The organism is Kitasatospora sp. NPDC023118, from assembly GCF_055560875.1.
This window is the reverse complement of sequence record NZ_JBVHHW010000001.1, coordinates 451629-505877: the sequence shown is the minus strand read 5'-3', so window position 1 is coordinate 505877 and position 54249 is coordinate 451629. Positions and strand designations below refer to the sequence as shown.

At 73.9% G+C, this 54249-nt stretch carries 57 protein-coding genes and 1 pseudogene (2 of these 58 running past the window's edge); 32 read left to right on the top strand and 26 right to left on the bottom strand.

The window, feature by feature from the left end; translation table 11 throughout:
• The 4 genes from ACZ3UD_RS02350 to ACZ3UD_RS02335 all read right to left on the bottom strand — a co-directional run.
• Positions 1–269, bottom strand: the 5' end (the start) of a protein-coding gene (locus tag ACZ3UD_RS02350) for a PPC domain-containing protein (RefSeq protein WP_465581388.1). Its footprint begins 319 nt before the window's first position; only the first 269 of its 588 coding nucleotides appear in the window; the start codon lies at positions 267–269; the stop codon falls past the left edge of the window.
• A complete protein-coding gene (locus tag ACZ3UD_RS02345; RefSeq protein ID WP_465581386.1) occupies positions 266–613 on the bottom strand; it encodes a M9 family metallopeptidase N-terminal domain-containing protein in 348 nt (115 codons plus the stop codon). Before ACZ3UD_RS02345 ends, ACZ3UD_RS02350 begins: the two co-directional genes overlap by 4 nt.
• Positions 614–763: 150 nt before the next feature.
• Entirely contained in the window at positions 764–967 is a 204-nt protein-coding gene (locus ACZ3UD_RS02340) for a hypothetical protein (protein ID WP_465581349.1), read from the bottom strand.
• A gap of 249 nt (positions 968–1216) precedes the next feature.
• Entirely contained in the window at positions 1217–1789 is a 573-nt protein-coding gene (locus ACZ3UD_RS02335) for a DoxX family protein (RefSeq protein ID WP_465581347.1), read from the bottom strand.
• A 187-nt stretch (positions 1790–1976) separates the two neighbouring features.
• Between ACZ3UD_RS02335 and ACZ3UD_RS02330 the strand changes: the two genes are divergently transcribed.
• Together ACZ3UD_RS02330 and ACZ3UD_RS02325 are read left to right on the top strand one after the other, a co-directional pair.
• Entirely contained in the window at positions 1977–2573 is a 597-nt protein-coding gene (locus ACZ3UD_RS02330; protein ID WP_465581345.1) for a TIGR03086 family metal-binding protein, read from the top strand.
• A gap of 77 nt (positions 2574–2650) precedes the next feature.
• Complete coding sequence (locus ACZ3UD_RS02325; protein ID WP_465581343.1) at positions 2651–3109, top strand: hemerythrin domain-containing protein; 459 nt, start codon at positions 2651–2653, stop codon at positions 3107–3109.
• A gap of 52 nt (positions 3110–3161) precedes the next feature.
• Here the strand turns inward: ACZ3UD_RS02325 and ACZ3UD_RS02320 are convergent, their stop codons facing one another.
• Both ACZ3UD_RS02320 and ACZ3UD_RS02315 read right to left on the bottom strand, forming a co-directional pair.
• Positions 3162–3950 carry a VOC family protein gene (locus ACZ3UD_RS02320; RefSeq protein ID WP_465581341.1) on the bottom strand — a complete coding sequence of 263 codons (789 nt, stop codon included), beginning with the start codon at positions 3948–3950 and terminating at the stop codon, positions 3162–3164.
• Positions 3951–4071: 121 nt separating this feature from the next.
• Positions 4072–4464: pseudogene (locus ACZ3UD_RS02315) on the bottom strand (Uma2 family endonuclease); the annotation flags it as partial.
• Between the two features lie 125 nt (positions 4465–4589).
• Between ACZ3UD_RS02315 and ACZ3UD_RS02310 the strand changes: the two are divergent.
• From ACZ3UD_RS02310 to ACZ3UD_RS02295, 4 genes are all read left to right on the top strand, one after another.
• Complete coding sequence (locus ACZ3UD_RS02310) at positions 4590–5270, top strand: TetR/AcrR family transcriptional regulator (protein ID WP_465581339.1); 681 nt, start codon at positions 4590–4592, stop codon at positions 5268–5270.
• Positions 5271–5455: 185 nt separating this feature from the next.
• Positions 5456–6994, top strand: coding sequence for an MFS transporter (locus ACZ3UD_RS02305; RefSeq protein WP_465581336.1), 1539 nt, complete (start codon positions 5456–5458; stop codon positions 6992–6994).
• A gap of 248 nt (positions 6995–7242) precedes the next feature.
• Positions 7243–8853 carry a cytochrome bc1 complex cytochrome b subunit gene (gene qcrB, locus ACZ3UD_RS02300; RefSeq protein WP_465581334.1) on the top strand — a complete coding sequence of 537 codons (1611 nt, stop codon included), beginning with the start codon at positions 7243–7245 and terminating at the stop codon, positions 8851–8853.
• Positions 8854–8883: 30 nt separating this feature from the next.
• The gene (locus ACZ3UD_RS02295) at positions 8884–9324 is read left to right on the top strand and encodes a PPOX class F420-dependent oxidoreductase (protein ID WP_465581332.1); all 441 of its coding nucleotides are present in this window, start codon (positions 8884–8886) and stop codon (positions 9322–9324) included.
• Positions 9325–9448: 124 nt separating this feature from the next.
• On the opposite strand, the gene ACZ3UD_RS02290 is transcribed toward ACZ3UD_RS02295, so the two are convergent.
• Together ACZ3UD_RS02290 and ACZ3UD_RS02285 are read right to left on the bottom strand one after the other, a co-directional pair.
• A complete protein-coding gene (locus tag ACZ3UD_RS02290) occupies positions 9449–9652 on the bottom strand; it encodes a hypothetical protein (protein WP_465581330.1) in 204 nt (67 codons plus the stop codon).
• The gene (locus tag ACZ3UD_RS02285; RefSeq protein ID WP_465581328.1) at positions 9649–9918 is read right to left on the bottom strand and encodes a DUF1876 domain-containing protein; all 270 of its coding nucleotides are present in this window, start codon (positions 9916–9918) and stop codon (positions 9649–9651) included. Before ACZ3UD_RS02285 ends, ACZ3UD_RS02290 begins: the two co-directional genes overlap by 4 nt.
• 205 nt (positions 9919–10123) lie before the next feature.
• On the opposite strand from ACZ3UD_RS02285, the gene ACZ3UD_RS02280 reads away from it, so the two are divergent.
• Genes ACZ3UD_RS02280 through ACZ3UD_RS02265 form a run of 4 tightly spaced genes read left to right on the top strand, consistent with a single transcriptional unit; the run spans position 10124 to position 12806 of the window.
• The gene (locus tag ACZ3UD_RS02280; RefSeq protein WP_465581384.1) at positions 10124–10915 is read left to right on the top strand and encodes a YndJ family protein; all 792 of its coding nucleotides are present in this window, start codon (positions 10124–10126) and stop codon (positions 10913–10915) included.
• A complete protein-coding gene (locus ACZ3UD_RS02275) occupies positions 10912–11424 on the top strand; it encodes a DUF1990 family protein (RefSeq protein ID WP_465581326.1) in 513 nt (170 codons plus the stop codon). The genes ACZ3UD_RS02280 and ACZ3UD_RS02275 overlap by 4 nt, the downstream gene beginning before the upstream one ends.
• Before the next feature lie 45 nt (positions 11425–11469).
• Positions 11470–12084, top strand: coding sequence for a hypothetical protein (locus tag ACZ3UD_RS02270; protein WP_465581324.1), 615 nt, complete (start codon positions 11470–11472; stop codon positions 12082–12084).
• Complete coding sequence (locus ACZ3UD_RS02265) at positions 12081–12806, top strand: hypothetical protein (RefSeq protein WP_465581322.1); 726 nt, start codon at positions 12081–12083, stop codon at positions 12804–12806. The genes ACZ3UD_RS02270 and ACZ3UD_RS02265 overlap by 4 nt, the downstream gene beginning before the upstream one ends.
• Here ACZ3UD_RS02265 and ACZ3UD_RS02260 read toward each other — a convergent pair.
• Together ACZ3UD_RS02260 and ACZ3UD_RS02255 are read right to left on the bottom strand one after the other, a co-directional pair.
• A complete protein-coding gene (locus ACZ3UD_RS02260) occupies positions 12774–13619 on the bottom strand; it encodes a zf-HC2 domain-containing protein (RefSeq protein ID WP_465581320.1) in 846 nt (281 codons plus the stop codon). The two genes, ACZ3UD_RS02265 and ACZ3UD_RS02260, sit on opposite strands and share 33 nt — an antisense overlap.
• A complete protein-coding gene (locus ACZ3UD_RS02255; RefSeq protein ID WP_465581318.1) occupies positions 13616–14224 on the bottom strand; it encodes a sigma-70 family RNA polymerase sigma factor in 609 nt (202 codons plus the stop codon). The genes ACZ3UD_RS02260 and ACZ3UD_RS02255 overlap by 4 nt, the downstream gene beginning before the upstream one ends.
• Positions 14225–14369: 145 nt before the next feature.
• Here ACZ3UD_RS02255 and ACZ3UD_RS02250 point away from each other — a divergent pair, with 145 nt between their 5' ends.
• Positions 14370–14960, top strand: coding sequence for a thioredoxin family protein (locus ACZ3UD_RS02250; RefSeq protein ID WP_465581316.1), 591 nt, complete (start codon positions 14370–14372; stop codon positions 14958–14960).
• 49 nt (positions 14961–15009) lie between these two features.
• Here ACZ3UD_RS02250 and ACZ3UD_RS02245 read toward each other — a convergent pair whose 3' ends face one another.
• Positions 15010–16053 (bottom strand): helix-turn-helix transcriptional regulator, encoded by a 1044-nt coding sequence (locus tag ACZ3UD_RS02245; RefSeq protein WP_465581315.1) that lies wholly within the window; start codon positions 16051–16053, stop codon positions 15010–15012.
• 102 nt (positions 16054–16155) lie between these two features.
• On the opposite strand from ACZ3UD_RS02245, the gene ACZ3UD_RS02240 reads away from it, so the two are divergent.
• From ACZ3UD_RS02240 to ACZ3UD_RS02220, 5 genes are all read left to right on the top strand, one after another.
• Positions 16156–16890, top strand: coding sequence for an alpha/beta fold hydrolase (locus ACZ3UD_RS02240; protein WP_465581314.1), 735 nt, complete (start codon positions 16156–16158; stop codon positions 16888–16890).
• Positions 16891–17042: 152 nt separating this feature from the next.
• Positions 17043–18488: a dihydrolipoyl dehydrogenase family protein gene (locus tag ACZ3UD_RS02235; RefSeq protein WP_465581312.1), complete on the top strand. Its 1446-nt coding sequence runs from the start codon at positions 17043–17045 to the stop codon at positions 18486–18488.
• 115 nt (positions 18489–18603) lie between these two features.
• Positions 18604–19698, top strand: a complete 1095-nt coding sequence (locus ACZ3UD_RS02230) for a WD40/YVTN/BNR-like repeat-containing protein (protein WP_465581309.1) — start codon at positions 18604–18606, stop codon at positions 19696–19698.
• 106 nt (positions 19699–19804) lie between these two features.
• Positions 19805–20560, top strand: coding sequence for a GNAT family N-acetyltransferase (locus ACZ3UD_RS02225; RefSeq protein ID WP_465581307.1), 756 nt, complete (start codon positions 19805–19807; stop codon positions 20558–20560).
• A 143-nt stretch (positions 20561–20703) separates the two neighbouring features.
• Complete coding sequence (locus tag ACZ3UD_RS02220) at positions 20704–21741, top strand: LacI family DNA-binding transcriptional regulator (protein WP_465581305.1); 1038 nt, start codon at positions 20704–20706, stop codon at positions 21739–21741.
• A gap of 24 nt (positions 21742–21765) precedes the next feature.
• Here the strand turns inward: ACZ3UD_RS02220 and ACZ3UD_RS02215 are convergent, their stop codons facing one another.
• Both ACZ3UD_RS02215 and ACZ3UD_RS02210 read right to left on the bottom strand, forming a co-directional pair.
• A complete protein-coding gene (locus ACZ3UD_RS02215; protein WP_465581303.1) occupies positions 21766–22803 on the bottom strand; it encodes a sphingomyelin phosphodiesterase in 1038 nt (345 codons plus the stop codon).
• A 234-nt stretch (positions 22804–23037) separates the two neighbouring features.
• Positions 23038–23556: a GNAT family N-acetyltransferase gene (locus ACZ3UD_RS02210; RefSeq protein WP_465581300.1), complete on the bottom strand. Its 519-nt coding sequence runs from the start codon at positions 23554–23556 to the stop codon at positions 23038–23040.
• Positions 23557–23664: 108 nt separating this feature from the next.
• Here ACZ3UD_RS02210 and ACZ3UD_RS02205 point away from each other — a divergent pair, with 108 nt between their 5' ends.
• Positions 23665–24774, top strand: coding sequence for a hypothetical protein (locus ACZ3UD_RS02205; protein ID WP_465581298.1), 1110 nt, complete (start codon positions 23665–23667; stop codon positions 24772–24774).
• 61 nt (positions 24775–24835) lie between these two features.
• Here the strand turns inward: ACZ3UD_RS02205 and ACZ3UD_RS02200 are convergent, their stop codons facing one another.
• Entirely contained in the window at positions 24836–25303 is a 468-nt protein-coding gene (locus ACZ3UD_RS02200) for a molybdopterin-dependent oxidoreductase (protein WP_465581296.1), read from the bottom strand.
• Positions 25304–25693: 390 nt separating this feature from the next.
• Here ACZ3UD_RS02200 and ACZ3UD_RS02195 point away from each other — a divergent pair, with 390 nt between their 5' ends.
• From ACZ3UD_RS02195 to ACZ3UD_RS02185, 3 genes are all read left to right on the top strand, one after another.
• Positions 25694–27208 carry a PucR family transcriptional regulator gene (locus tag ACZ3UD_RS02195; protein ID WP_465581294.1) on the top strand — a complete coding sequence of 505 codons (1515 nt, stop codon included), beginning with the start codon at positions 25694–25696 and terminating at the stop codon, positions 27206–27208.
• A gap of 356 nt (positions 27209–27564) precedes the next feature.
• Complete coding sequence (locus ACZ3UD_RS02190) at positions 27565–27936, top strand: YciI family protein (RefSeq protein ID WP_465581292.1); 372 nt, start codon at positions 27565–27567, stop codon at positions 27934–27936.
• 88 nt (positions 27937–28024) lie between these two features.
• Positions 28025–29257, top strand: coding sequence for an RNA polymerase sigma factor (locus ACZ3UD_RS02185; protein WP_465581289.1), 1233 nt, complete (start codon positions 28025–28027; stop codon positions 29255–29257).
• A gap of 44 nt (positions 29258–29301) precedes the next feature.
• Here the strand turns inward: ACZ3UD_RS02185 and ACZ3UD_RS02180 are convergent, their stop codons facing one another.
• Positions 29302–29769, bottom strand: a complete 468-nt coding sequence (locus tag ACZ3UD_RS02180; protein ID WP_380611815.1) for a MarR family winged helix-turn-helix transcriptional regulator — start codon at positions 29767–29769, stop codon at positions 29302–29304.
• 154 nt (positions 29770–29923) lie between these two features.
• On the opposite strand from ACZ3UD_RS02180, the gene ACZ3UD_RS02175 reads away from it, so the two are divergent.
• Positions 29924–30706 carry a dioxygenase family protein gene (locus tag ACZ3UD_RS02175; protein ID WP_465581287.1) on the top strand — a complete coding sequence of 261 codons (783 nt, stop codon included), beginning with the start codon at positions 29924–29926 and terminating at the stop codon, positions 30704–30706.
• A 7-nt stretch (positions 30707–30713) separates the two neighbouring features.
• On the opposite strand, the gene ACZ3UD_RS02170 is transcribed toward ACZ3UD_RS02175, so the two are convergent.
• The 4 genes from ACZ3UD_RS02170 to ACZ3UD_RS02155 form a co-directional block, all read right to left on the bottom strand.
• Positions 30714–31361, bottom strand: coding sequence for an NAD(P)-dependent oxidoreductase (locus ACZ3UD_RS02170; protein ID WP_465581284.1), 648 nt, complete (start codon positions 31359–31361; stop codon positions 30714–30716).
• A 243-nt stretch (positions 31362–31604) separates the two neighbouring features.
• Positions 31605–31991, bottom strand: a complete 387-nt coding sequence (locus ACZ3UD_RS02165; RefSeq protein WP_465581281.1) for a VOC family protein — start codon at positions 31989–31991, stop codon at positions 31605–31607.
• A gap of 4 nt (positions 31992–31995) precedes the next feature.
• The gene (locus ACZ3UD_RS02160; RefSeq protein ID WP_465581279.1) at positions 31996–32544 is read right to left on the bottom strand and encodes a GNAT family N-acetyltransferase; all 549 of its coding nucleotides are present in this window, start codon (positions 32542–32544) and stop codon (positions 31996–31998) included.
• Positions 32544–33005: a group II truncated hemoglobin gene (locus ACZ3UD_RS02155; RefSeq protein WP_465581277.1), complete on the bottom strand. Its 462-nt coding sequence runs from the start codon at positions 33003–33005 to the stop codon at positions 32544–32546. The genes ACZ3UD_RS02160 and ACZ3UD_RS02155 overlap by 1 nt, the downstream gene beginning before the upstream one ends.
• Positions 33006–33171: 166 nt before the next feature.
• Here ACZ3UD_RS02155 and ACZ3UD_RS02150 point away from each other — a divergent pair, with 166 nt between their 5' ends.
• From ACZ3UD_RS02150 to ACZ3UD_RS02140, 3 genes are read left to right on the top strand one after another with little or no spacing between them, the layout of a single operon-like run.
• Entirely contained in the window at positions 33172–33936 is a 765-nt protein-coding gene (locus ACZ3UD_RS02150) for an SDR family NAD(P)-dependent oxidoreductase (RefSeq protein WP_465581275.1), read from the top strand.
• Between the two features lie 18 nt (positions 33937–33954).
• The gene (locus ACZ3UD_RS02145; RefSeq protein WP_465581273.1) at positions 33955–34317 is read left to right on the top strand and encodes a MerR family transcriptional regulator; all 363 of its coding nucleotides are present in this window, start codon (positions 33955–33957) and stop codon (positions 34315–34317) included.
• Positions 34318–34368: 51 nt separating this feature from the next.
• On the top strand, positions 34369–35904 hold the full coding sequence (locus tag ACZ3UD_RS02140; RefSeq protein WP_465581271.1) for an AMP-binding protein: 1536 nt from the start codon (positions 34369–34371) through the stop codon (positions 35902–35904).
• Between the two features lie 9 nt (positions 35905–35913).
• Here ACZ3UD_RS02140 and ACZ3UD_RS02135 read toward each other — a convergent pair whose 3' ends face one another.
• Positions 35914–36708 (bottom strand): helix-turn-helix transcriptional regulator, encoded by a 795-nt coding sequence (locus ACZ3UD_RS02135; RefSeq protein WP_465581269.1) that lies wholly within the window; start codon positions 36706–36708, stop codon positions 35914–35916.
• Between the two features lie 147 nt (positions 36709–36855).
• On the opposite strand from ACZ3UD_RS02135, the gene ACZ3UD_RS02130 reads away from it, so the two are divergent.
• Complete coding sequence (locus ACZ3UD_RS02130) at positions 36856–37680, top strand: TIGR03084 family metal-binding protein (protein ID WP_465581267.1); 825 nt, start codon at positions 36856–36858, stop codon at positions 37678–37680.
• A gap of 119 nt (positions 37681–37799) precedes the next feature.
• Positions 37800–38045 (top strand): Uma2 family endonuclease, encoded by a 246-nt coding sequence (locus tag ACZ3UD_RS02125; RefSeq protein WP_465581265.1) that lies wholly within the window; start codon positions 37800–37802, stop codon positions 38043–38045.
• On the opposite strand, the gene ACZ3UD_RS02120 is transcribed toward ACZ3UD_RS02125, so the two are convergent.
• The 4 genes from ACZ3UD_RS02120 to ACZ3UD_RS02105 all read right to left on the bottom strand — a co-directional run bounded on the left by ACZ3UD_RS02120 (position 38020) and on the right by ACZ3UD_RS02105 (position 45219).
• The gene (locus ACZ3UD_RS02120) at positions 38020–41340 is read right to left on the bottom strand and encodes an error-prone DNA polymerase (protein ID WP_465581263.1); all 3321 of its coding nucleotides are present in this window, start codon (positions 41338–41340) and stop codon (positions 38020–38022) included. The two genes, ACZ3UD_RS02125 and ACZ3UD_RS02120, sit on opposite strands and share 26 nt — an antisense overlap.
• Positions 41341–41404: 64 nt before the next feature.
• Positions 41405–43174: a DNA polymerase Y family protein gene (locus ACZ3UD_RS02115; protein WP_465581261.1), complete on the bottom strand. Its 1770-nt coding sequence runs from the start codon at positions 43172–43174 to the stop codon at positions 41405–41407.
• Positions 43175–43184: 10 nt separating this feature from the next.
• Entirely contained in the window at positions 43185–43847 is a 663-nt protein-coding gene (locus ACZ3UD_RS02110) for a hypothetical protein (protein ID WP_465581259.1), read from the bottom strand.
• 451 nt (positions 43848–44298) lie between these two features.
• On the bottom strand, positions 44299–45219 hold the full coding sequence (locus ACZ3UD_RS02105) for a phosphotransferase family protein (protein ID WP_465581256.1): 921 nt from the start codon (positions 45217–45219) through the stop codon (positions 44299–44301).
• Between the two features lie 315 nt (positions 45220–45534).
• Here ACZ3UD_RS02105 and ACZ3UD_RS02100 point away from each other — a divergent pair, with 315 nt between their 5' ends.
• From ACZ3UD_RS02100 to ACZ3UD_RS02080, 5 genes are all read left to right on the top strand, one after another.
• Positions 45535–46101, top strand: a complete 567-nt coding sequence (locus tag ACZ3UD_RS02100) for a hypothetical protein (RefSeq protein ID WP_465581254.1) — start codon at positions 45535–45537, stop codon at positions 46099–46101.
• A 327-nt stretch (positions 46102–46428) separates the two neighbouring features.
• The gene (locus ACZ3UD_RS02095) at positions 46429–47577 is read left to right on the top strand and encodes an SUKH-4 family immunity protein (RefSeq protein WP_465581252.1); all 1149 of its coding nucleotides are present in this window, start codon (positions 46429–46431) and stop codon (positions 47575–47577) included.
• A gap of 119 nt (positions 47578–47696) precedes the next feature.
• Complete coding sequence (locus tag ACZ3UD_RS02090; RefSeq protein WP_465581250.1) at positions 47697–48074, top strand: hypothetical protein; 378 nt, start codon at positions 47697–47699, stop codon at positions 48072–48074.
• Between the two features lie 317 nt (positions 48075–48391).
• Positions 48392–49015 (top strand): LysR substrate-binding domain-containing protein, encoded by a 624-nt coding sequence (locus tag ACZ3UD_RS02085; RefSeq protein ID WP_465581248.1) that lies wholly within the window; start codon positions 48392–48394, stop codon positions 49013–49015.
• Between the two features lie 138 nt (positions 49016–49153).
• Positions 49154–49915: a MerR family transcriptional regulator gene (locus ACZ3UD_RS02080; protein WP_465581246.1), complete on the top strand. Its 762-nt coding sequence runs from the start codon at positions 49154–49156 to the stop codon at positions 49913–49915.
• Positions 49916–50011: 96 nt separating this feature from the next.
• Here ACZ3UD_RS02080 and ACZ3UD_RS02075 read toward each other — a convergent pair whose 3' ends face one another.
• A complete protein-coding gene (locus ACZ3UD_RS02075) occupies positions 50012–52405 on the bottom strand; it encodes an FtsX-like permease family protein (RefSeq protein WP_465581244.1) in 2394 nt (797 codons plus the stop codon).
• A 73-nt stretch (positions 52406–52478) separates the two neighbouring features.
• Positions 52479–53192: an ABC transporter ATP-binding protein gene (locus ACZ3UD_RS02070; protein WP_465581242.1), complete on the bottom strand. Its 714-nt coding sequence runs from the start codon at positions 53190–53192 to the stop codon at positions 52479–52481.
• A gap of 277 nt (positions 53193–53469) precedes the next feature.
• On the opposite strand from ACZ3UD_RS02070, the gene ACZ3UD_RS02065 reads away from it, so the two are divergent.
• A protein-coding gene (locus ACZ3UD_RS02065; protein WP_465581240.1) for a sensor histidine kinase crosses the window boundary here: on the top strand, positions 53470–54249 show its 5' portion. Its footprint extends 672 nt past the window's final position; the window shows 780 of its 1452 coding nt (coding positions 1–780); the start codon lies at positions 53470–53472; the stop codon falls past the right edge of the window.

The window sequence follows — 54249 nt, the reverse complement described above, 5'->3', positions numbered from 1 at the left end:
GTGCACTCGGGCACCTGCGGGACGGCCGGGGTGGTGGCGCAGGCGCCGTTCGCGCAGGCGGTCAGCCAGCTGTCGAAGTCGGCGTCGTAGCTGGTCCCGATGGTGGTCTTGAGCAGGGTGCGGGCGCCGTTCCAGTCCCCCACCCGGTACTTGGCGAGCATGGCGTCCACGTCGGCCCGGTGCTGTTCCAGCATGTAGCGGACGGCGAGGTAGCCCCAGCTGTAGACGCGCTCCTGGTCGCCGTAGACGGTGTCGAAGAGGTCGCTCAGCTTGTAGGTGTGCCGGGCGGCCGCCGCGACGGCGCCGTCGTTGAACTGACGTCGCGCGAATGGGCGCCGGCGAAGAAGGCGTCCAGCGCGGCGCGGATCGCGGTCTGCAGGGCGGTGCCGTAGGTGCCGACGTCGGCCGGGTGGTACCACTGCACGTAGTAGCCGGCGCGCAGGTAGAGCACCAGCTGCTCGACGGCGGTGCTGTCGTCGCCCGGGTAACCGCCCGAGGCGTCGCGCAGCGCGTACGCCACGGTGGTCATCTGCTCCTCGCGGAACGCGCCGTTGGCGTCGGCACCGGTGAGCTGGAACAGCTGGTTGACGCAGCCGGTATCGACGGAGGTGATCTGCTGGACCAGGGCGCTGCCGGTCCGGCCGGTGAAGTCGCCGACGTTGCAGGCCGGTTGGGCGGCCGGACGGGGCGTCCTCGCGACCGGGCGGGCCTCGGCCGGTCGGGTGTCCAGCGGGAGCGGGGAGCGCCGGTCGGCGGAGGCGAACTACCGCTCGCCGTCGCCGCGTTCGGGCGTTCCGGTGGCCGGCTGGGGGGCCGGCCCGGTGGGGGCGGGCGCGGCGCTCTTGCCGGCGGGGGCGGGGGCGGCGTGGCCGCTCGGGGCGAACAGGCCGATCGCCAGGACCAGCGTCAGAGCGAGCGTCAACAGGCGTGCCGACTGCGGAAGTCGCAGCAGACGTGCGGGACTCACGTGGAGGCCTCCGGACCGTCGTCGGCCGCGGCTCGGGGCGCGGCCGGTGGGGGCGAGGACCGTTGGCGACGGCGCCACGTGGGGGCGGTGCCGTCGTGGACGCGGCGGGGAGTGTGGCATGCACCATGGCACACATCACATGCCCCGGAGAAGCCTCCGGATTGTGCGCGGTTTGCGCGGGAACCGCACGGAGGCCGTGGTGACGATCGGCCACCACGGCCTCGGGTCACGCCAGTTGGGCTGTCGAGGCTACTTGCGGAGCAGCAGGATCACCCCGGCGGCGGCCAGGCCGACCAGTACGGCGGCCACACCGTACGCCAGGCGGTGCGCCTTCAGCACCGGCAGGAAGCGGTCCGCGGCGTAGCGGCCCGGGCCGGTCAGCGCGAGGGCGGCGGCGCCCGCGGTCAGCAGCAGCTCGTACTCGTTGCCCTTCGGGGCGAAGAAGCCGCCGCCCCAGGTGACGGCGATCGCGTTGACCATCGTGCCGACGATCGCGGCGCCCGCCAGCGGGGTCAACAGGCCGACGGCGAGGCCGAGCCCGCCCAGGATCTCGGTGAGGCCGGCCACCACGGCCATGGTGGTGCCCGCCGGGTAGCCGCTCATGGTGAAGAACTGACCGGTGCCGTCGATGCCGCCCCCGCCGAACCAGCCGAACAGCTTCTGGCTGCCGTGCGCGGCCATGGTGAGGCCGAGCACCAGGCGCAGGAGCAGGAGCCCGGCGTCATAGGCGTGCGGGGAGGTGGTCGCGGGCCCGGAGGCGTCCCGGGCGGTGCGGACGGTGGGGGTGGTGGCGGCAGTCGTGCTCGGGCTGCTGCTCGGCATGCGCGTCTCCATCGATCGGGGTCGGTCGTCGGGGTGTGGTGATGCGGCCGGGCGGAGTGTGGCAGGCCCGCCTGTTGTTCAAATTTGAACCGGCCGCTCCTCGACCGTACCGCGAAGTTCGAATTTGAACAACTGACGGCCCGTGAGCGAGGTGCGGGCCCCGCCCGGCCCGGGGCAGGGTGGAGACATGGCTCAACGCAGGCAACACCGGCGGGCCGCCCAGGCCGGCACGCCCTACCCCGAGGCGCTGGCCGCCTTCGACGAGCGGGTCCGGCTGGTCACACCCGGCCAGTGGGACTCCCCCACCCCGTGCGCCGACTGGTCGGTCCGCGACCTGGTCAACCACCTCACCGGCGAGCAGCTCTGGGTGCCCGAGCTGCTGATGGGCGCCACCATCGCCGAGGTCGGCAGCCGCTTCGACGGCGACGTGCTCGGCCCGGATCCGGTCGCCGCCTGGACGGCCGCCGCCGAGGCCGCCCGGCAGGCCTGGGAGGTCCCCGGCGCCACCGAGCTCACCGTCCACCTGTCCTTCGGGGACGTCTCCGGGCAGTACTACCTGGACCAGCTCACCACCGACCTGGTGGTGCACACCTGGGACCTCGCCGAAGGCATCGGGACCCGCACCCGGCTCCCGGCGGAGCTGGTGGACTTCGCGCTCGGCGAGATCAGCGGCTACGGGGACCTCTCCGGCAGCGGGCTGTTCGACCCGCCGCTGCCCGTCACCGAGGACGCGGGCCCACAGGCCCGGCTGCTGGCGCTCACCGGGCGGCGGGACGGAGGCTGAACCGGGTAAATCCGGGCGCGCCGGATACTGGAGAGTACGGGGGTACGTCCTGATCCCGTACGAGAGGCGGGCGCGCCATGAGCCGCAGGCCGGACATCCTCGGCGAGTTCACCGCCGACCACAGGGCGGTCACCGAGCTGCTCGACCGGGTCGAAGCCTCCCCGGCCGGCTCCGCCGAGCGCGCTGAGCTGGTGGCCCGGCTGACCGACCTGCTGTTCACCCACTGCGCCGCCGAGGAGGAGCACCTCTTCCCGGTCGTCCAGCACGACGTGCCGGACGGCGGGGCGCTGGTGTTCAGCAGCATCCACGACCACCTCGCGATCGGGCAGTACCTCGCCGACCTGCAGGGGCTCGGCCCGGCCGACCCGGCCTTCGACGCGCTGCTGGGCGGCCTGGCCGACACCGTCCGGCGGCACCTGAGCGGCGAGGAGAAGCTGCTCTTCCCGGCCGCCCGCAAGGCCCTGCCCGCCGCGACCCGGGCGGCGCTGGGCGAACGGCTGCGGGCGGAGCGCGCGGAGCTCGGCTCGTCGGGCTGATCAGCCCGGACGGAATGATCAACTCGTCGGACCGATCAACCCTTCGGGCTGATCAGCTCTTCGGGCTGATCACCGCGAACCGGGCGCCCTCACGGTCCTGCAACCGGGCCACCCGGCCGTACGGAGAGTCGAAGGCCGGACCGACCGCCGAACCACCCAGCTCAAGCGCCCGGGCCAGCGCCCGGTCGGTGTCCGGGACGGCGAAGGAGACCTCCCAGTGCGGCGGCATGCCCGCCGGGCCGCCCGCCTGCTCCTTGGCCAGCGCCGCGACGCTGTGCCCCTCGGCGCGCAGCACCACCCGGTCGTGCTCCCAGCGGACCTCGAAGCGCTCCGGGTCACGGCCGTCCCAGCGGAACACCTGGCCGTAGAACAGCGCCGCCGCGAACGGGTCCGGGGTGCGCAGCTCGATCCAGACCGGCGCGCCCGGAAGGTCCAGCTTCCGGGCGCGGCCCAGCGGGCCCTCCCAGATGCCGAACACCGCCCCGGCCGGGTCCGCCGCGAAGGCCACCCGCCCTTCGTCGAACGCCAGCGGGCCGACGGCCAGCGTCGCGCCGCGCTCACGCACCGCGTCGGCGGCGGCGTCGGCGCTCTCCGTCCCGAAGTAGCTGGTCCAAACGAGCGGCACCGCCCCGAGGCCGGCGACTCCCAGCCCGGCCACCGCCTCCCCGCCGGTCACCGCGTGCAGGTACGGGCCGAAGCGCTCCGGCTGGGGCTCGAACTCCCAGCCGAGCAGCGGCCCGTAGAACTCCTTGGCGCCCTCCAGGTCCCGGGCCATGAGGCTCACCCAGCACGGAACGGCCGCCACGCAGCGCACCCTGGCGGTCGTCTCACCGCTGCCCATCGCGAACCTCCTCACCCACCCGGCCGCCGGGCCCCTCCCGACTCCCACGACCCACCGGCCGCCCGGGACGCCCACAGCCTAGGCCGACGGGCGTATCACCCCGGTGAAGGCATGGCCGGGCTCAGCGCACCCAGTTCTTGAGCGGCTCGGTGTCCAGGGAGATGCCGACCGGGTCGGGCAGGTGGACGGCCCTGCCGAACGGGAGGGTCCGGATGGTCTCGTACCGGACGCCGTCGGGCTGGCTGTGGACGACGGCCTCGGCGGAGTCCCGGTCGATCAGCAGGTAGACGGGGATGCCGGTCTCGGCGTAGGCGCGGGGCTTCTCGACGCGGTCTCGGCGGTCGGTGTCGGAGTCGAACGAGGTGACCTCCGCAACCATGAGCACCTGCTCGGGCGCAGCCCAGTCACCTTGCCCCACAAAGACATCCGCGTCAGCCAGTGTGCCGTCCGGATGAGCGAATCCACCCCGGTAGCCCTGCACCTTGAGCCCTTGATCGTGCAGGTAGTGCTCCGGCCACCACGGAAGAGGTGTGACGCAGGCCACAGGCGGTCGGGAAATAGCGGGGACAGATTCCCCGTTTCCGAGTACGTTGGCTTAAGCGGGGAAAATTTCCCCGGTATCCTGAAGGAGCAGTCGCCATGACCACCGTCGCCGCCGAGTCGGCCCCCGCCGCGGGGAGTGTGCGTGCGCCGAAGTTGCGCGCGGACGCGAGCCGGAACCGGGAGCGGATCGTGCTGGCGGCCCGGGACGCGTTCGTCGAGCACGGTGCCGATGTACCGTTGGACGAGATCGCGAAGCGGGCGGGGGTCGGCAATGCCACGCTGTACCGGAACTTCCCGGACCGGGTGGCGCTGATCCACGAGGTGGCGCTGCTCGTCAAGAACCGCATCCTGGCCCTCGCCGAGACGGCGACGGCCGAGGCGGATGCGGGCGAGGGCGGCGGTCCGTTCGACGCTCTGCAGCGGTTCGCGCACGCGACCGTGGCGGAGAAGGTCGGCGGGCTCTGCGCCGTCTTCACCAGCACCATCGACCCCTACGACCCTGAGCTGACCGAGATCCGGGAGCGCCTGCGGACCGCCGTGAGCGGACTGATGGAGCGCGCCCGGGTGGCGGGCGAACTGCGGTCCGACGTGGACCACGGGGACCTGTTCATCGCGATGAGCCAGCTCACCCGGCCGCTGCCGGGCACCTCCTGCGGGCTGCTCGACGAGTTCGTCCACCGGCACCTGCAGCTCTTCCTGGACGGCCTGCGCGCGCCCGCGCGTTCGGTCCTGCCCGGCCGACCCGCGACCTTCGAGGACTTCCGCCCCCAGGGCTGACCCACCACCTGGACCCACACCACTGATCCGACCTCCCAGCACTCTGCCGCCACGCCGCTGACCGGCGCCGGCTCCGGACGCCCTCTCGCGCCCGCACCCCGCACCTGAACCCTTACGGCAACCAGCCGTTCCTCTACGGCAGTTGGCCGTTCTCGCACGCCACGCACCGTGAAGTGAGTACCCCCATGCCTGAAACCGACGCCCGCCCGGCGACGCTGCCCGATCCCCGACGCTGGAAGGCGCTGATCTTCATCGGCCTCGCCCAGCTGATGGTCGTCCTCGACGCCACCATCGTGAACATCGCCCTGCCCTCCGCCCAGAAGGACCTGGGCATCTCCGACGGCAACCGCCAGTGGGTGATCACCGCCTACGCGCTCGCCTTCGGCGGCCTGCTGCTGTTCGGCGGCCGGATCGCGGACCTCTGGGGCCGCAAGCGGACCTTCGTGGTCGGTCTGACCGGCTTCGCCCTCGCCTCCGCGCTCGGCGGCGCCGCGGCCAACACCGCGATGCTGCTCGGCGCCCGCGCCCTGCAGGGCGTGTTCGGCGCGCTGCTCGCGCCGGCCGCGCTGTCGCTGCTCGCGGTGACCTTCACCGAGGCCAAGGAGCGCGCCAAGGCCTTCGGCATCTACGGCGCGATCGCCGGTGGCGGTGGCGCCATCGGTCTGATCCTCGGCGGCCTGCTGACCGAGTACATGAACTGGCGCTGGACCTTCTTCGTCAACATCCCGTTCGCCATCGTGGCCGCCACCGGCGCCGTCATGGTGATCCGCGAGCCCGCCGAGGGCCGCAACCGCAACAAGCTGGACATCCCCGGCGTGGTGCTGGTGACCACCGGCCTGGTCTCGCTGGTCTACGGCTTCACCCGCGCCGAGAGCAGTGGCTGGACGGCCGGCAGCACCCTGGCGCTGTTCGCCGCGGCCGCCGTGCTGCTGACCGCCTTCGTCCTGGTGGAGCGCGGCGTCAAGGCCCCGCTGCTGCCGCTGCGCGTGGTGCTCGACCGCAACCGCGGCGGGGTGTACCTGTCGCTGGGCATGGCCGTGATCGGCATGTTCGGTCTGTTCCTCTTCCTGACCTACTACCTGCAGATCGTGCGCGGCTACAGCCCGGTGCTGACCGGCGTCGCCTTCCTGCCGATGGTGGCGGGCATGATCACCGGCTCGACCCAGATCGGCGCCCGGCTGATGACCCGGGTCCCGGCGCGCTACCTGATGGCGCCCGGCTTCCTGACCGCCTCGGCCGGCATGTTCCTGCTGACCCACATCGGCCTGGACACCTCGTACCCGGCACTGATCCTGCCCGGCCTGATCCTGATGGGCCTCGGCATGGGCACCGCGTTCATGCCGGCCATGAGCCTCGCCACGCACGGCGTCCAGCCGCGCGACGCGGGCGTGGCCTCGGCGATGGTCAACACCTCGCAGCAGGTCGGCGGCGCCATCGGCACCGCGCTGCTGAACACCATCGCGGCCAGCGCCACCACCAGCTGGCTGGCCTCGCACGCCACCGCCGCGGCCGCCGCCTCCCCGGAGGCCGCCAAGGCGCTGCAGTTCGGCGGCATGGTGCACGGTTTCTCGACCGCGATCTGGGTGTCCTTCGGGATCCTGGTGACGGCCGCCGCGGTCGCCTTCACCTTCATCAACGCCGGTCGGCCCGGCACGGTGGGTGCGGGCGCCGGAGCGGGCTCGGGCTCGGCGAAGAGCGACGAGGTGCCGGTGCTGGTGCACTGACCCTCTCGGGGTACTGCCCGTCATCCGGGCAACTCGGGTGCGTACGCGGCCCGTCCGGTGTCCTCCACGGCACCGGGCGGGCCGCTCGCATGTCTTCGGCCCGCACGTTCGGCGTCGACGGCGCGACGGCGGCCGACGGGCAGCCGAGGAGCCACCCCCAGTAGAAGTGGGGATCTCTCCCCGATTATGGTGGCCTCAGCGCGAATCGGGGAACTATCCCCGTTTCCTTTCGACTGAGGTGCGTGCACATGACCCGGAATCAGAACCCAGGGCGGGGGCAGCGGGCCGCCGACTGGGCGGACGGCCGGCTGGGGATCTACTCCCTGGCCAGGGCCAACCTGCGGAAGATCTTCCCGGACCACTGGTCCTTCATGCTGGGCGAGATCTGCCTCTACACCTTCCTGATCATCATCCTGACCGGTGTCTGGCTGACCCTGTTCTTCAAGCCGAGCATGGGCGAGGTGATCTACGACGGCTCGTACGTCCCGCTCAAGGGCATCTCGATGTCGGAGGCCTACGCCTCCACCGTGGACATCAGCTTCGAGGCGCGCGGCGGGCTGCTGATCCGTCAGATCCACCACTGGGCGGCGATCGTCTTCGTCGCGGCCATGTTCGTGCACATGATGCGGGTGTTCTTCACCGGCGCGTTCCGCAAGCCGCGCGAGATCAACTGGGTGTTCGGCTTCCTGCTGCTGTTCCTCGGCATGCTGGACGGCTTCTTCGGCTACTCACTCCCGGACGACCTGCTCTCCGGCACCGGCATCCGGTTCATCGAGGGCGTGCTGCTGGCCGTGCCGCTGGTCGGCACGTACATCCAGATGTTCCTGTTCGGCGGGGAGTTCCCCGGGCACGACATCATCCCGAGGTTCTTCACCATCCACGTGCTACTGATCCCCGGCATCATGCTCGGGCTGCTGGTGGCACACCTGATCCTGGTCTTCTACCACAAGCACACCCAGTGGGCGGGCCCCGGCAGGACCGAGAAGAACGTCGTCGGGATGCCGCTGATGCCGGTCTACATGGCCAAGGCCGGCGGGTTCTTCTTCCTGGTGTTCGGGATCGTCGCGCTGATGTCGGCGGTCGCCACGATCAACCCGATCTGGGCGTACGGCCCGTACCGGCCGGACCAGGTGTCCACCGACGCCCAGCCGGACTGGTACATGGGCTTCGCCGAGGGCCTGATCCGGGTGATGCCCGGCTGGGAGATCGGGCTGTGGGGGCACACCCTCAACCTCGGGGTGCTGATCCCGTTCACGATGTTCCCGCTGATCCTCGGCGCGATCGCGGTCTACCCATTCATCGAGGGCTGGGTGACGAACGACGGGCGGGAGCACCACCTGCTCGACCGGCCCCGCAACGCGCCCGTGCGCACCGCGCTCGGCGCGGCCTGGATCAGCGTCTACCTGGTGATGCTCGCGGGCGGCGGCAACGACCTGATCGCCACCCACCTGCACCTGTCACTCAACGCGATCACCTACGCGGTGCGGATCGGCTTCTTCGTCGTCCCGGTGGCCGTGTTCGTGATCACCAAGCGCTGGTGCCTCGGCCTGCAGCGGCGGGACCGGGACAAGGTGCTGCACGGGCGGGAGACCGGCGTGATCAAACGGCTGCCGCACGGCGAGTTCACCGAGCTGCACGCCGGGCTCACGCCCGCCGAACTGCACCGGCTCACGGCGCACCAGCAGCCCCGCCCCCTCGAACTGCCGCCCGCGGTGGACGAGAATGGAGTCGCCCACCCGGCGGGTGCGCTCACCCGCACCCGCGCCAGGCTGTCCCGCGGGTTCCACGGCGAGCACGCGCGGATCCCCAAGCCCACCGCCGAGGAGTACCGCGAGATCGCCGAGGGCCACGGGCACTGACCCGCCCCCCCACGCCAGAGGGAGGACATCGTGCACGACCGAACCGACCAGCTCGCCGACAGCAGGTACCTCCTGCTGACCACCTTCGGTGACGACGGCACCCGGCTGGACTCGCAGCTCTGGGTGGTGTCCGACGGCACCGCGCTCGGCGTCTGGACCCCCGCGCACTCCGGCGAGGCCGAGCGGATCCGGCGCCACCCCAGGGTGCTGATCGGCCCCTGCGACGCCCACGGGCGCCCCACCGGCCGGCAACTCCCGGCCCGCGCACGGCTCTGCGACCCGGAGGCGACGGCCCGCTACCGCACCTCGCTGATCAACAAGTACGGCCTGACGGCACTGGTCGCGCTGGCCCGCAGCCGGTTCCGGGTGGGGCTGGCGGGGACGGTCGGGATCCGGATCACGCTAAACGAGCTGGAGCAGCGGCTGGTCGGGCCGGAGTGGCGGCCGCCGGCGACGTACTGCGTCAACTGAGACTCGCTGCGTCAACCGACGGCCGTCGCGGCTTCGTTGAGCCGCGGGCGGCCTGGTGCCCGCCGAGTGCCGGGACCCCTGGGAACGGGGGCCCGGTACTCGGCGTCACCGGCACCTGCCGGGGTCAGAGCCCGTCGTCCGGCGCCCGGGCCAGGTCCCCCGGCTCACACGCCTCCCGGCCGGTCGCCACGTGCACGACCTTGATCGTGCGCTCGGGGCCGCCGGGGACGACCCGCTGCTCGTGCCCGCAGCGCGGGCAGATCAGCGGGATGCGCGGGCGGTGCGGTTCCCGTCCGGCCTGGTCCGCGCCCCGGTGCGGGGCGGTCACGTCAGCGGGTGGGTCGGGACCGGGCTGACCTGCTGGATCTCGCCGTGGGCCTTGGTGAGCAGCTGGGAGGCGAGGTCGTTGAGCGCGCGGGCGCCCGCGATCTCCTCCCCGACCCGCAGCTGTTCCGGGTCGGCGGGGTGGCGGCTGCTGTAGCCGTGGGCGCGCAGTTCGGTCCCGTCGCCGAGCCGGAGCATGGCGGCCGCGGTCGTCCGCGGGCCGTCCTCGCGGAACTCCATCTCGATGTGCCAACCGACCAGAGTCTGCATGGCGGATCACCTCCATCGGTTACTCCTCCAGAGTGCGCCGCACCCAACGTGAACACCAGAGCAGCCGGACCGGGGCGAGTTGAACGCGTTCAAGTTGGCGACGTAGAGTCGGCGGCGAAAGCTCATTTGAACGCGTTCAAGAGGGGGTGTGCCCGCCGTGGGCAAGGGCACGACGGAACTGGTGGACCTGCTGGTCCTGCTCGGCATGGGCGCCGTCCTACCGCTCGGCCTGGCGCTGATCGACGAACCCGGGCTGGCCCGGATCCGCCGGCTCTGGCCGCTCGCCGCCGTCCCCGGGGCGCTCTCGCTCTGGCTGCCGCGCGGCGCCCTCGCCACCGGCCCGGCGGTCGTCTACGCGCTCGGCACCCTGGCCGTCGCCCTGCGCGCGCCGCTGCGGCTGACCCGGACCCGCTCGCTCGCCCCCGCCGAGGTCGCGGTGCTCACCGCGCTCGCCGCGCCCTCGGTGGCCGGGACCGCCCTGGTCGCCGAGCGCTCCGGCTACCCGCTGTTCGGCTTCGAGCCGCACATCCTGGCGCTGACCGTCCCGCACTTCCACTACGCCGGATTCACCGCCGCGCTGGTCGCCGGGCTGGTCTGCCGGGCCGACCACGCCTCCCGGCCGGCCCGCTGCGCGGCGCTCAGCGTCCCGGCGGGCACCCTGCTGGTCCTGGCCGGGTACTTCCTCGGCAACTGGTGGCAGTTCGCCGGAGCGGTCGTGCTGACCACCGGGATGTGGCTGGTCGGCCTGGTCAGCTGGCGCGAACTGCGTCCCCGCAGCGGGGACGCGGTCAGCGCCCGGCTGCTGGCCGCCTCCTCGGCCGTGCTGGCCCTCACCATGCTGCTCGCCCTCTGGTGGGCCTTCGGCCGCGCCGCCGGACTCCCCCACCCCACCCTGGCCTGGATGGCCGCCACCCACGGTCTCGGCAACGCGCTCGGCTTCGCCCTCTGCGCGCTCCTCGCCTGGCGCCGGATCACCGCTGCGGAGATCTCCCGATGAACGACTACAGCTACCCCGAGCAGGGCGCCAGCCGCACCGGCGAACTGCCCGCCGGGTACCACCACCTGCGCCACCGGGCGCTGATCGGCCACGGGCGCGCCGCCCTGGAGGTCGCCGGGGCCGCCCTGCTCGGCTGGCGGATGCACCGGCTCGCGGGCATCCGGATCGAGGCGGAGGCCGAGGAGGCGGCGGCGGGCGCCGCCGTGCGCTGTGCGATCGGCGTCGGCCCGCTGCGGGCGGGCGCGCCGAACCGGGTACTGGCCGCCGTCACCGGCCCGGACCGATACGGCTTCACGTACGGGACCAGGCACGGGCACCTGGGCCGGGGCGAGGAGACCTTCCTGGTCGAAATGGCGCCGGACGGGGCGGTCTGGTTCAGCGTCACCGCCTTCAGCCGGCCGGTCGCCTGGTGGGCCCGGCTGGCCGGGCCGCTGTTCCCGCTCCTCCAGCGCGCCTTCGCCCGGCGCTGCGGGCGGGTGCTGGCCGCGATCGCGGCGGACGCGGCGTAAATCGGCTGGTCCGGCGCTCGGGCCGTCCGGCATCATCGCCGGGTGATGACGATGCAGCCGGTCCTGGAGATGGACGCCCCCGACGAGGACTTCGCACTCTGGCCCACGGGCTCCTTCGAGCCGTACGGATTCCTGGTGCTGGACGGGAAGTTGACGCCGGAGGACGTCGGCTCCGCGGTGTGGCGGATCGCCTGCGCCAACGAGGACACCCCCGAGGAGGGCGAGCCGACCGACCCGCTGGACGCCCTCCTGTACGGGCTGCTCACCGCCGAGGACCTGATCGCCCACGGCGGTTTCCGGGTGACCGACACCGCCACCGGCGCGGTCTTCGCCCCGGGCTGCTGCAACGGCCTGGAGGAGTGGCGCGACTGGCTGGAGGTGACCGACGGCTCCGGCGAGGCCGGGTTCGGCCACGACCCCGACGCCGGGGCCGAGCGTCTGGGCCGCGCGGTGCGGCTGACGGCGGACACCAGCGAGGCGAACAGCCCGGTGATCGAGCTGCCGGTGGAGGAGCTGCGCCGACTGCTCGCAGGTGCCGAGCGGGACCTGCACGACTTCGTCCGGCTGGCGGGCGGATGGGCCGAACGGCAGCTCCCCGGGCACGCCGCCGCCGTCACCGCCGCGCTGGCCCGGGCACTGGCCCTGGAGCCATCGCCGTGACCAGCTTCCTGACCCACCGCGCCCGCGTCCACGACACCGCCCTCCCGCTGCACCGGCGCCACCGGGCCTTGAGCACCTGCCTGACCCGCTTCGCCCCCTACGGCTTCCACGCCACCTACCACCACCTCACCCTCAGCGCCCGCATCCCCCGGCTGCTGCTGGCCGACCCGGAGTCCCTGGTGCGGGCGGTGGAGGAACTGCACGAGGCGCGGCAGCTGTGGCTGGCCCGGGCCGAGGCGTACGCGGCGCAGCGCAAGGTGGAGAAGCGGGCCGACAAGAAGGCACCGGCACCGGCGTGGTGGAACCGGCCTTGGTGGGACTCTCCGGATGGCGGCCGCAACGACCCCTTCCTGCACCCGCAGTTGAGCCTTCCCGACTACGTCCGGCGGCAGAACGCGCTGATGGACGGAGCCGAGCTGCCGGGCTGTCCGGCCTGCGGGGAGGAGGGCCCGACGGTGTCGCTCTCGACCGGCCACGACCGGGCCGAGTTGTGCCGTTCCTGCGCCCGGGTGCTGGTGCCCTGCCCATGCGACCGGCAGCACGCCTTCGAGCCGGCGCTGCCGATCGGCTGTGACCGCATCCGGCGCCGGGAGCACATGACCAACAGCGGCGAGCCCAACCCGCACTGGCCCGACCGCCTGGGGCCTGCCCGGATCGAGCGGCTGGAGTCGTACACCTGGCGCTGGGAGTCAGGCCTTGTTCGCCGGGACGGCGACCAGTAGGGCGCCGGTGTCCTGGACCCGTACCTCGAAGTGGTCGATGTCGCCCGGCTGGAAGGCCGCGCCGCCGGTGGTCTGCAACGTGCCCCGGTACTCGGGCTCGTCGTAGCCGCCCGCCGGGACGCTCCAGGTGGTGACCGTCTGCTGCTCGCCGGTGTGCGAGACGGCGACCAGGCGGCAGGTCAACGGGCCCTGGACGCCGCTGAGTTGCAGGCTGACCTGGCTGCCCCAGGTCTTCCCGTCCACGCCGACGGTGGCCTTGGCGCCGGTGCTCGGGTCGGTGGCGCTGAACTGCTCGGCGACGGCGACCACGGCGGGGCCGCTGTCGGCGGTGAGCACCGCGGCGGTGACGGCCGGGCCCGCCGCGACCATCGCGGTCGCGGCCAGGGCCAGCACCAGCCGCCGCACCCGGCCCCGCCGCCGGACGGTCGTGACCTCGGCGGTCAGCCGGTCCAGGAGCCGCGGGTTCGGGCGCGGGACGGGCTCGGCCGGGTCCAGCCCGGCGGCCCTGGCCGACTCGGCGTACTCGGCCAACACCGGCTGCAGGAAGCCGAGTCGGCCCACCTGCCCGGTGCACTGCGGGCAGTCGGCGAGGTGCCGTTCGAAGGCGGTGCGCTCGGCGGGCTCCAACAGGCCGAGGACGTACGCACCGGCGTCGACGTGCTCGTCGGCGTCGGGCACTTCGGCGTCGGGCACTTCGACGTCGGGCACTTCGACGTCGGGCACGTCGGCGTCGGGCACGTCGGCGTCGGGCACGTCGGGGAGGCCGGGGACGCGGTCTGGTCCACCGGGGTCGGCGCCGGGGCGCTTGGTCACGATGTCACTCCCCGTTCCTCCAGCGCGAGCCTGAGCGAGCGCAGTGCGTAGAACACCCGCGACCGTACGGTGCCGGCCGGGATGCCGAGTTCGGTGGCCGCCTCCCTGGCGGTGCGGCCCTTGAGGTAGGTCTCGACGATGATCTCGCGGTGCGCCGGTGACAGGTCGCCGAGCGCGTCCGCGACGGTCATCATCCGCAGCGCCCGGTCGATCTCGTCCTCGGCGGGCAGCTGTTCCAGCGCCGCCGCGTCCACCTCGCGCGGCCGGGCGCGGGCGCTGCGGTGGTCGTCGATGACGATCCGGCGGGCGACGGTGACCAGCCAGGGGCGCAGCGAACCGGCCTGCGGGTCGAGCCGGTGGATGTTGCGCCAGGCGCGGACCAGCGTCTCCTGGACGACCTCCTCGGCACGTTGGCGGTCCCCCGCGACCAGGTGGAGCACGAAGCCGAAGAGCGGACCGGCATGCTCGCGGTACAGGGCCCGCATCAGCTCCTCGTCCGCGGCCCCCGTACCGTGCGCGGCACTGCCGCCGGCGGGGTGGTCCTCGGTCACCACTTCTTCATCGTTGCGCACCCGGGCCTCCTGGTCGAGGGCGGCGGCCGGCATCGGTCAACGGCCATCGGTCGGTAACCCGGGGTGCTGGCCGCCGGGGTGGCTTCGGAGGCGCCGGGGTGGTGGGCGACTGGTCGCTGCCCGGCACCTGGCTGGTGCCGGCCATCGCCTTGCCGCCCGTCGGGTCAGCCCGAACCGGGTGCCGGACACGCCCTGGCCCCGCGGGGTGCGCTGCGCATGGGGAGCCTCCCGCATCGGCGAACGGACTGGACATCCTTCTGTACGGTCCGTGGCGGCCGCGTACTCAATCCGGAAGGGCCCCGGAACACCCCGGCGGGCATCACCGTTGTGTCCGGCAGGTGGTCCGTACCGCCACCTTCGGAAGGGAAGGATTCGCGAGATGAGCAACACGGTCGAGCTGACCAAGGAGAACTTCGACGAGATCGTCCCGGGCCCGGAGGGCAAGGACTTCGTCTTCATCGACTTCTGGGCCGGATGGTGCGGGCCGTGCCGCCAGTTCGCCCCGGTGTACGAGAAGGCCGCCGAGCGCCACCCGGACCTGGTCTTCACCAAGGTGGACACCGAGGCGCAGCAGGAGCTGGCCGCCACTTTCGGCATCCAGTCGATCCCGACGCTGGCGATCATCCGTGAGGGCGTGCTCGTCTTCTCGCAGCCCGGCGCGCTGCCCGAGGCGGTGTTCGAGGACCTGATCGGCCAGGCCCGCACGCTGGACATGGCCGAGGTGAAGCGCAAGGTGGCGGAGGAGCAGGCGGCCGGCGGCCAGGCCTGATCCGGACGGACCTGACGGGCCCGGGGAGCGGTGTCTCCCCGGGCCTTCGTCATGCCGGCCGCCCGCCCCCTTCCCACCCGCCGTCTTCTCCGCCCCTTTCCCGCCCGTCCCCTTCCCGCCCGTCCCTTTCCCGCCCGTCCTCCGTGCCCCAGGCGGCGAGCCGGGCCGCGAGCGCCCGGACCTCCGCCCGCAGTTCGGCGGGCTCGCGGACGGCGAACGGCCAGCCCAGGCCGGCCAGCATGACCGCGACGCCGTCCAGGTTCTGCGCCCGGGCCCGCAGCAGCACACGGTCCTCGGCGAGCTCGGTGAGCGTGCCCGCGGCGGGCGGCAGTCGGCGGCGGGCCTCGGCGAGGGTGGTCTCCAGCTCCACCTCCACCCGGTGCCGCCAGGGCACCCCGGCCAGCGACTCCACCACCCGCTGCACCGGGTCGACGTCCTCGGGCGGCTCGAAGCCGGCCTCGCCCTGCTCGACCCGCTCGATCCGGTCCAGCCGGAAGGTGCGCGGCTCGCCGCTGCGGTGGTCGAGCCCGGTGGTGTACCAGCGGCCGGAGTGGAAGACCAGGCCGTACGGGTCGAAATCGCGCTCGCTGGGCCGGTCCTCGCGGTCCCGGTAGGCGAGCCGCACCCGGCGCCGACGGCGGGCCGCCTCGGCCAGGGCGAACAGCGCGGCCGCGGCCGGGCTGGGGCCGGCCGCGGGCGCGGTGGTCAATCCGAGCGTCTGCTCGACGGCGGCGATCCGTTCGCGCAGCGGCGGGGGAAGCACCCGCTGGATCTTGGCGAGGGCGGTCTCGGCGGCCCGCTCCCCCACCGACAGGCCCGAACTGCGCCCGGCCAGCAGGCCGAGGACCACCGAGGCGGCCTCCTCGGGGTTGAGCATCAGCGGCGGGAGCCGGTAGCCGGGCAGCAGGCGGTAGCCGCCGTAGCGGCCGCGCTCGGCTCGGACCGGGATGCCGAGTTCGGCGAGGCGCGCGGTGTAGCGGCGGATGGTGCGTTCGTCGACGTCGAGCCGGGCGGCCAGTTCGGCGCCGGTCAGGCCGGGGCGGTCCTGGAGCAGTTCCAGCAGGGCGAGCACACGGCTGACCGGGTGTTCCACCGGGGTGCTCCTTCCTTGCCGCGGTATCCGGGCGGGATCTGTCCGGATTCGATCCTAGAGTCGGCGGTGACGGAGGCCCCACCGACGAAGGAGCGATCCACCATGAGCACGTTCGTACTGGTTCCCGGGTTCTGGCTCGGTGCCTGGGCCTGGGACGAGGTGGCCGGGCCGCTGCGCGCGGCCGGGCACGAGGTCCATCCGGTGACCCTGCCCGGGATGGCCGAACGGGCCGGTGAGCAGGGCGACTTCGGGCTGGAGGACTACATCGCCGACCTGGCCGAGCTGCTGGTGCGCGAGGACCTGTGGGACGTCGTGCTGGTCGCGCACAGCGGCGCCTGCGCCCCGGTGGGCGGGGTCGCGGACCGGATGCCGGAGCGGATCCGGCGGGTGGTCTACCTGGACAGCGGCCCGATGATCGACGGCGGTTCGCTGTACGACCTCTGGCAGCCCGCCTACCGCGAGGCCACCGACGCCACGGTGGTCGACGGCCGCCTACCGATGCCGCCCTGGGACGTCATCGCCGCCCACGGCGCCAGCATCGAGGGCCTGGACGAGGCTGCGCTGGCCCGGATCGGCGCGCGGGTCACCCCGCAGCCGGCCGGGACGTACCGGGACCGGCTGCGGCTGACCGGCGCCGGGGCCGCGCTCCCGCAGGTGCTGGTGTCCTGTTCCTTCCCGCTCGACCAGGTGCGGGCGATGATCGCGGCCGGCCACCCCTGGTTCGTCGGCCTTGACGGGCCGAACTGGGAGCTGCGCGAACTGCCCACCGGGCACTGGCCGATGTTCTCCCGCCCGGCCGACACCGCCGCGCTGCTGGCGGAGCTCGCGGCAATCTGACCCCGTCCGCGTGTTCGCCCGCGCGAAGCCGCGTCCAGGTCGCAGGATGGGCCCCACGCCGCGCCCGCGTACGGGTAGCGGGTAGGGAGCACGGGCAGCCGCGGCCCCCGCCCCGGGGGCCGGGTGGCCATCGAGACCACGGAGGACGGGACATGACCAGCAGCACCGCCGAGGAGTACGACGTCATCGTCGTGGGCGCGGGCCCGACCGGCGAGAACGTGGCCGACCGGACGGTCGCCGCCGGGCTGCGCACGGTGATCGTGGAGGCGGAACTCGTCGGCGGGGAGTGCTCGTACTGGGCCTGCATGCCGAGCAAGGCGCTGCTGCGTCCGGCCGCCGCGCTGGCCGACGCCCGCTCGGTGGGCGGCTCCCGGGAGGCGGTGGGCGGCGGACGGCTGGACGCGGCCGCGGTGCTGGCCCGGCGGGACTCCTTCACCTCGAACTGGAAGGACGACGGGCAGGTGCAGTGGCTGCGGGACACCGGCATCGAGCTGGTCCGCGGCCACGGCCGCCTGGCGGGGGTGCGGACCGTCACGGTGGAGGCCGAGGACGGCACCGAGCGGGTGCTCACCGCCCGGCACGCCGTCGCCGTGTGCACCGGCAGCCGACCGGTGCTGCCCGCCGGGGTGCCCGGGCTGGCGGAGGCGCACCCGTGGACCAACCGGGAGGCGACCGGCTCGCCCGCCGTCCCCGGGCGGCTGGCGGTGGTCGGCGGCGGGGTGGTCGGGACGGAGATGGCCACCGCCTGGCGGGCGCTCGGCGCCGAGGTCGTCCTGCTGGTGCGCGGGGACGCGCTGCTGCCGCGGATGGAGCCCTTCGCGGGCGAGCTGGTCGCCGAGGGGCTGCGGGAGGCGGGGGTGGACCTCCGGTTCGCCGCGGTGGTCACCGCGGTGGAGCGGGCCGGGGCCACCGGGCCCGTCGCGCTGACGCTCTCCGGCGACGAGCGGCTGACCGCCGACGAGGTGCTGTACGCGACCGGCCGGGCCCCGCGCACCGCCGACATCGGGCTGGAGCAGGTCGGACTGCGGCCGGGCGACTGGCTGGAGGTGGACGACAGCTGCACGGTGCTCGGAGTGGACGGCGAGTGGCTCTACGCCGCCGGGGACGTCAACCACCGGGCGCTGCTCACCCACCAGGGCAAGTACCAGGCCCGGATCACCGGCGCGGCGATCGCCGCCCGTGCCCAGGGGCGCGCACTGGACACCTCACGCTGGGGCGCGCACTCCGCGTCCGCCGACCTGGCGGGCGCGCCGCAGGTCGTGTTCACGCAACCGGAGGTCGCCGCCGTCGGCCTGACCCTGGCGGCGGCCGAACAGCTCGGGCTGCGGGTCAAGGCCGTCGACCACGAGATCGGCGCCGTCGCCGGGGCCTCGCTGTACGCCGACGGCTACCGCGGCCGGGCCCGGGTGGTCTACGACCTGGACCGGGAGGTGATCGTCGGCGCCTGCCTGGTCGGGCCCGCCGTCGCCGAACTGCTGCACTCGGCCACCGTCGCGGTGGTCGGCGAGGTGCCGATCGACCGGCTCTGGCACGCCGTCCCCGCGTACCCGACGATCAGTGAGGTGTGGCTGCGGCTGCTGGAGGGCTGCCGGGGGTAGCCGCCACCTTCCGGGTGAGCGGCGCGGCGAGATGTGGCCTTCGGTGGACGGCGGGACACTGGCAGTCAGGGAGGGCGTTCCGGGGGGCCGTGCTCGTGACCAGGTGGTGTGAGGCATGACCGAGGTGCTGTTGGCCGTCGGAACCGAGAAGGGCCTCTTTCTCGGCCGCAGCCGCGACCGGCTGGACTGGAAGTTCAGCGGGCCGCACTTCCGGATGAACGCGATCTACTCCGTCTCGATCGACCGCCGCGACGGCCGCACCAGACTGCTCGTCGGTGCCGACAGCAGCCACTGGGGCCCCTCGGTCTGGCGCTCCGACGACCTCGGCGCCGACTGGTACGAGCCGCCGCGGCCGGCGATCCGCTTCCCCGAGTCCACCGGCGCCTCGCTCACCCGGGTCTGGCAGCTCCAGCCCGCCGGGCCGGAGGCCCCCGGGGTCGTGTACGCCGGCACCGAGCCCGCCGCGCTGTTCCGCTCCACCGACGGCGGCGAGACCTTCGCCCTGGTCGAGTCGCTCTGGAACCACCCCCAGCGCAGCGAGTGGGGCGCCGGCTACGGCGGCCAGGGCCTGCACACCATCCTGACCGACCCGCGCGACCCGCAGCGGCTGCTGGTCGCCGTCTCCAGCGGCGGCGTCTACCGCAGCAAGGACGGCGGCGACAGCTGGGAGCCCTCCAACGCCGGCCTGCGCGCCGAGTTCTTCCCGCCGGACAGCCAGTACCCGGAGTTCGGCCAGTGCGTCCACAAGATCGCCCCGGACCCGGTCCACCCGGACCGGCTCTACCTGCAGAACCACGGCGGCGTCTACCGCAGCGACGACTGGGGCGGCAGCTGGCGCTCCATCGTGGACGGGCTGCCCGCCGAGTTCGGCTTCGCCATCGCCACCCATCCGCGCCGGGGCGACACCGCCTACCTCTTCCCGCTCGGCGGCTCGGACGACCGGATCCCGCCCGGCCGCCGCTGCCGGGTCTTCCGCACCACCGACGGCGGCACCAGCTGGCAGCAGCTCGGCGAGGGGCTGCCCGGCGAGGACCACTACGGCATCGTGCTGCGCGACGCCCTGCGCACCGACGACGCCGAACCGGCCGGGATCTACTTCGGCAACCGGACCGGCGACGTGTACGGCAGCCGGGACGAGGGCGAGAGCTGGTCGCTGCTGATCTCCCACCTGCCGGACGTGCTCTGCGTCCGCGCGGCGGTGGTGGGTTGAGCGTCGCCCGGCGGTGAACCCCGCTGGTCGAAAACCCGTTGCCCGGACGCTCCCGTCCTGGTGAGCATGGGCCGCCGACGAACGATCTCGTGAAGTGGGGTGGGCCATGCCCGAAACGGACTGGGTGACCAGGCGGAACGGCGACGGCGTACCGGTGGTGCGCTACCAGTTGGGAGAGCGGGAGGGGCGGCCCTGGGCCGACCTGCTGGAGGTCCTGGACGGCTCGGTGGACGCGGCGGAGTTCGTCCGCGCCGAGCTGCCCGGGTGGGTGGTCTCCGGCTCTCCCGAGCTCGGACAGCGCCTGCTGGAGCGGGGCGCGCGGCCGCTTCGGCACGCCCACACCTTCCGGCGCGACCTGCGCGCCGACCCCCCGCCCACCGACTGGGCCGGGGCGCCGCTGCGCGAGGGCCTGGGGGCGGTGCCCTGCGACCGAGCGCCCGAGGAGCTGCTGGGGTCCTGGCGGGCCGCCTTCCACCCCGACCACGTGGACCACTTCCGCGGTGACGACACCCAGGCGCTCGCCGAGCGGATCGGCCCGCTGCTCGCCGGGAAGGCCATCGGCCCGGTGCTGCCCTCCAGCCTGCTCGCCGTGGACGCCGAGGACCGGGTGGTCGCCGGGGCCGTGCTCACCGACCGCGACGGCCTGCCGTGGGTCGCCGAGGTCTTCCGCCACCCGCGGCGCGGCTACCGCGGCCTCGGCGCCGACCTGCTGCGCCGGGCGATCGCCGACGCCGCCGAACGCGGGCTGGCCGACGTGCACCTGGTGGTGTCCGAGGGCAACCCGGCCCGCCGGGTCTACGAGTCGCTGGGCTTCCTGCTGCAGGAGACCTCGCTGACCGTGATCGTGCCGGACGCCGGCTAGCGCCCGAGGCTCTGGGCTCCAACGGCCCGTCCCGCCGGCGTCGGTACGTCGCCTCCCTCCCCCGCAACCGGGGCGGGCCGGTCGGGGCCCGCCCTGAGCTCGGGAAAGCCGCTGGTCGGAGGTGCTGTGTAGGCTCAATACCCATGGTGAGGGTGACACGGGACGATGTGGCGCGGGTGGCGGGGACGTCCACGGCGGTCGTGAGTTATGTGATCAACGACGGACCCCGGCCGGTGGCGCCGGCCACCCGGGCCCGGGTGCTCGCCGCGGTCGAGGAGCTCGGCTACCGCCCCAACCGGGTCGCCCAGGCGATGGCGCGGCGGCGGACCGATCTGCTCGGCATGGTCGTGCCGGACGCCCGGCAGCCCTTCTTCGCCGGGCTCGCCCACGCCGTCGAGCAGGCCGCCACCGAGCACGGCCGGCTGCTGCTGATCGGCAACTCCGACTACGCCGACGAGCGTGAGGCGCACTACATCCGCGCCTTCCTCGGCATGCAGGTGGACGGACTGATCCTGGTCACCCAGGACCCGGCCACCCCCGGGCTGACCGGCTTCGACTCGGCCGACGGTACCCCGGTCGTCCTGCTGCACCACCGCGCGGAGAGCGCTGACGGCGTGGCCGTGGTGGCGGACGACGAGGGCGGCGCCCGCGAGGTGGTCCGCCACCTGCTCGACCACGGCCACGCCGAGGTGCACTGCTTCGGCGGCACCCTGGCGCTCAGCCCGCTCGACCCGGTCACCGGGCGGACGGCCGGCTGGGCCGCGGCGCTGGCCGACGCCGGGCTGTCCCCCGAGGGGCGGCTCACCCAGGCGCCCTTCGACCGGGTCCGGGCGCACGCCGAGGCGCTCACCCTGCTGAGCCGGCCCGACCGGCCGTCCGCCGTGTTCTGCGCGACGGACGACCAGGCGATCGGCCTGCTGCGGGCCGCCGACGACCTCGGCATCCGGGTGCCGGAGGACCTCGCGGTGGCCGGCTTCGACGACATCGCCGAGGCGGTGATCGCCGGACCGGCGCTGACCACCGTCACCACCGCGCAGGACGCGATGGCCCGGGCCGCGGTGGAACTCGTCCTCGGCGGGCCGGAGCGCCGCGCCGCCGGGGCCCGGACCTTCCCGGCCGAGCTGGTGGTGCGGCGCTCCTGCGGCTGCCCGGCCCCCGACCGGGCAGCCGACCTGACGTAACGTCTAAGACCGTGGACCGACAGGTCAGTTCAGCTGGAACGTGGCCTCGACCGGGTAGTGGTCGCTTGGCGCGTTGGTGTCCGGCTGGCCCGGCGTCCAGCCGGCCTGCGGGTCGAAGTCGACCTTGACGTCGGACATCCCGGTCGGCACCGGGCGGCCCGGGGCGTTGAGGTAGCCGATGTAGTCGAGGTCGTCCCGGTAGTCCTTCGGGAAGGTCTCGACGCCCGCCATGTACTGGCACCAGGAGGAGACCGGGCAGTCCATGGTGGTGCGGTCCTGGCTCGGGTCGGTGGCCGGGGTGCCGAGCACGCCGTTCACCGCGTTCTGGGCGTTGGTGTAGTCGCCGCGGCTCTGGCCGTGGAAGTACTCGACGTTGAGGTCGCCGCCGATCAGCACCGGCGCGCTGCTGCCGACGATCCCGTCGACCCAGGCGCGGATCTCGGCGAGCTGGCCGAGCCGGGTGGACTGGGTGGTGTCGGTGGAGACGTCCGACTCGTCGGCCTGCAGGTGGGTGCCGACCACCCAGGAAGTGTTGCCGCCCTTGTTCACCTGCACCAGCGCCGCGCCCTTGTTGGCGTGGTAGTCCCAGGTGCCGTAGGTGGAGTTGCTGAAGACGTGGGCGTACTGGGCGGTGATCGGGTACTTGGAGAGGATCATCGTGCCGCCGTTGATGACGAACCACGAGTTGGAGCAGTTGCCGCTGATGCCGGTCCAGCCGCCGCCGGAGCAGGTCGCGCCGACCACCGGGGTGCGGTACGGGTAGAGGTCGGCGAGCTTGCTGTTGATGTCGGCGGTCGAGCTGTTGTTGAACTGCTCGTCCAGGATGACCACATCGGCGTTGTGCTGACGGACGATCTGCTCGATCACCGGGGTGCGGCGGGCGGCCTGCTCGTTCTGGGTGCTGTCGACGACGGCGGTGCCGAGGTCGACGTTGAAGGCGAAGACGGACAGCGTGGTCGGGCTCGCCGAGGTGGTGGCGGAGGCCGTCGGGGCGGTGCCGCCGAGCAGCAGTGCGGCGGCGGCCGCCGAGGTGAGGGCGGTGGCCGTGCGACGCGAGAGCATGGGCGTTCTCCTGGGGGAGGGATCCGTCAATCCGGTGGGGCCCGGCGCCGGGGTGACCGGCCGCCGGGGATTGGCGGGGGGAACGCTAGCTACCGCTCGGCACTTCGGGAAGAACGCCAGGCGATCAGTTCCGGCAGATCACGTGGCCATGGGATGTCTGTACAGCTCTGGGCGGGTGGACGACAAGATGTCTGTACACCCTCGCACCCGGCGATCGGGGCCGGTGAACCGCCGTCAGCCGTCCAGCAGTTCGTCTGCGAGCAGATCCATCAGCAGGTTGTCGTGCCAACTGCCGTCCGGGCCGCGCTCGTACTGGCGCATGGTGCCCACCGGGCGGAAGCCGACCTTGGCGTAGCAGCGGATCGCGGCGGCGTTGTCCGCGGCCGGGTCGATCGCCAGCCGGTGGTAGTGGTGGTCGTGCACCAGGTGCCGGGCCATCACGCGGACGGCGTCGGTGCCCAGGCCCAGGCCGTGCACCGACGGGTCCAGGTAGAGGTCCATCCCGGCGTGCCGGTACTCGTCGTCGTTGTTGGCGTACCACTGGATGGCGCCGACCACCTTGCCGCCCAGGTCGATCGCGAAGGTCTCGGTGTCGGGCGATTCCAAGTCCCCCGCGACCTCGTCGGCCAGGTCGTCTCCACCGCGCCAGCGGGCGAACACCTCGGGCGTGCTGCGGATCGCCACCAGCGCCGGGATGTCGTCCTCGGTGGCCGGGCGGAGCGTGACCAGGGTGCCGTGCAGAATCGTCCCCATATGGGGCATGTTGGCACGGAATCCGTTCCGCGGCGAGCGGTTTGACCGCGTGGCCGGGCCTTCGACCGCGTTGCCCGCACCCCGCGCGACCAGGGATGATGCTCCGCCGTGACACACCTCATCATCATCGTCCTGGTCGTTGTGATCTCCGCCGCCGTGACCAGGGCCAGGAAGTCCAGGGCCACTACCTGGGCGCGGACCGACTTCGACGCCGCGGCCTACGGACTCGTCCCGCGCGAGCGGCTCGACCCGCACCGGGGCGGCCCGCCGCCGGCCCCGCACCGCCGCAAGGAGTCGCAGGCGATAGCCGACGCGGCCTGGGCCGGGAACTGGCGGCCCGCCGCCGAGTACGTCGAGGCCGCCGGGCAGGACTGGGACGAGCGGTGGTCCCGGCTGGAGCTGCTGGACTCGATCGCCGGCCAGGATGACGCCTGGCTCAAGGCCTGGCGCGCGGCCGACCCGGGCCACTGCGACGCGGCGGCCCTGGAGGCCAGCCGGATGGTGCACGCGGCGTGGGAGATCCGGGGCGACAAGTACGCCCACGAGGTGCCCGAGGAAGACATGAACGCCTTCCGGGCGATGCTGCCCGCCGCCATCGAGGCGGCCAAACGGGCCTCGCTGCTCGACCCGGCCAACCCGGCGCCCTGGGTGGTCATGGTGACCGCGGCGCGCGGCGCCCGGTACCAGCCCGAGCAGTTCGAGGAGCTGTGGCGCGGCCTGATCGAGCGGGCGCCGTTCCACTACGCCGGCCACCTCCAGGCGCTGCAGTACTGGTGCGCCAAGTGGTTCGGCTCGGACCGGAAGATGACGGCCTTCGCCGAGAAGGCGATGGACGCGGCCCCGGCCGGCAGCCCGCTGGCCGGCGTCTACCTGTTCGCGCTGTACGAGCTGGAGCTGCGCGAGACCCTCGGCGGGCTGACCAGTGACGCGACCCAGCGCCGGCTGAAGCGGGTGGCGGCCTCACTGGCGCAGGTCCGGCCGGATGACCAGCGGCTGACCATGCTGCGGCACCTGCTCGCCGCCTACGCGGGCCGGGCGGAGCTGTACGACGTCGCGCTGGAGCAGTTCCGGGCGATCGGCCCGTACTGCGGCTGCAAGCCGTGGACCAACGCCGACGACCCGGTGGCCGCCTTCGAGCTGGCCCGCGGGGCGGCCGTGCGGCTCTCCGGGGCGCAGCCGCTGCCGCCGGAGCTGCGGCCCAAGGCGGGTCGTCCGTAAGGGCGTTGGGGGCCGACCGCGGGGCGGGCCCGGGGCGGGTCGCCCGTAACGGCGTTGGGGGCTACCCGGCCGACCGGGCCTGGGCCGGGTCTCCGAGCGGGCCGAGCCAGACGGCGGTCACGGCACTGACGTAGCGGGCGCCGCAGTGGTCGTCGGGGACGACCAGCTGCGGGCCGGTGGTGTCCAGCGGGGCGCCGTCCATGCTGGTGGCGAGCAGGATCCGGCGGCCGCCGAAGTCCGGGTCGATCTCGGCCCAGGAGACCACGGCCCGGTGGCCGTCGGCACCGACCACGTTGAGCAGGAAGCGCAGCCGCTGCTTGCGGCCGGAGAAGTCGATCCGGGGCCGGGCGGCGAGCAGGACGTCCAGCAGGGCCGGGCCCTCGTAGCCGTGGCGCTGCTCGCCCTCGGTCCGGCAGTCGAAGCTGACCTCGACCCGGTGCGCGGGGAGGGTACGCAGTTGCTCGACGGTCAGCTCGGCGGGCTCGTCGAGATGGCCGTGCAGCCGGACGGTGGGTCTCGCCGGGGTCATGGTGCTCCCTCCTCCCGGGCCGCGCCGCTGCGGCCCGGGAGATGAGTACCCGAGGGGGAGCCCGGGCATTCGCAGTTGCGACGCCGAATGCCTTCTTTCATCGGCAACTGCGAGGATTCGGATGGCTTTTGGCTCGCAGCTGCGAGTCCTCACGCGGGGCGCGCCGGAGGAGACGGCTCGGCGCGCCCCACACCCATTGGAGCAACCCGGCCATCGGGTGGACGACTGGTTCCGGGCACCGGTCGCAAGCCCCTTCGCTGGATGATCCGACAAGAAGGTTCACGGTCTCTCGACTGGCATTTACGATGCCTGTGCGGCCTTGATCCTCGCATGTGCGAGAGATGCGGGTGCGACGCACCACCGCGACACCCGGGCGAGAGCGAGCGAGAGATGATCGTCGGAGACCTGCTGCACCTCGACGACCTGTCCATCCGGCTGGCCTGGGGCACCCCCGAGCTGCTCGACCGCCCGGTCACCGGCGTGAGTTCCACCGACCTCCAGGACCCGGCCCGCTATCTCCAGCCCGGCGAGCTGGTGCTCACGGGACTGGTCTGGTGGCAGCCCGCCGACACCTCCGGCGCACTGCGCTTCGCCACGGCCCTGCGCAGCGCGGGCGTGGCGGCGCTGCTGGCCGGCGAGGGCACCCACGGCAGCATCCCGGACAGCCTGGCCGAGGCCTGCCGCACCCACGGCATCCCGCTGCTCGCGGTGCCCGCCGGGGTGAGCTTCCGGGCCGTCACCGACCGGGTCTACCTGCGGCTCTGGGGCGACCTGCGGGCCGGGGCCCAGGACACCGCGGCCATCCCGGAGACCGTCCGGCGCGAGCTGCTCGACCTGGTCCGCGCGGAGGCCGGGCCCGGCGAGGTGCTGGCGCACGCGGTCGGCCGGCTCGGACTGCCGGACTGCTCGCTCACCACCGCCGGCGGCCGCCCCCTCGCCCCCGGTGCCCCGCCCGCCGCGACCCGGGAGAGGGGGTCCGCCGGACGCGGCGAGGCCGGGCTGCCGGTCGGCCCGCAGGACGGCTCCCCCTTCGACGGCTGGCGGCTGCGGGCCCACCCGCGCACCCCGGCCGCCGACCCGGCGCTCCAGGGCCTGGCCGAGCTGCTCGCCCCGCTCGCCGCCCGCGCCCAGGCCGCGGCGGGCGCCCGGCGCCGGGCCGCCGGACGCCTGCTGGACGCACTCGCCGACGACGGCCGGCTCGCCGAGCCGCTGGCGGCCTGCGGGCTGGACGGCACCGGGCCGCTGGTGGCGGTCAGCGCGCGGATCGAGCCCGGCCGGTCGGGCGACGAGGTGCCGGCCGGCTGGGCGGCGCACGCGCTGGCCGAGGCGCTGCACCCGCTCGACGCGCCCTACGCGGCGGGCACCGACCGCACCGGGCTGACCGCCGCGCTGGTGGCCGCGCCCGTGGAGCGGGTCGCCGAGCGGCTGCGCCGGGCCCGCCCCGCGCTCCAGGCCCGGCTGACCGGCCGGCGCACCCTGCGGATCGGGGTCGGCCCGGCGGCCCCGCCCGACCCCGAGTCGCTGCGGGCGGCGCTGGTGCAGGCCCGGTACGTCCTGGCGGGCACGGCCGGTCCGGTCGCCAGCGCGGCCGAACTGGACACGCTGGACGGGCTGCTGCGGGGCATCCCGGCGGAGGTGACGGCCGCCTTCCACGCCCGGCTGCTGGCCCCGCTGACCGCCCACGACGAGGAGAACAGCGTCTCGCTGCTGGGCACCCTGGCGGTGTTCCTGGACCACGACGGCTCCTGGGCACGGACGGCGGAGTCGCTGCACATCCACGTCAACACCGTGCACTACCGGATCCGCCGGATCGAGGAGCTCACCGGCCGCAACCTGGCCCGGCTGCGGGACCGGATCGACCTGCGGGCGGCGCTGCTGTGCGCGCCTCAGGCCGTGCCGAGCTGAAGCGCCTCGCGGATGAAGCCCGTGGCACCCGGGTGGCGTACGGCCGGGCTCCGGTGACGCAGCCTTCGAAGACGACCACCCGCCCGTCCTCGAACGCCTCCGGGTGCTTCCGCGTCCGCTCTCCCGAACCCGTGGGCAGCGGAGCAGCCGTCACCACGCCGAGGATCTCATCGAGCGCCTCTCCCCCTCCTTCGCTTCCGCGTTCGAATCACTCGGCCACGGACGGTGCAGCCCTCGGACCCCGCTCCGGAATCCGGCGGAAAATTCTTCCCGGCGGGTGTCGATCCGGCGCCCGCCCGATCGACGCAGGGGTGAGAGGCGGGGAGAGGCCCCGCCCGCACGACCGAGGAGTCACCATGCCGCGCTTCATGACGCTGATCCGCATCGACGAGAACGCCCGCGGCGGCTGGGAGCCGGACCCGGGCTTCGAGCAGCGGATGGGAGCGCTGTTCGAGGAGATCACCAAGGCCGGGGTGATGCTGGAGACCGCCGGGCTGACCCCGACCGCCGAGGGCACCCGGCTGACCTGGGCCGACGGGAAGATCGGCTACACCGACGGGCCGTTCACCGAGACCAAGGAGGTGGTCGGCGGCTACGCGATCCTCCAGTGCAAGGACAAGGCCGAGGCCCTGGAGTGGACCCGCCGCTTCCTGCGGACCCACCCGGCGAAGTGGACCGTCGAGGCGGAGGTCCGGCAGATCGACGAGATGCCGCAGCCTCCGCAGTGATCGCCGGGGCAGCCGGAACCGCCGTCGCACCTGGAACCGCCGTCGCGGTGTTTGCCTCCCTCTCCGCCGACTGCTCTGATGGGTGGCCGTGACGGAGAGGGAGGCGGCGGCGGCCGTCGAGGCGGTGTTCCGGATCGAGTCCGCGCGGATCATCGCCGGGGTCGCCCGGATCGTACGGGACGTGGGCATCGCCGAGGAGCTGGCGCAGGACGCGCTGGTGGCCGCGCTGGAGCAGTGGCCGCGCGACGGCGTCCCGGACAACCCGGGCGCCTGGCTGACGGCCACCGCCAAGCGGCGGGCGATCGACCTGGTGCGCCGCCGGGAGGTCTACGCCCGCAAGCTCGCCGAGGTGGGGCGGTCGGTGGAGGACGTGCCCCCGCCGGAGCCGGTCGAGCCGGACGACATCGACGACGACCTGCTGCGGCTGATCTTCACCGCCTGCCACCCGGTGCTGTCGGCGCGGGCCCGGATCGCGCTCACCCTGCGGCTGCTCGGCGGGCTGACCACCCCGGAGATCGCCCGCGCCTTCCTGGTGCCCGAGGCGACGGTGGCGCAGCGGATCGTCCGGGCGAAGCGGACGCTGGCGAAGGCGGACGTGCCCTTCGAGGTGCCGTACGGCGACGACCGGGCGCAGCGGCTCTCCTCGGTGCTGGAGGTCATCTACCTGATCTTCAACGAGGGGTACTCGGCCACCGCCGGGGACGACCTGCTGCGCCCGCAGCTGTGCGAGGACGCGCTGCGGCTGGCCCGGGTGCTGGCCGCGCTGATGCCCGCCGAGCCGGAGGCGCACGGGCTGGCCGCGCTGCTGGAGTTCCAGGCCTCGCGGACGGCCACCCGGACCGGGCCGGACGGGCGGCCGGTGCTGCTGGCCGAGCAGAACCGGACCCGCTGGGACGGGCTGCTGATCCGGCGCGGCTTCGACGCGCTCCAGCGGGCGGGCACCGGGCCGTACTCGGTGCAGGCCGCGATCGCCGCCTGCCACGCGAAGGCGCGGCGGTACGAGGACACCGACTGGGCCACGATCGCCGCGCTGTACGGACGGCTGCTCGTGCTGACGCCCTCGCCGGTGGTGGCACTGAACCGGGCGGTGGCCGTCTCGATGGCCCAGGGACCGGCCGCCGCACTGGAGTTGGTGGACGCGCTGGCGGCGGAACCGGCCCTGCGCGACTACCACCTGCTGCCGAGCGTGCGGGGCGATCTGCTGGCCCGGCTGGGGCGGGCGGCGGAGGCCAGGGCGGAGTTCGAGCGGGCGGCGGAACTGACCCGCAACGAGCGGGAGCGGGAGCTGCTGCGGGAGCGGGCGGCCTCGCTGGGGAACTGACGCGCGGGGGAAGTGACGCGTCGAGGAGCCAACTCTCCGGAGAACTAAGGAGTTTCGTCCTGGCGCAGTCGGGCACTGACCGCGCCGAGGCCCTCGGCGAGGACGGCCAGCTGCTCGCGGGTGAGCACGTCGATCAGCAGCTCGCGCACCAGGGCGACGTGCCCGGGGGCGGCCTGGCGGATCATCTCGCGGCCCTGGTCGGTGAGTTCGGCGATGACGCCGCGCACGTCGCTGGGGCAGGAGCGGCGGGCGACCAGGCCCATCCGCTCCAGCTGGGTGACCTGGTAGGTCAGTCCGCTCTTGGAGGTGACCAGCTTGTCGGCCAGCTCGGTCATCCGCAGCGAGTCGCCCGGGGCGGCGGACAGGTGCACCAGGATCTCGTACTGCTGGTGCGAGAGGCCGGAGTCGTCCTTGAGCTGGCGCTCCAGCCGGCGGTTGAGCAGGTTGCTCGCGACGACGAACCCCCGCCAGGCGGCCATCTCGTCCTGGTCGAGCCAGCGGGGTTCGTTCAGTGAGGACATGGGGTCAAGCCTACTCCTGTTGTTCAAATTCGAACGAAGGTGTACCGTCGAATGCAGAGGTTCAAATTTGAACTAGTCCGTCATCCGAGCCCCGATTCCCGGTCCGATCCCGGTCCGATCCCGGCCCGATCCCGAGGAGGACGCCATGAGCGCCGCGGCCCCCGGGCGCATGCCCGCCCTGTACCTCTCGCACGGCGCGCCGCCGCTCGCCGACGACCCGGTCTGGCCGGGCGAGCTGGCCGCCTGGTCGGCCGACCTGCCGCGCCCCGAGGCCGTCCTGATGGTCTCCGCCCACTGGGAGGAGGCCCCGCTGGCCGTCGGCGCCGTCACCACCGTCCCGCTGGTCTACGACTTCTGGGGCTTCCCCGAGCACTACTACCGGGTGCGGTACGCCGCCCCCGGCGCGCCGGAGCTCGCCGAACGCGTGCGCAAGCTGCTGCGCGCCCCCGGCACACCCGTCCAGGACATCCCCGACCGGGGCCTCGACCACGGCGCGTACGTGCCGCTGGTGGAGATGTTCCCGGAGGCCGACATCCCGGTGCTGCAGATCTCCATGCCCACCCTCGACCCCCAGCGCCTGCTGGGGATCGGCCGCCGGCTCGCCCCGCTGCGCGACGAGGGCGTGCTGATCATCGGCAGCGGCTTCTTCACCCACAACCTGCGGGCGCTCAGCAACGACGGCCGGGTCACCTCGGTGATGGCCGAGTTCGACGACTGGGGCAGGCGCGCCCTGGACGCCCACGACCTGGACGCGCTGCTCGACTTCGAGCACAAGGCCCCGGCCGGACGCCTCGCCCACCCGCGCACCGAGCACTTCGCCCCGCTGTTCGTCACCCTCGGCGCCGGCGAGGCCGACCTCGGCAGCCAGCGCAGCGTCATCGACGGGTTCTGGATGGGGCTGGCCAAGCGGTCGGTCCAGCTGGGCTGACCGAGGGCTACAGCGAGCAGCAGGTGAAGCGCTCGCCGATGTGCTCGGGCTGCTCGATCTCGTCCACCAGGGCGACCGCGTAGTCCGGCACCGAGATCCGGCTGCGGCCCTCGGAATCGGTGAGCAGTTGCTCCAGGCCGGTCCGGTAGCGGCCGGTCCGCTCCCCCGGGCCGATCTCGGCGGACGGGCTGAGCACCGTCCAGCGGATGTCGGAGACCGTCCGGTAGTAGTCCAGCGCCGCGCCGTGGGCGTGCATGATCTGCAGGAGCGGCTCCGGCAGGCCCGGGGTGTCCCAGACCCGCACGCCCGGCGCGGTCTCCAGGCCGCCCGCGCCGCCGACCGCGACCAGCCGGGGCGCCCCGTCGCCGAGCGCGCGCAGTCCCTCGACCAGGGAGCGGGCGGCGGGCTCGATCAGCGCCACGTGGCCGGGGCCGTCGCCGCCGCCGACGGCGCTGACCAGGACGTCCTGACCGCCCGCGACCCGGGCCACGTCGGCTGGGTCCAGCACCTCGGCGCGCTCCACGAAGGCGGCTTCGCCCCGGTAGCGGTCCGGGTCGCGGACCACTGCGGTGACCTCGTGTCCACGGGCCGCCGCCTCCGCGACGACGGCGCTGCCGATGCTGCCGTTGGCGCCGATCACGGCGATTCTGGCCATGGGGTACCTGCCTGGTTGCTCGTACCGGGGGGATGACGTCAGACAGGGTCGATTATCGGACCTGCGTCCGGCGGTGGCTCGGGAGCTAGGCCTTTCGTGTGACGGACCGTCTCGTGTGACGGACCGTCTCGTGTGACGGACCGTCGAAGGTGTGACCATGCGCAGCGGCGACACGGCCGCCCGCGTACGTCCTCGTGGAACTGGCGGGCGGCCGTGGGCGAGTGGTCGGCGTAGAGCGCTTGCTCAGGCGCGCGCGGTGGCGACGCGCTCGGCGTGGCTGCGCTCGACGCAGAACTCGTTGCCCTCGGGGTCGGCCATGGTGATCCAGCCTGTGCCGTCCGGGCGGCGGTGGTCCGCCAGCACGGTGGCGCCCAGGGCCACCAGGCGCTCCGCCTCTTCGTCCCGGTTGCGGTCCTGCGGCTGGAGGTCGAGGTGGACCCGGTTCTTCACCGACTTGCCGTCGGCCACCCGGATGAACAGCAGCTGGGCGCCGGCGGACTCCACCACCGTCTCCTCGTCGCCCGGGTTGTCGTCCTCGGCCAGGGTCCCGTCCAGCACCTGCGCCCAGAAGTTCGCGAGGGCGAACGGGTCGGCGCAGTCGATCGTCACGTGTCGTACCAGAGAAGCCATGCGCCTACTCTGTCCTGCCCCGTTCGGACGCGTCCAGCCTATTCCGGGAGTGCCGGTGGCCGTCCAGCGGATACGGCGGGAAGGCCGGGACGATCTCCGCGAGGGCGTAGCCGCTCTTCTCCGCGACCCGGCACGAGGCGTCGTTGCCGCCCTCGTGCAGCAGGTCGATCCGGAGCAGGCCGTCGTCGGCGAAGGTGTCGAAGGCCCAGGCCGTGAGGGCCTCCACCGCGCGCGGGGCCACGCCCCGGCCGCGCGCCGGGGCCGCCGTCCAGTAGCCCACCTCGGCCGACTCCCCGCCCGGGGCGCCGCGCTTGAGCACGACGTTGCCGGCCAGTTCGCCGGCTTCGAGGACGGCGAAGGCGTAGCGGGTGCCGATCGCCCAACCCTCGTACTGCGTGCTCAGCCAGCGCGCGGCCTGCTCGGCGTCGGTCACCGGGTTGCGGATGAAGCGGCGCAGCGTCTCGTCCCGGTAGGCCTCGACCAGGGCCGGCCCGTCGGCGTCCTCGAAGGGGCGCAGCAGCAGGCCGTCGGCTATCGGGTAGTCGGTGACCATCACTTCTCCAGCCCCTCCCAGCCCCAGTGCGGGACCGGGCCGGCCTCGCCGAGGTCGGTACCGGCCGGGGAGGCGGAGACGTCCTCGGCGATCCTGGTGCCCCAGTCGAAGTAGTCGAGCACCCGGCGGCGGAGCACCTCGTCCTCGGGCAGCTCCTCGCGGACGGCCTCGGCCATGATCTCCATCCAGCGCAGCCGCTGCTCCTCGGTGACGGCCAGCCCGAGGTGGGCGCGCAGCAGCGCCTGGTGGCCGCCGAGCCGGTCGGTGAAGGCGGTGGGGCCGCTGAACACCTCGGCCAGCCAGACGGCGACGTGCTCGATGTGGGTGTCGGTGAAGTCGGCGAAGACGGGCGCGAGCAGGGGGTCGGCGAGGACGCCCCGGTAGAAGGTGCGGCTGAGGCGGCGCAGGGCCTCGATGCCGCCGACGGCCTCGTAGAGGGTGTCAGGTCGTCGGTCGCTCATGGCTGTTCTCCCCGTGGATGCGTGTGGCCGCGCGTTGCGACCTTCTTAGCAAGCGGGGGATCCCGGAGCCGTGTCGTGACGGCGCTGTTCGCGCGGGGCTCAGTAAGCGGAAGGCGGGATTTCGGCTTGACCCTGACACTGGCGGCAGGGTCGGAGGGTTGTCCGCATGAGCAACGAGAACACGGTGGAGCAGCGGGTCGTGGTGGTCACCGGGGCCGGGACGGGGATCGGGCGGGAGACGGCGCGGGCCTTCGCGGCCGAGGGGGCGCGGGTGCTGGCGGTCGGGCGCCGGCCCGGGCCGCTGGCGGAGACGGCGGCCGCCTACCCGGGGCTGATCGAGCCGCTGGTCGCGGACGTCACCGGGCCGGACGCGCCGGAGGCGATCGTCGGGGCGGCGCTGGAGAAGTACGGGCGGCTGGACGTGCTGGTCAACAACGCCGGGATCGTACAGAGCGGGCAGGGCCTGGGCAGCTACCACGCGGCGGGCATCGAGGCGTTGCTGGCCGTCAACCTGGTCGCCCCGGTGCTGCTCGGGCAGGCCGCTCTCCCGGCACTGGCCGAGAGCCGGGGCGTGGTGGTCAACGTCAGCACCGCCGTCGGACAGCGCGGCTGGCCGACCAACTCGGTGTACGCGGCGAGCAAGGCCGCGTTGGAGACCGTCACCCGTAGCTGGGCGGTCGAACTGGCCCCGCGCGGCGTCCGCGTGGTGGCGGTGGCGCCCGGGGCGATCGACACCCCGATCAGCGACCACTCCGGGTACGGCCCCGAGCGGCTCGCGGCGATCCGCAGGTGGCAGATCGAGCACACCCCGCTGGGCCGGCTCGGCCGACCGGCGGAGGTGGCCTGGGCGATCACCCGACTCGCCGCGCCGCAGGCCTCGTTCGTGACCGGCGTAGTGTTGTCGGTCGACGGGGGTGCCCTGGTGGGCTAGGCAGTGGGGCGGGTACGGGTGCGGATCGGTGAGCTGGCGCGGCGGACGGGCAGTACCGCCCGGGCACTGCGGCACTACGAGCAGGCCGGGCTGATCGGCTCCGAGCGCGCCGCCAACGGCTACCGGGAGTACGGGGAGTCCACGGTCGTGCGGGTGCGCAACATCCGCGCGCTGGTGGGCGCCGGGCTCACCCTGGAGGACCTCCGGCCGCTGCTGGGCTGCCTGGACGGGGACGTGCTCGCGCGCCCGCCGTCCGAGCGGGTGCTGCGGATCGTCCAGGAGCGGCTGGCGGTGCTGGAGCGCCGGATCGCCGCCCAGACCGAGGCGCGGGACCGGCTGTTGGCGGCGCTGGCGGCCGCCGGGAGTCCTACAGACGGGTGACACCCCCGATCGGGGGTGTGCAGGGGGCGCGCGGGATAGGACAGTGGGCGCATGCAGATTCCACTCTCCGTGATGGACTTCCTCGACCGGGCCGAGCTGGTCTACGGCGACCGGGTCGGCATCGTCGACGAGCCCGTGCAACCGGCCGAGTCCTGGGGCGAACTGAGCTACCGCCGGATCGCCGAGCTCGCCCGGGCCCAGGCGGCCGGGCTGGACCGGCTCGGCGTCGGGCCGGGCGAGCGGGTCGCGATCGTCTCGCACAACTCGGCCCGGCTGCTGACCGCCTTCTTCGGGGTGAGCGGGTACGGCCGGGTGCTGGTGCCGGTGAACTTCCGGCTGAAGGCCGAGGAGGTCGCGTACATCGTCGAGCAGAGCGGCGCCTCCGTGCTGCTGGTCGACCCCGAACTCGCCGACGCGCTGGACGGGGTGGTGGCCAAGCACAAGTTCGTGCTCGGCGCGGACAGCGACGCCGTGCTCTACGACTTCGACAAGGCGCCCCGCCGGTACGCGATGTCCGAGAACGACACCGCCACCATCAACTACACCAGCGGAACCACCGCCCGCCCCAAGGGCGTTCAGCTCACCCACCGCAACATCTGGCTGAACGCGACGCTGATGGGACTGCACTACGGCGCGAACGACCGGGACGTGTACCTGCACACCCTGCCGATGTTCCACGCCAACGGCTGGGGCCTGCCGTTCTCGCTCACCGGGCTCGGCGCCCGGCACATCGTGCTGCGCAAGGTGGACGGCGCGGAGATCCTGCGCCGGGTCGAGCGACACGGGGTGACCTTCCTGTCCGGCGCGCCCGCCGTGGTGCAGATGGTGCTGGACGCGGCCGCCGACTGGCACGGCCCGGTGCCCGGCCGGGACCGGGTGCGGATGATCGTGGCCGGCGCGCCGCCGCCGACCTCGGTGGTGCAGCAGGTCGAGGAGCAGCTGGGCTGGGAGTTCATGCAGCTCTACGGCCTGACCGAGACCGCCCCGATCGTCACGGTCAACCGCTCGCGCGCCGAGTGGGACGCCCTGCCGGCCGCCGAGCGGGCCGAGAAGCTGGTGCGGGCCGGCGCCCCGTCGCTCGGCACCCAGCTGCGGGTAGACCCCTCCGGGGAGGTGCTGGTGCGCTCCAACACCGTGCTGGACGGCTACTGGCAGCAGCCCGAGGCCTCGGCCGAGGCGCTGCGGGACGGCTGGTTCCACACCGGCGACGGCGGCACCCTCACCGACGGCCAACTGACCATCTCCGACCGGAAGAAGGACGTCATCATCAGCGGCGGGGAGAACGTCTCCTCGATCGAGGTGGAGGACTGCCTGTACAGCCATCCGGCGGTCGCCGAGGTGGCGGTGATCGGGGTGCCGCACGAGAAGTGGGGCGAGACGGTCAAGGCGCTGGTGGTGCTCCGGGAGGGCCACGAGGCCGTCACCGAGGCGGAGTTGATCGCGCACTGCAAGCAGCGGCTGGCCGGCTACAAGTCGCCCACCTCGGTGGAGCTCCGGGACGCGCTGCCGCGCACCGCCACCGGGAAGCTGCAGAAGTTCAGGCTGCGCGAGCCGTACTGGACGGGGCGGGAGCGCCAGGTCAACTGAGGTGGGGGCTCAGCCGAGGAGGCCGGACTCCTTCGCGGCGAGGGCGAGTTCGGTCCGGTTGCGGACGCCGAGCTTGTGCATCGCGGCCTTGAGGTAGCCGGTCACGGTGTTGCGGGTCAGACCCAGCCGGGCGGCGATCTCCGGGTTGGTCCGACCGGTCGCCGCCCAGCGCAGCACCTCGTGCTCGCGCGGGGTCAACGGCCGTACAGGGGTGGCCGGTCGGGGGCGTTCCCGGTTCCAGGCGGCCGCCCCGGCGAGCGCCCGGGTGGCGGCCGCCGCCAGCTTGCCGACGGCGGCGATCCGGAGGTCCCCGAACGGGACGACGGTGCGCAGCGAGGCGTACACCACGCCGTGCACGGTGCCGCCGTCCATCAGCGGGACGGTGAGCATCGCGTACAGGTCCTCGGCGGCCACGGCCGCGTCGTAGTGGTGTGAAATGGTCGTCGCCGCACGGTAGTCGGGCACCCAGGTGGGCGCGCGCTCGGCGAGCGCCCGGCCGCCGAGGCCGAGTCCGGCCGGGACGGGCACATCGTGCAGCAGGTCCGCCCGGGTGCCGGCCCAGTGGCGCAGCACCATGCCCTCGCTGCCGGGGCGGCTCCCGGGCAGCGGCTCGGGCACGCCGACCAGGCCGACGTCGGCGCCGCACTCGGCCACCACTCGGCGGGCGAGGTCGCCGAGCACGGCGTCCCGGACCAGCTCGGCGGCGCGCGCGGCGAGTTCGGGGTCGTCGGGTCGCACGGCGCCGTCGGCTTGGCCGGCGCCGTCGACGGGTTGCGCAAGGTGGGGGTCCGCGGCCCTGGTCATCGCGGAATTGTCACACGCGGTGGAGCCGGTGGCGAGAGTCCTGACATGCGTGTTTCGTGGAGTGGCGGACGCCCGCGGCCGGCTGGGCGTAGGGTGCGGCCGTGCGCTACCGGCGGGTAGCAACTGCCTTGACCGGAGGGGAAGCCGATGACCGACCCGAACGCCCCGGGCGACGTCCTGGGCGGGCTGCTGGCGGACCTGCGGGCCGAGAGCGCCGTCCTGGACGCTCTGGTGGCCGACCTGGCGGCCGGGGACTGGGCCCGGCCGACTCCCGCCGAGGGGTGGACGGTCGCGCACCAGATCGCCCACCTGGCGTGGACCGACGACTGGACGGCGCTGGCCGCACGCGACCCGGAGGGCTTCACCGCATCGCTCGGCGGCCACTTCACCGAGCTGCTGGCCGCCGGCGCCGACCCGGTCGAGGAGGGGGCGCGGGCGGGCGCGGCCGCCGAGCCCGCGGAGCTGCTCGCCCGCTGGCGGGCCGGTCGGGAGGAGGTGCTGGCCGCGCTGGCCGCCGCCCCGGCCGACGCCCGGCTGCCCTGGTTCGGCCCGTCGATGAAGCCCGCCTCGATGGCGACCGCCCGGCTGATGGAGACCTGGGCGCACGGCCAGGACGTCGCGGACACGCTCGGCGCGACCCGGGAGCCCACCGACCGACTGCGGCACATCGCTCACCTGGGGCTGCGCACCCTGGGCTTCGCCTTCGCCGTGCACGGCCTGCCCGCGCCGGAGGCCCCGGTCCGGCTCGAACTGACCGCCCCCGACGGCGGCTTGTGGGCCCTCGGCCCGGCCGACGCGCCGGACGTGGTGACCGGCCCGGCCCTGGACTTCTGCCTGCTGGTGACGCAGCGCCGCCACCGCGACGACCTCGCCCTCACCGCCACCGGCCCGGTCGCCACCGCCTGGCTCCCGATCGCCCAGGCCTTCGCCGGCTCCCCCGGCAATGGGCGGCAGCCGGCCTCTGGTGCCTGAACGACCCCGGCCGGGTACGTGCAACGGCCCCGGCCGGGTACGTGCATAGCACCACCCCCGCCGGGGAGGCCCTCGTCGCGGTCGAGGTAGTCCCGCCGTCCAATCCGGGGAACGGCTGGGTGGACAAGCTCCGCGACTACGCGGTGATGGGCGTCCCGCTCTATCTGATCACCGATCCGCGGGAGGGGGCGGTCACGCTGTTCTCCGAACCGAACCGCGACCGCTACCACGTGCGGCACGACCGGAAGTTCGGTGACGGCATGCGCATCCCCGATCCGTTCGGCTTCGACCTGGACCTGAGCGGGCTCGTGCGCTACCCCGACCGAGCGGTCCAAGGGCTCAGAGGCCGATCCGGAGCGGGGTGAGCCGGGTGGCGATCAGGTTGGTGGCGCCCCGGTCGCGCTCGATGTGGCCGTGCACCAGCAGGCCGGCCCGGTCCAGGGCGGTGCGGCGCTGGGACTCCCAGACCGGACGGTTGCAGACCACGTTGATCAGGCCGGTCTCGTCCTCCAGGCTGAGGAAGAGCACCCCGCCGGCCGTCGGCGGCCGCTGCCGGTGGGTGACCAGGCCGCCGACCACCACCGCCGTTCCCGGTGGCACGTCCGGGAGTTGGGCGGCACAGAGCGCGCCGCCGCGTTCCAGGTGGGCGCGCAGGTGCTGGAGCGGGTGGCTGGTGGCGGAGGTGCCGGTGGCCCACAGGTCGGCGATGGTCGCCTCGACCGGGCTCAGCTCGGGCAGCTCCGGCGCCTCGGTGCCGGGCGTGGTTCCGGGGAGCAGTTCGGCCGAGATTCCGGCGAACGCCCCTGCTGCCCACAATGCCTGACGTCTCGTCAGTCCGAAGCAGTCGAAGGCCCCGGCCGTCGCCAGCGCCTCCAGGACGGGCGCGGGCAGGCCGGTGCGGCGGGCGAAGTCCTCCAGGTCCGCGTACGGCTGCCCGGCCGCGATCGCCTCGGCCTGCGGGGTGCCGACGCCACGCACCGTCTCCAGGCCGAGCCGGATGGCCGGCTGCGGGCGGCCGGCGGTCAGCGGCGGTTTGGGCGTCGGGCCCCGGTACGGTTCCAGGGTGGGGCGCGGCCCGCTGGCGTTGACGTCCACTCCGCGCACCCGTACGCCGTGCCGCCGGACGTCCGCGACCAGGCTGAGCGGCGAGTAGAAGCCCATCGGCTGGTTGGCCAGCAGGGCGCAGGTGAAGGCCGCCGGGAAGTGGTACTTGAGCCAGGCGCTGGCGTACACCAGGTAGGCGAAGCTGATCGCGTGGCTCTCCGGGAAGCCGTAGCTGGAGAAGGCCTCGATCTTGCCGTAGACGTCCTCGGCCACCTCGGGCGGGATGCCGCGCTCGGCCATTCCGCCGAGCAGCCGCTCGCGCAACCGGGCGACCCGCTCGTGCGAGCGCTTGGCGCCCATCGCCTGGCGCAGCTGGTCGGCCTCGGCCGGGGTGAACCCGGCGCAGTCGATGGCGAGTTGCATCATCTGCTCCTGGAAAAGCGGCACCCCGAGGGTCTTGCCGAGGGCGTTCTCCATCAGCGGGTGCGGGCAGCCGGGCGGCTCCACCCCGGCGCGGCGGCGCAGGTACGGGTGGACGGAGCCGCCCTGGATCGGGCCGGGGCGGATCAGCGCGACCTCGACCACCAGGTCGTAGAAGTGGTCCGGCTTGAGCCGGGGCAGGGTGGCCATCTGCGCCCGGGACTCGACCTGGAACACGCCCACGGTGTCGGCGCGGCGCAGCATCGCGTACACGCCCTTGTCGTCGTCCGGGATGGTGGCCAAGTCGTAGCGCAGGCCGTGGTGTTCGGCGACCAGGTCGCAGGTGTCGTGCAGTGCGGCGAGCATGCCGAGGCCGAGCAGGTCGATCTTCACCAGCCCGGCGCCGGCGGTGGACTCCTTGTCCCACTGCAGGACGGAACGCCCGGGCATCCGGGCCCACTCGGTCGGGCAGATCTCGCCGATCGGCTCCTTGGTGAGCACCATTCCGCCCGAGTGGATGCCCAGGTGCCTTGGCAGGCCGTGGAGCTGGGTGGCGAGCGAGAGCACGTCGGCGGGGATGGCGGCGTCCGCGCCGGGGGCGGAGCGGAAGTCGGTCTGCCGGCTGAAGGCGTCCACCTGCCCCTGCGGGTAGCCGAGCACCCGGGCGGCGTCACGGATCGCCAGCCGGGGCCGGTAGGTGATCACGTTGGCGACCTGGGCGGCGTGCTCGCGGCCGTAGCGGCGGTAGACGTACTGGATGACCTCCTCGCGGCGGCGGTTCTCGATGTCCAGGTCGATGTCGGGCGGCCCGTCCCGGGCGGTGGAGAGGAAGCGTTCGAACAGCAGCTTGTAGTGGACCGGGTCGACGGCGGTGATCCCGAGGGCGAAGCAGACCGCCGAGTTGGCCGCCGAGCCACGCCCCTGGCACCAGATGTCCTCGCGGCGGCAGAAGTCCACGATGTCGTGCACGATCAGGAAGTAGCCGGCCAGGTCGAGGTCCTCGATCACGTCCAGTTCCTTGGCGAGCTGGCGGCGGGCGGCGGCGTTGCCGGGGCCGAAGCGGGCCGGGCCGCCGGCCGCGACCAGGGCGCGCAGGTGGCTGATCTCGGTCTCGCCCTCGGGGACGGGGTAGCCGGGCAGCTCCGGGTCCAGCTTGGCGAAGTCGAAGGCACAGGCCCGGCCGAGTTCGACGGTGGCCCGCTGCACCCCGGGGAAGCGGGCCAGCCGGGCGGCCATCTCCCGGCCCGAGCGCAGGTGCGCGGTGCCGGCCGCCCGGGTCCAGCCGGCCGCCTCCTGCAGGGTGCGGCGCTCGTGCAGCGCGGCCAGGCTCTGCGCCAGACGGCCCTGGGCGGGGCCGGCGTGGTGGGCGTTGGTGGAGGCGACGACGGGCAGCCGTGCCTCGGCGGCGAGCGCGGCGAGGGCGTCGTTGCGCCGGTCGTCGCCGGGCAGCCACTGGTCGATCAGCTCGACATAGACGTTCTCCCGACCGAACACCTCGGTGAGGGTGCGGAGTTGGTGTTCTGGGTGCTGCATTCCGTTGAACGCGGCCCCGTTGAGTGCGGCCCCGTTGAGTGCGGCCCCGTTGAACGCGGCCCCGTTGAGCGCGGCCCCGTTGAGTGCGGCGGGAACCCGGCCGAGGCGGCAGCCGGTGAGCACCGCCCAGTGGCCGTCGTGCGCCCCGGCCAGCGTCGCGAGGTCGTACGTCGGGCGGCCCTTGGCGCCGCCGGCCAGCTGGGCGGCGGCGATCGCGGCGGAGAGGCGGCGGTAGCCGGCCGGGTCGCGGGCGAGGACCAGCAGGTGTTCGGTGCCGGCGGATTCGTGGCGGATGGTCAGCTCGGCGCCGAACACGGTGGCCACGCCCGTCCCCCGGGCCGCCTCGGCGAGCCGGACAGCGCCGTACAGGCCGTCGTGGTCGGTGATCGCGAGGGTCTCCACACCCAGCCGGGCCGCCTCGGCGACCAGGTCCTCCGGGTCGCTGGCGCCGTCCAGGAAGCTAAAGGCGGAGTGGACGTGCAGTTCGGCCCAGGGTTCGTCGCTGTCGGTCCTTACGGCGGGGGGTTCCTCGGCGGGGAGTTCCTCGGCGGGGAGTTCCTCGGCGGGGCGGCGCAGCGGGACGACCGTACGGTCCGGCGCAGCGCCGGTCAGCCGTCGGTGCAGCTCGCTCCAGGGGAGGGTGGGGTGGCTGGTGAAGCCCATCGGGGGTTGCCTTCGTCGTTCTCGTGCTCGTCCTGCTCCCCCCTGCTCTCGGGTTCCGGGACCGCTAGTCGTAGCCGGCCTCCAGGTACCACGCACCCCCCTCCACGGTGAGCAGCAGCGCCCGGCCGCCGTCCACCACCATCTGGAACCGCGCCCGGCGGCGGGCGAGCGACTGGTCCCACCAGTACTCGACCGCCGGCCAGGGCCCGGTCCAGCCCGCCACCCGCTCCTCCCGGCCCCGGACCACGACCAGGGCCGGCCTGGCCGACACCCCCGCCCGGCCGTCCACCGTGACCGGCTGCCCGGCCTCGTCCAGCACCCGCACCGATGCCGGTTCGCGCAGCACCACGGCCGGCCAGAGGTCCGCCAGCCGTCCCGGCCAGGGCGCGTCGGCCGGGGCCGCCGCCTCGTACGGCTCACCCCACGGCACCTTGACCCGCTGCTCACCCGGGCCACGCCCGCCGGCCGGTTCGATCCGGCGCAGCCCGGCATGCCCGAGCACCGCCTGCACCCGGGCCACCGCGCGCTCCACCCGGTCGTCCGCGACGGCCTGGCCCCACAGGGCGAGCTGGCGGCCCTGGTCCGGGGAGAGGCCGTCGGGGGCCAGGCGGAGCAGGGTGAAGCCCTCATGGCTGCTGCCCGCCCGGCGGTCCGTTCGGCCGCCGGGTTGGCCGCCCGTTCGGCCGTCCTCGAAGGTGCCCGCGCTCTGCCAGGCCTGGAGCTGCCAGCGGACCCGCTCGGCCAGCGCCGTCGCCGACAGCCGGCCCTCGTGCCGCCACAGCCGCGAGGCCGTCCGGCCGTCCGCGCAGGCCACCTCGACGGCCACCCGTCGGCAGGTCAGCCCGGCCCCGGCCAGCCGCTGGTGCAGCCGCTCGGCCAGCGTGCGGGCGACGAACACCAGCGGTTCGGCGAGCGGCTCCGGCGGGTCGAAGCGCTGTTCGACGGAAAGGTCCGGCTCCTCGTCGCGCGGCACCAGCGGGCGCGGCTGCAGGCCGCGGGCCAGCCGGTGCGCGACCGTTCCGGCCGGGCCGAAACGGTCCGCGACCGCCTCTGCGGGCAGCGCGGCGAAGGCTCCGACGGTGGGCAGGCCGAGCCGCCCGAGCAACTCGGCCAGCGCCTCGTCGCCCAGAGCGCCCACCGGGTACGGGGCGAGGAACTCCGCCGTGCGACCTGCGGGCACCAGCACCCCGGCGCGGGCGGCGAGCACGGCGGCGAACAGGCCGTCGGCGACGCCGATCCGGGCGTGGGGGACGGTCTGCGGTTCTGTCGGTTCTGTCGGTTCTGTCGGTTCTGTTGGTTCTGTTGGTTCTGTTGGTCCAGTCGGTTTCGCTGGTTCTGCTGGTTTCGCCGGTTCTGCCGGTTCTGCCGGTTCTGTGGAGGGCTCTGCGGTCGCCTCGGGGAGCGCCACCGCGCCGGGGACGGCGTCCGGGACGGGCGGCCGGCCGAGCGCCTCCGCCACCGCCGCACCGACCTTGGCTGCCAACGCCTCCTCGCCGCCGAAGTAGCGGCCCGGCCCCTTCACCGGAATGGCGCACAGACCCGGGCGGATCACCTCCACCCGGGGCGTGAACGCCTCCACCGCCGCGACCACCGGCTCGAAGCGGCGGGTCTCCGCCTCCGGGTCGCGGTCGCGCAGCTCCAGCTCCGGGCAGAGCCGCTGGGCCAGCTTGAGGCGCTGCCCCTGTCGCACCCCGGCCGCCCGGGCGCCCGCCGAGCAGGCGAGGATCCGCCCGCCCTCGGTCACCGCCACCGGGTCGTCGCCGGTGACGGCCACCACCGGCCAGTCCGGGCACCAGACCACCAGCACCCGGGGGGTTCGGTCACTGTCGGACATCGTCGGCACGTCACACCACCGCCGCCACTGCTTGTGGGCGCTCCGCCTGGACGGGCTGCTCCCGGACCGGGCGCACCGCGCCGTGCTCGTCCGGCAGCCAGAGCCGGGCCGACCGACCGCGCGCCGCCGAACCGCGGCCCTGCGCCACCACCTCCACCTGCCGCCCGGCGAGCTGCCCGTAGCCGTCGCCCAGCCCGAACCAGCGCCCGGACCGCACACCCAGCCGCAGCACCGCCCCCGGCCACGGCCCGGCCACCAGCAGCACGCAGCCACTGCGCCGCAGCACTGCGGCCAGCCGGGCTGCCAGCTTCGGCGGCACCGGGCCGACCGGGCGCAGCATGATCAGCTCCACCGCGCCGGCCAGCACCGACACCACCTCGGGCCAGTGCGCCCCCGGGTCGTCCGCGACCAGCAGGCGGCGCAGGTCCAGCCCGTACCCCTCGGCGGCGGCCAGCCCCAGGTCCGGCAGCCCGACCGCCGCCGCCCAGCCGCCCTCGGTCTCCCGCACCCCGGCGGCCAGCGCCAGCAGCAGCCCGGCGTCCCCGCCCGCCACCGACACCGCCGTCCCCCGCCGCAGCCCGCCGTCCGGCAGCACCTCCCGCAACGCGGGCACCACCGGCACCAGCCCGCGCACCGCCGCCTGCCCGCCCTCGAGGACGACGGCCGACGCCACCGGCCGGAGTGTCACCGGTTTCGCCTTTGCCTCCCCCGGTTTCCCCGGCTGCCCCGGCTGCCCCTGCTGCCCCGCCAGGGCAGCTGGGAGCGCCACCGGCCGGAGCGCGGGGCGTTCGGGCTGCTCGGCGGCAGATTCGAAAACAGATTCGAAAACGGGCACAGCCCCAGGATCGAACATCTGTTCGCAAAGATTCAAGTCCGCCCCATCCACCCCACCCGTCACTCTTGTGATTGGTCGCGACAGCTGTCACTTGGGCGAGGGATCCGTCACTGCTCGGGTGACCCGTCCTGCTGCCCGGTTGAGCCAGGACATGGCGATTGGAACCTGGCCGCGCAGGTTGGAACCGGGCGATGATGGGGATGCCCGAATTTCCCCAGGGCCTGCTCGATTCCCCACTTGGTTGAGCAGTAAACGATGAGGTCGGGGTCGCGCCCCGGACCGCCTTGGCTCAGCCCAGCGCGTCCATCAGGGAGGTGACATAGGCATCCAGCCGCTCCTCCACGACTCGTGTCGTCAGCTCGGTCCGTCCTGCCTCCCGCCACGGCTGCGCCACCCACTGCACTTCCTCCGAGAACGCCAGTGGCTCCCGCACCTGCCAGTACAGCCGCTCGTCCGCGGCCGCGGCCAGCATCCCGCCGGCCTCCTGGTACGCCTCGGTGAAGCGCAGGCCCCACGCCGGGCCGTGCAGCAGCGCGAGATTCGTGGAGCAGTGCGCCACGTCGAGGTCCGCCGGGCCCCAGGAGGCCGCCGCCCAGTCGACGACGCCGGTGATCCGGGCACCGGCGGCACCGGCCGGGTCCTCGGGCGGCAGGTCAAACAGCACGTTGCCGGGCTGGAAGTCCCGGTGCAGGAACCGCCCTTCGTAGCGCGGCGCGGGCCTGCGGATCACGTCGATCGCGGCGGCCCAGACCGCGGCGTCGGCGCCCTCGGGGGTCACGACCGTGTCGGCGGTCGTCAGCGCCACGTACTCCCGGGGCCGGACGGCCGGCCGCACCGCGTGGACCGCCACGAGTTGACGGGCCAGCAGGGGCAGGCGCGTCTCCAGCCCCTCGTCGTCGAGGACCGTCCGGCCCGGCAGGTGGGTCATGAGGAGCGAGGGGTACTCGCAGTGCGCGGCGGTCGGATCGACGGCGACGAGTCCGGGAGCCGGCACGCCGGTGCCGGTGAGCGTGGTCAGGGCGTCGGCCTCCCTGTGCAGGAGGTCCTCGGCCGGCCCCTGCCGGGTCGGGTCGACGAAGGAGCGCAGCACCAGGTGCCGGGTGCCTCCGTCCCGCGTGCCGATGGTCAGCCTCCGCATGTCGGCGGTGGCGCCGCCGTGCAGCGCCTCGGCTCCGACGATCCGCTCGCCGGCCTCCAGGTGCCGGCTCACCCAGGCCAGTGTCAACGGTCGGACAGTCGCCGCCTCATGATGATTGGTCACCGTGCCACCTCATCATCCGGACGGCGGCACGCGCGAGCCCTTACGGGCCTGTCCGCAAGTCAGCGTGCAGGTGGTGGGTGGGGAAGTTGGGCGAGCAGGCCTGTCCGCACCCATAGCGAGGGGTGGGGAATTTCAAAGAGCCCTATCAGCGACCCTTCTCGCTGAACCTTGAGTGACCCGGTCGCCCCTGCGGGATTTGGGCGCCGCTGGCCTGGAACCAGTCAAAAGCCGAGGATGTCAGCGCAGGAGCTACGGTCTCGGTCCATGGGTTTCTCCGGAACTTTCATCGTGGCGCGGGCCGAGCAACCAGTGACCGAGCTGCCAGCAATGCAAGCGGCCGACGCCACGCCGTGGTGGTCGGCCAGGGATGATGCCTGGCAGGTCCTGCAGCTATCTCCAGGCGTTGATCTGGATGATTCGGTCATGATCGAGACGGGAGCCCCGGTCCTCGTCATGCATGTTCACGACAGCGACTTCGTCGGCGTGCGAGCCGCCAGCCCCGGCGGTCTGATCTGGCACTGCGCACTGTCCCCGCAGATGGCACGGGACTACGACGTCCCCGAGCAGTGGATCGGCAACCCCGACGAGGTCACCCGCCAGGCCGTGGCCTGGGCAGAGGAAGCCGGCCTTCAGCCTGACCAAGTGGCGGTGAGAGCCACCCTTGAGGCGGAATGTGACCCACTCGCCGAGGACTTGGTGCTCGACCTGGTCCATGCCCTGGGGTTCAGGTTCGGTGCCGGCGATCGTCGTGGACCGTCTGGACCAGACGAATGGCGGCGTCCCGGTGGAGGTGGAGCCCGAGGGGACTTGCCAGGTCATGTAGTTCCGTGAGCCAGTGATCGGGGAGTTGTTGGGGGACATGGCGGGGCTCGTAGTCGCCGGTGCGATTGGGCTCTTTGGGGTATGCGCCGATGCGGCCTTACTCGCTGGTGGCAAGGGAGCCCCGCACGCCGGCACCGAACCCGGCGTCCCAGATCGCGCGACAGACGCTACGCGACGATGCCGCCACCGCGCGGGCCGCCAACCAGAGGTCACCCAACGAGCCAACGCACACCCCTGCGCACTTCAGCACGAGCGGCCCAGAATCCCCGTGGCTCTGTCGGGCGGGCCCGCTAGGGTCTGGTGGGTCGGGGGGCAGAACCGTGAAGGGTGGGGCACATGGGGTGTGTGCGGGTGGCCGGGGTTCCGGGCGGGGTGGTGCATGAGGGCAGCCGGGAGTTCCTGGTGCGGGAGGGGCTGCCGACGGCCGGGGCGTTCCTGGACTTCGGGGTGCTCGACGACGGGTCGCTGAAGGCCTTCCCGGGTGGGGCGGAGCGGCTGTTCGTGCTCGGCGAGACGGACTACTGCACGCCGTTCGCCGCGGTCGGCAACCTGGTGCTGCTGGACGGGACCACCGGTGAGGTGTTCCTCGGCGACGGCGGGCCTCAGCGCGATCCGCTGGCCTCCGACCTGACCGCGCTGGCCGCCCTGGTGCGGGAGGTGGACGCGGTGGGCGAGGCCGCCCGGCGGCCCGAGTCGCTGGACGGACGGCGCGGACCGGCGGCGGTGGCCGAGGTGATGGCGGAGGCCGAGCGGCGGATGCGGGAGATCGACCCCGCGCTGTTCGAGCGGAGCGCCGCACCGGCGCACTGGGGGACGGCGCTGCTGGTCCGGGCACTGGGCTGGGGTGCGCTGCCGGGCGGACCGGACGGGCCCGCGTACGAGGTCGGCGGGGAGTTGGTGGCCGAGCTCGCGGCGCTGACGGACGAGGACGGCGGGGCCGGCCTGGTGCACCGCTTCCGACCGGAGGGGCTGCCCGCCGCCCTGGTGCACGAGCCGACCCGGCGGCTGCTGACCGAGGTCGGGCTGCCGCTGGGCGGGGCGATGTTCGGGGTCTGCGAGGAGCCGCTGGTCACCATGGCGGAGGCGTACCCCGAGTACTTCGACGGCGAGGAGGAACGCCCGTACCAGCGGGACTACCTCGCGCTCGGGGACTGGCCGACCGACCTCACGATCGCCCTGGACGGCGCCACCGGCCGGCTCGAACTACCCGACTGGTACGACGACGGCCAACCCGAGGCCTACCTGAACCGCGACCTGTCCGCCCTGCTCTACGCGCTGTGGACGTACGAGCGACTGCGCGCCGAGTGGGAGCGCTGGGACCACGGCCGGGGCCGGGAGACCTGGGCGGTGTTCGACCCGCAGTCGCTGCTGAGCACCGTGGTGGACCGGCTGGTGGAGGCCGTCGACCCGGAGGCCTTCGCCTCGCCGGGCCGCTCCTGGCGGCTGCTCGCGGAGGATGGGCACATGGGCGGGCTGCTGGGGTGAGCGGGGGCGGGGGCTGCTGCGGTGAGCGGGGGCGGGGGCTGCTGCGGTGGTCCCCGACCTGCGGTCCGCTCGGGTGATCCGGGCCGGGCCGGGGCCGTCCGCGCCGGTACGCTGCCTCGGTGACGAACATCCGTACGGCGGCCAGGCGAAGACGGGCGCTGCTCCTCGGCATCGGTGCCGTCCTCTCCCTCACCTCCGCCGGTGCGCTGTACGGCCTGCTGTACGTCCGGTCGCTGGATTACGGTGAGCGCTGCGAGCACGGCCTGGTGCGGGGTGGCGGACGACTGCTGGAGACGGGTGCGTCCTGGCTGCCGCCGGACGCGTGGTGCCGGTTCGAGGACCGGAGCCTGTCCGCCACTCCGTTCTGGGCGCTGCTGCTGTTCTACGGGCTGCTGACCGTGGTCGTCTGGTCGGTCAGCTCGCTGGTGCGCGCCCTTCGGCCGCGCCCGAACCCGGGGCTGGACTGGCAGCCGGGACACGGCGCTCCGCGCTGGTAGCCGCACGCCCCGGTACCGGCGCTGGCACGGGCGCACGCGCAGGCGCGGGCGCGGGCGCAGGCAGCAGGGTCGGACGGCGGGTGCGCAGTGGGGACAGGTAGACCGGCAGGAAGGCCGTCGCGAGGACGGCCCCGCCTAGCCAGAGCGTGGTCCGTAGGCCGAGGAGTTCACCGAGCAGACCTGAGAGCGCGGAGCCGATCGCCAGCGCGCCGGTGAGCAGGAAGCGGAAGGTCGCGTTCATCCTGCCGAGCAGCGCGTCCGGGGTCATCCGCTGGCGCAGACTCACCCCGAGCACGTTGTCCATCCCCCTCTCTGTCTTGAGCGACGCCAGCAGCCAGCCCGCCCCCACCAGGAGCAGCCACGGTCCGCCGCCGATCAGCGGCACCAGCAGTCCGGCGGGCGCGAGGCAGCTCGACCTCGGCGTGACCGACCCGGCCGACCCGCTCACCGAGGTGCGGGACGGACGGGCCGACCTCGCGGTGGTGTTCCGGTCCGAGGAGGCCCCGGTCGGCCTGCGACTGGTGCACCTGCGTGACGATCCGTACCGCGCCGTGCTGCCCCGGGGGCACCGGCTGGCCTCGCGGCGCGTCCTGGAGCTGGCCGAGCTGGCGCAGGAGCCCTGGGTGGGCGCCGAACCGCCTGGCCCTTGCCGGGAGACCGTGCACGGGGCCTGCGACGCGGCCGGGTTCCGTCCGGCACTCGCGGTGGACGGCGCGGACTACCTGACCGCGCAGGGCTTCGTCGCGGCGGGGCTGGGGGTGGCACTGCTCCCGGAACTGGGCCTGGCACAGCGGCATCCGGGCGTCACCGTGCGGCGGGTACGCGGCCCGGAGCCGGTGCGGGCACTGCACGCCGCCGTGTGGGAGGGCGCCTGGGGGCAGCCGGTGCTCGGGGCACTGGTCGCGGCACTGCGGGCGACGGCCGGTGGCCCGGCGCGGTGACGGCCGATGACCCGGCGCCGTAGGTGAAGGCGCCGAGGGCTTGAAGCTGCCGCAGCGGCAGCCTCTACCGTCGTGACCAGGGCCGGAGGAACCGGCCCTGGTCCAAGCGACGCGGGAGACGTGGGAGAGGAGACGGCCATGGCCTGGCCCATCGCGGAGGTCGCCCGGATGTCGGGGGTGACCGCCCGGACCCTGCGGCACTACGACGAGATCGGGCTGCTGCCTTCGGCCTGGATCGGCTCCAACGGCCACCGCTACTACGAGGAGCGGCAGTTGCTCCAGCTGCAGCAGATCCTCGTGCTGCGGGCACTGGGCGTGGGGCTGACCGAGATCGCCCGGATCCTGGGCAACCAGGTGGACGAGCTGGCGGCCCTGCGGGGCCACCATCGCAGGCTGGTCACTGAGCGCGACCGGCTCGACGTTCTGGCCACCACCGTCTCACGCACGATCGCCGACCTGGAACGCTCCCGGAAGGACGGCACACCCATGACCAGCATCAACCGGCCCGAGAACCTCTTCGAGGGCATCCAGCCCGCCGACATCGACGTCAGCCTTCGCGACTTCCCCGAGCACGCCGAGGCGGCCCGGCGTGCGACCGCCGCGATGACCCCGGCCGAGATCGAGGCCGGCCAGCGCGAGCGGACCGCGCGGATGGTCCGCTTGGCGGAGCTGATGGCGGGCGGCCACCCGGCCGACGCCGAGCCCACGCAGCACATGATCGACGAGGAGTACCAGCTACTCAGCGGGCTCCGGGCCGTCCCGGCGGAGGAGTACCTCGCGATCGCCCGCTCCTGCACGGAGAACGAGATGTGGAGCGCCGCGTACGAGGCTATCGCCCCGGGTCTGGCCGCCTACCAGCGCGCCGCCATGGAGGCGTACGCGGCGGCTCGGCTCTCCTGAGCCGGGCGGGGCGGGCGCGGGCCGGGCGGGGCGGGCGCGGGCCGGGGGGACGGGCCCGCCCCGCCCGGCCCGACCACCCGCGCCCCTCCCCCGCCGTCACTCCGTCCGCAGCGCCGTGACCGTCCGGGTACGGGCCGCCCAGGTCGCGGGCAGGAGGGCGCCGAGCAGCGCCAGCACCAGGCCGCCGAGTATCAGCGGTCCCACCACCGACGGGGCGAACACGGCGAGGTCCGCGTCCGGCACCCCGAGCCCGGCGGCGCTGGCCATCGCCGGCATCACCTGGTGGTGCACCAGAATCCCAATCGGGACCCCGATCAGCCCGGCCACCAGCCCGCTGCCGCAGACAGAGGTGAGCACCATCCCGACCGTCTGCCGGGGCGACATCCCGAGCGCCTTGAGCACCCCGAGGTCGTGCACCCGCTCCCGGGTGTCCAGCAGCACCGTGTTGAGCACCCCGAGCCCTGCCACCACGGAGAGCAGCAGCGTGAGCGTGCCCGCCAGGGTGTTCATCGCCAGCACCACGATGTTGATGTGCTCCTCGCCGGGGTCGGCGCTCAGACCCTGTTGCTCCACGACCTGGTCCAGCCCGTCGGCGTAGGCCTTCGCGTCGGTCCCCGGGGTGAGGTCGATATGGAAGGAGAGAGCCTCGCTGTGGACCGCACCGCCGAGCGGCGTCAGCGCGGCCCGGTCCAGGAACACCAGGTCCTCGGTGGTCAGCACCTCGCCGATGATCTTCGCCGGGGTGCTGTGCCCCTGGTCGCTGAGGATGACGGTGTCACCTATCTTCGCTTGGTTGGAGCGTAGGAAGGTGGCGCCGACCACGACCTCGCCGGGGCCGTGGAACCAGCGGCCGGAAACCAGCTGGAAGCCGCTCCATGAGACGTCGCCGTTGAACGCGACCACCTGGGAGCGCCCGGTGTTCCCGGCCACGGTGACCGGGGTCGGCACGCTGCTGTACCAGGCCCGGGTGCCGGGGTGGGACTCGATCGCCTTCGCCACGGCCGCCTCGTCCACGTGGTCGACGAGCTTGGCGGAGCCCTCGATCGGCGGCTGGACCAGCACCTTGCCCGCCCGGTCGGCCGTCAGGCCGCCCTGAAGGGAACCGAGCGACAGCGTCAGACCGACGCAGAGGGTGACCCCGACCGTGCCGAGCACCACCGCGGCGGCGGTGGTCGCCGAGCGGCCCGGCCGGTTGAGCGGGGACGCCAGCCCGATGCTGAGCGCACGCGGCACCGGCAGTCGGCTGATCCGGCTCTGCACCCGGGACAGCAGGCCCGCCGCTCCGGCCCGTTCCGTCGTGCCGGCGGCGACCGCCCGCTTGGCACCCGGCGCCGTCCGGCCGACCGCGAGCGCCTCCACCGTGCGCAGCCGCCCGGCCCGCAGCGCCGGCACCAGCGCGGTACCCGTCACGGCGGCCAGGGCCACCACCGCGACCACCACGTCCACCCAGAGCGGGATGCCGAGCAGCCCGCCGCGCAGGGCCTTGTGGGCCATCCCGAGGACCGGAACGGAGAGCAGGTTGCCGCCGAGCACGCCGAGCGCGGTGCCGACCCCGGCGGGGATCAGCGCCTGGCCGACGTAGGCGCGCGCCACCTGGGCCGGGGTGAAGCCCAGGGACTTGAGGATGCCGATCCGCCGGGTGGCGGCGCTCACGGCGCCGCTGACCACGACCCCGATGATCAGCACCGACATGGCCAGGCCGAGCGCTCCGAAGGCGGTGACGAACGGGACGAAGGTCGAGGCCGTCCGGTTGGCCTCCTCCCGGGCGGGCCGGTAGGAGGTGGCCTTGGTGAGCGCGCCGTTCGGCACTGCGGCGGCCAGCGCGGCGTGGTCGGCCTCCACCTCGGCGTCGCTGTCGGCGTGGGCGAAGCGGTAGAGGTACTGGGCGGCGGGCGTGGTGCCGGGCGCGGTCAGCCCGGCCACCTGCTCGGGGGCGATCCAGCCGTCCGCGCTCCAGGAGACCGAGGAGGCCAGGCCGACGACCTTGAGCGTCGGGTGCCCCGGCAGGTCCGGGAACTGCATGCTGTCGCCGACGGCCAGTGGGGAGTGCCCGTCCAGGAACACCACCTCACCGGGGCCCGTGACCCAGTGGCCCATGGTGAGCCGCAGGCCGTCCATCGGGCCGTCCTGGGCGCGGCCGACCAGCGTCATCGGCGGCAGCAGGCTGCCGGCCGGCGGGATCTGCGTGCCCGGAGCGGAGCGCGGCTGCACGGTGACCGCGGAGTAGGGGCCAGCCGAGGCCGTCACGCCGGGCGCGTGGGCGGCCGCGGTGAGCTGGGCGGGGCTCGCCTTGGTCTGGTCGTACAGCACGTTGAGGTGCGCGCCGTGCTGGTCGGTGAAGGAGCGTTGGTACGGGCCCCGGGCGGCGACCAGCAGCCCGACCGCGAGGATGCACGCCGTCACGGACATCATCGTGGTGAGCACCATGACCAGGGTCTGCACGCGCTTGCGGCCGACCCCGGCGCGCACCACCTTGCTCAGAGCACTCATGCGGCCACCTCGCTTCGTCCGGCAGGGGCGTTCGCCCTCCCGCGCCTTCCTTCGGTCCGCTCGCTCCGCTCGTTCACCGGGCAGCCTCCGGAGCCGGGACGGCCGCCGTGTCCCGGACCAGTCGGCCGTCGAGCAGTTCGATCGTCCGGTCGGCGCAGGCCTCGGCGAGTGCGGTGTCATGGGTGACCAACAGGATCGTCTGGCCCTCCGCATTGAGCCCGCGCAGCAGGTCGCGGACGTCGGCGGCCGAGGCCGTGTCGAGCGCTCCGGTCGGCTCGTCGGCCAGCAGCAGCGGCGGGCGGTTCATCAGCGCCCGGGCCACCGCGACGCGTTGGCGCTCGCCGCCGGAGAGCCGGCCGGGGAAGGCCTTGGCGTGCCGGGCCACCCCGAGCCGCTCCAGCAGTTCCCCGGCCCTGGCCCGGGCCCGCTCCCGCCGCATCCCGGCCAGCTGGGCCGGGAGCAGCACGTTGTCCTCCACGTTCAGGTCGTCCAGCAGGTTGAAGAACTGGAACACCATGCCGATCCGCGTCCGCCGGTACTCGGCCAGCGCGGCCTCGCCGAGTTGGTGGACGGCCACGCCGTCCACCTCGACGGCGCCCTCGCTCGGGCGGTCGAGGCCGGCGATCAGGTTCAGCAGGGTGGACTTGCCGCTGCCCGAGCGGCCGAGCACGGCTAGCGCCTCGCCGGCCCGTACCTCCAGGTCGAGCCCGGCCAGGGCGGGGCGGGCGGCGTCGGATCGGTCGTACGTCTTGCTGACGCCGCGGATCCGGATGATCGGCGCGTTCACGGGCCCTCCACGGTTCGGGGTCCGGCACCGGGAGGCCCGGGCCGGCTGACGGGACATGACGCTACGAATCGGCGGCGTGGTGCAGACAGCCGCCTAGACGGCCTCTCGGGGGTGTATCCAGATACACCCCGAACTGGGTGTTCAGGCCTAGAGCGCCGGGCGTCCGCGCCCGGGCAGACTGAGCCACCGAAAGATCGGAACCGGGGCTCTGCGGGGCTTCGGGACCCAGGCTTCGAGGCCTCTACACAGGGGCCCCGGAACGATGAGGGGGCTCGTCATGAGGACGGGAGTGATCGGCAAGGTGGCCCGGCGGGTGGGTCAGGCCTGCGTGGACGGCGTGCGCGCCTGGTACGTGGTGACGCTGGCCGTGACGGGGCTGGTCTCGCTGCTGGCCGGGCCGGTCCTGCTGGCCGCCGCTCTGTTCGGCCCGGACGAGTCCCGGCCGTTCTCCCCCGGTGGGCCGCTGATCCTGCTCGTGCCGATGGCGCCGGTCGTTCTCTGGGCGCTCTGCTGGGCCACCGGGGGCGGCGGCCGGGCGGTCGGGGCCGCGCTGTTCGCCCCGGGCGCGCTCGCGGTGATGGCGACCCACCTGTACGGCGGCGCCGCGCCCGGCGACCGGTCCGTCTCGCTCTGGATGGCTCCTTCGCTGCTGGTGCTCGGGCTGTTCGGCGCGCGCTGGGCCGCCACCGAGAGCCGGCGGGTCGTCGAGCGGTGGAGCGGGCAGCCGGTCCCGGTGCCGTACCGGCGCCCGGCCGGCGAGGCCGGTCCCTGGCGGCGGCTGCGGTCCGGCGGCTGGCTGACCGACCCGGCGACCTGGCGGGACCTCGCCTGGGCGCTCCTCACCGGCTTCGCCGTGCTGTTCACCGCCGCGATCGTGGTGTTGACGCCGATCGCCCTGGAGGTCTTCGGCCGGAACGGGCCGTTCTTCCCGCTGATCATCGTCTACGTCATGGGCGTCTGGATCGCCCCGTTCGCCATCCTGTGGGCCGCCCCGCCCGTCCTGCGGATGCACGAGAAGGCGGCCAGGGCGCTGCTCGGGCCGTCCCGGCGGGCCGAA

Coding starts and splice junctions, on each gene's coding strand:
- ACZ3UD_RS02195 (WP_465581294.1), top strand. CDS start 25,694: ATGATCGTCGGAGACCTGCTGCACCTCGACGACCTGTCCATCCGGCTG.
- ACZ3UD_RS02225 (WP_465581307.1), top strand. CDS start 19,805: ATGCCCGAAACGGACTGGGTGACCAGGCGGAACGGCGACGGCGTACCG.
- ACZ3UD_RS02255 (WP_465581318.1), bottom strand. CDS start 14,224: ATGCCGGCCGCCGCCCTCGACCAGGAGGCCCGGGTGCGCAACGATGAA.
- ACZ3UD_RS02175 (WP_465581287.1), top strand. CDS start 29,924: ATGAGCGCCGCGGCCCCCGGGCGCATGCCCGCCCTGTACCTCTCGCAC.
- ACZ3UD_RS02160 (WP_465581279.1), bottom strand. CDS start 32,544: ATGGTCACCGACTACCCGATAGCCGACGGCCTGCTGCTGCGCCCCTTC.
- ACZ3UD_RS02230 (WP_465581309.1), top strand. CDS start 18,604: ATGACCGAGGTGCTGTTGGCCGTCGGAACCGAGAAGGGCCTCTTTCTC.
- ACZ3UD_RS02235 (WP_465581312.1), top strand. CDS start 17,043: ATGACCAGCAGCACCGCCGAGGAGTACGACGTCATCGTCGTGGGCGCG.
- ACZ3UD_RS02130 (WP_465581267.1), top strand. CDS start 36,856: ATGACCGACCCGAACGCCCCGGGCGACGTCCTGGGCGGGCTGCTGGCG.
- qcrB (WP_465581334.1), top strand. CDS start 7,243: ATGACCCGGAATCAGAACCCAGGGCGGGGGCAGCGGGCCGCCGACTGG.
- ACZ3UD_RS02320 (WP_465581341.1), bottom strand. CDS start 3,950: ATGGGCAGCGGTGAGACGACCGCCAGGGTGCGCTGCGTGGCGGCCGTT.
- ACZ3UD_RS02325 (WP_465581343.1), top strand. CDS start 2,651: ATGAGCCGCAGGCCGGACATCCTCGGCGAGTTCACCGCCGACCACAGG.
- ACZ3UD_RS02140 (WP_465581271.1), top strand. CDS start 34,369: ATGCAGATTCCACTCTCCGTGATGGACTTCCTCGACCGGGCCGAGCTG.
- ACZ3UD_RS02275 (WP_465581326.1), top strand. CDS start 10,912: ATGAACGACTACAGCTACCCCGAGCAGGGCGCCAGCCGCACCGGCGAA.
- ACZ3UD_RS02200 (WP_465581296.1), bottom strand. CDS start 25,303: ATGACCCCGGCGAGACCCACCGTCCGGCTGCACGGCCATCTCGACGAG.
- ACZ3UD_RS02335 (WP_465581347.1), bottom strand. CDS start 1,789: ATGCCGAGCAGCAGCCCGAGCACGACTGCCGCCACCACCCCCACCGTC.
- ACZ3UD_RS02095 (WP_465581252.1), top strand. CDS start 46,429: ATGGGGTGTGTGCGGGTGGCCGGGGTTCCGGGCGGGGTGGTGCATGAG.
- ACZ3UD_RS02155 (WP_465581277.1), bottom strand. CDS start 33,005: ATGAGCGACCGACGACCTGACACCCTCTACGAGGCCGTCGGCGGCATC.
- ACZ3UD_RS02100 (WP_465581254.1), top strand. CDS start 45,535: ATGGGTTTCTCCGGAACTTTCATCGTGGCGCGGGCCGAGCAACCAGTG.
- ACZ3UD_RS02210 (WP_465581300.1), bottom strand. CDS start 23,556: ATGGGGACGATTCTGCACGGCACCCTGGTCACGCTCCGCCCGGCCACC.
- ACZ3UD_RS02305 (WP_465581336.1), top strand. CDS start 5,456: ATGCCTGAAACCGACGCCCGCCCGGCGACGCTGCCCGATCCCCGACGC.
- ACZ3UD_RS02285 (WP_465581328.1), bottom strand. CDS start 9,918: ATGCAGACTCTGGTCGGTTGGCACATCGAGATGGAGTTCCGCGAGGAC.
- ACZ3UD_RS02270 (WP_465581324.1), top strand. CDS start 11,470: ATGACGATGCAGCCGGTCCTGGAGATGGACGCCCCCGACGAGGACTTC.
- ACZ3UD_RS02080 (WP_465581246.1), top strand. CDS start 49,154: ATGGCCTGGCCCATCGCGGAGGTCGCCCGGATGTCGGGGGTGACCGCC.
- ACZ3UD_RS02120 (WP_465581263.1), bottom strand. CDS start 41,340: ATGGGCTTCACCAGCCACCCCACCCTCCCCTGGAGCGAGCTGCACCGA.
- ACZ3UD_RS02115 (WP_465581261.1), bottom strand. CDS start 43,174: ATGTCCGACAGTGACCGAACCCCCCGGGTGCTGGTGGTCTGGTGCCCG.
- ACZ3UD_RS02150 (WP_465581275.1), top strand. CDS start 33,172: ATGAGCAACGAGAACACGGTGGAGCAGCGGGTCGTGGTGGTCACCGGG.
- ACZ3UD_RS02280 (WP_465581384.1), top strand. CDS start 10,124: ATGGGCGCCGTCCTACCGCTCGGCCTGGCGCTGATCGACGAACCCGGG.
- ACZ3UD_RS02135 (WP_465581269.1), bottom strand. CDS start 36,708: ATGACCAGGGCCGCGGACCCCCACCTTGCGCAACCCGTCGACGGCGCC.
- ACZ3UD_RS02170 (WP_465581284.1), bottom strand. CDS start 31,361: ATGGCCAGAATCGCCGTGATCGGCGCCAACGGCAGCATCGGCAGCGCC.
- ACZ3UD_RS02075 (WP_465581244.1), bottom strand. CDS start 52,405: ATGAGTGCTCTGAGCAAGGTGGTGCGCGCCGGGGTCGGCCGCAAGCGC.
- ACZ3UD_RS02220 (WP_465581305.1), top strand. CDS start 20,704: ATGGTGAGGGTGACACGGGACGATGTGGCGCGGGTGGCGGGGACGTCC.
- ACZ3UD_RS02215 (WP_465581303.1), bottom strand. CDS start 22,803: ATGCTCTCGCGTCGCACGGCCACCGCCCTCACCTCGGCGGCCGCCGCC.
- ACZ3UD_RS02165 (WP_465581281.1), bottom strand. CDS start 31,991: ATGGCTTCTCTGGTACGACACGTGACGATCGACTGCGCCGACCCGTTC.
- ACZ3UD_RS02240 (WP_465581314.1), top strand. CDS start 16,156: ATGAGCACGTTCGTACTGGTTCCCGGGTTCTGGCTCGGTGCCTGGGCC.
- ACZ3UD_RS02330 (WP_465581345.1), top strand. CDS start 1,977: ATGGCTCAACGCAGGCAACACCGGCGGGCCGCCCAGGCCGGCACGCCC.
- ACZ3UD_RS02310 (WP_465581339.1), top strand. CDS start 4,590: ATGACCACCGTCGCCGCCGAGTCGGCCCCCGCCGCGGGGAGTGTGCGT.
- ACZ3UD_RS02190 (WP_465581292.1), top strand. CDS start 27,565: ATGCCGCGCTTCATGACGCTGATCCGCATCGACGAGAACGCCCGCGGC.